Source organism: Bradyrhizobium sp. Ken01 (genome assembly GCF_055807355.1).
This window is the reverse complement of sequence record NZ_JBVVPC010000036.1, coordinates 1-57,023: the sequence shown is the minus strand read 5'-3', so window position 1 is coordinate 57,023 and position 57,023 is coordinate 1. Positions and strand designations below refer to the sequence as shown.

The 57,023-nt window shown below is 64.8% G+C and carries 50 protein-coding genes and 1 pseudogene (1 of these 51 running past the window's edge); 32 read left to right on the top strand and 19 right to left on the bottom strand.

The window, feature by feature from the left end; genetic code table 11:
* From AC0L3S_RS28545 to gltX, 3 genes are all read right to left on the bottom strand, one after another.
* Positions 1-653: the 5' portion of an ROK family transcriptional regulator gene (locus tag AC0L3S_RS28545; protein ID WP_473282849.1), read on the bottom strand. It extends 526 nt beyond the left edge of the window; only the first 653 of its 1,179 coding nucleotides appear in the window; its start codon is at positions 651-653; the stop codon falls past the left edge of the window.
* A gap of 178 nt (positions 654-831) precedes the next feature.
* Positions 832-2,136, bottom strand: a complete 1,305-nt coding sequence (gltA, locus tag AC0L3S_RS28540; protein ID WP_018458093.1) for a citrate synthase — start codon at positions 2,134-2,136, stop codon at positions 832-834.
* Between the two features lie 183 nt (positions 2,137-2,319).
* A complete protein-coding gene (gene gltX, locus AC0L3S_RS28535) occupies positions 2,320-3,747 on the bottom strand; it encodes a glutamate--tRNA ligase (protein ID WP_473282847.1) in 1,428 nt (475 codons plus the stop codon).
* A 156-nt stretch (positions 3,748-3,903) separates the two neighbouring features.
* Here gltX and AC0L3S_RS28530 point away from each other — a divergent pair, with 156 nt between their 5' ends.
* The 4 genes from AC0L3S_RS28530 to AC0L3S_RS28515 all read left to right on the top strand — a co-directional run bounded on the left by AC0L3S_RS28530 (position 3,904) and on the right by AC0L3S_RS28515 (position 8,669).
* Positions 3,904-5,580 (top strand): glutamine--tRNA ligase/YqeY domain fusion protein, encoded by a 1,677-nt coding sequence (locus AC0L3S_RS28530; RefSeq protein WP_473282845.1) that lies wholly within the window; start codon positions 3,904-3,906, stop codon positions 5,578-5,580.
* Between the two features lie 9 nt (positions 5,581-5,589).
* Entirely contained in the window at positions 5,590-5,976 is a 387-nt protein-coding gene (locus AC0L3S_RS28525) for a nuclear transport factor 2 family protein (protein WP_473282843.1), read from the top strand.
* Between the two features lie 84 nt (positions 5,977-6,060).
* On the top strand, positions 6,061-6,294 hold the full coding sequence (locus AC0L3S_RS28520; protein WP_007610829.1) for a DUF2171 domain-containing protein: 234 nt from the start codon (positions 6,061-6,063) through the stop codon (positions 6,292-6,294).
* Between the two features lie 95 nt (positions 6,295-6,389).
* Positions 6,390-8,669 carry a ComEC/Rec2 family competence protein gene (locus tag AC0L3S_RS28515; RefSeq protein WP_473282841.1) on the top strand — a complete coding sequence of 760 codons (2,280 nt, stop codon included), beginning with the start codon at positions 6,390-6,392 and terminating at the stop codon, positions 8,667-8,669.
* Positions 8,670-8,807: 138 nt separating this feature from the next.
* Here the strand turns inward: AC0L3S_RS28515 and AC0L3S_RS28510 are convergent, their stop codons facing one another.
* From AC0L3S_RS28510 to AC0L3S_RS28485, 6 genes are all read right to left on the bottom strand, one after another.
* The gene (locus tag AC0L3S_RS28510; RefSeq protein WP_473260002.1) at positions 8,808-9,245 is read right to left on the bottom strand and encodes a hypothetical protein; all 438 of its coding nucleotides are present in this window, start codon (positions 9,243-9,245) and stop codon (positions 8,808-8,810) included.
* A gap of 474 nt (positions 9,246-9,719) precedes the next feature.
* Positions 9,720-10,421 carry a transcriptional repressor LexA gene (gene lexA / locus AC0L3S_RS28505; protein WP_007610823.1) on the bottom strand — a complete coding sequence of 234 codons (702 nt, stop codon included), beginning with the start codon at positions 10,419-10,421 and terminating at the stop codon, positions 9,720-9,722.
* Positions 10,422-10,596: 175 nt separating this feature from the next.
* On the bottom strand, positions 10,597-11,808 hold the full coding sequence (locus tag AC0L3S_RS28500; RefSeq protein WP_473282839.1) for a molybdopterin molybdotransferase MoeA: 1,212 nt from the start codon (positions 11,806-11,808) through the stop codon (positions 10,597-10,599).
* Between the two features lie 209 nt (positions 11,809-12,017).
* Entirely contained in the window at positions 12,018-12,209 is a 192-nt protein-coding gene (locus AC0L3S_RS28495) for a hypothetical protein (RefSeq protein ID WP_473260006.1), read from the bottom strand.
* A gap of 154 nt (positions 12,210-12,363) precedes the next feature.
* Positions 12,364-12,996, bottom strand: coding sequence for an HAD family hydrolase (locus AC0L3S_RS28490; RefSeq protein WP_473282837.1), 633 nt, complete (start codon positions 12,994-12,996; stop codon positions 12,364-12,366).
* 8 nt (positions 12,997-13,004) lie between these two features.
* Positions 13,005-14,138, bottom strand: coding sequence for an alpha-hydroxy acid oxidase (locus tag AC0L3S_RS28485; RefSeq protein ID WP_473282835.1), 1,134 nt, complete (start codon positions 14,136-14,138; stop codon positions 13,005-13,007).
* 302 nt (positions 14,139-14,440) lie between these two features.
* On the opposite strand from AC0L3S_RS28485, the gene AC0L3S_RS28480 reads away from it, so the two are divergent.
* Positions 14,441-15,778, top strand: coding sequence for a S41 family peptidase (locus AC0L3S_RS28480; protein WP_473260013.1), 1,338 nt, complete (start codon positions 14,441-14,443; stop codon positions 15,776-15,778).
* A 144-nt stretch (positions 15,779-15,922) separates the two neighbouring features.
* Here the strand turns inward: AC0L3S_RS28480 and AC0L3S_RS28475 are convergent, their stop codons facing one another.
* Positions 15,923-18,655 (bottom strand): bifunctional diguanylate cyclase/phosphodiesterase, encoded by a 2,733-nt coding sequence (locus tag AC0L3S_RS28475; protein ID WP_473282833.1) that lies wholly within the window; start codon positions 18,653-18,655, stop codon positions 15,923-15,925.
* Between the two features lie 112 nt (positions 18,656-18,767).
* Here AC0L3S_RS28475 and AC0L3S_RS28470 point away from each other — a divergent pair.
* A pseudogene (locus tag AC0L3S_RS28470) lies at positions 18,768-18,910 on the top strand (Flp family type IVb pilin).
* 9 nt (positions 18,911-18,919) lie between these two features.
* Here AC0L3S_RS28470 and moaC read toward each other — a convergent pair.
* The 4 genes from moaC to AC0L3S_RS28450 are packed head-to-tail and all read right to left on the bottom strand — an operon-like array spanning position 18,920 to position 23,184.
* Positions 18,920-19,432: a cyclic pyranopterin monophosphate synthase MoaC gene (gene moaC / locus AC0L3S_RS28465; protein WP_473282831.1), complete on the bottom strand. Its 513-nt coding sequence runs from the start codon at positions 19,430-19,432 to the stop codon at positions 18,920-18,922.
* Positions 19,432-20,250, bottom strand: coding sequence for an indole-3-glycerol phosphate synthase TrpC (gene trpC, locus AC0L3S_RS28460; RefSeq protein ID WP_473260019.1), 819 nt, complete (start codon positions 20,248-20,250; stop codon positions 19,432-19,434). Before trpC ends, moaC begins: the two co-directional genes overlap by 1 nt.
* A 7-nt stretch (positions 20,251-20,257) precedes the next feature.
* Entirely contained in the window at positions 20,258-21,271 is a 1,014-nt protein-coding gene (gene trpD / locus AC0L3S_RS28455; protein WP_473260022.1) for an anthranilate phosphoribosyltransferase, read from the bottom strand.
* Positions 21,272-21,285: 14 nt separating this feature from the next.
* On the bottom strand, positions 21,286-23,184 hold the full coding sequence (locus tag AC0L3S_RS28450) for a peptidylprolyl isomerase (RefSeq protein WP_473282829.1): 1,899 nt from the start codon (positions 23,182-23,184) through the stop codon (positions 21,286-21,288).
* Positions 23,185-23,407: 223 nt separating this feature from the next.
* Between AC0L3S_RS28450 and tpiA the strand changes: the two genes are divergently transcribed.
* The 3 genes from tpiA to AC0L3S_RS28435 all read left to right on the top strand — a co-directional run bounded on the left by tpiA (position 23,408) and on the right by AC0L3S_RS28435 (position 26,488).
* Entirely contained in the window at positions 23,408-24,163 is a 756-nt protein-coding gene (gene tpiA, locus AC0L3S_RS28445) for a triose-phosphate isomerase (protein WP_473282827.1), read from the top strand.
* Positions 24,164-24,303: 140 nt separating this feature from the next.
* On the top strand, positions 24,304-24,690 hold the full coding sequence (gene secG, locus AC0L3S_RS28440; RefSeq protein WP_007590603.1) for a preprotein translocase subunit SecG: 387 nt from the start codon (positions 24,304-24,306) through the stop codon (positions 24,688-24,690).
* A gap of 166 nt (positions 24,691-24,856) precedes the next feature.
* Positions 24,857-26,488, top strand: coding sequence for a CTP synthase (locus AC0L3S_RS28435; protein ID WP_007590604.1), 1,632 nt, complete (start codon positions 24,857-24,859; stop codon positions 26,486-26,488).
* Positions 26,489-26,493: 5 nt separating this feature from the next.
* Here the strand turns inward: AC0L3S_RS28435 and AC0L3S_RS28430 are convergent, their stop codons facing one another.
* The 3 genes from AC0L3S_RS28430 to AC0L3S_RS28420 all read right to left on the bottom strand — a co-directional run bounded on the left by AC0L3S_RS28430 (position 26,494) and on the right by AC0L3S_RS28420 (position 29,307).
* Positions 26,494-27,156: a class I SAM-dependent methyltransferase gene (locus AC0L3S_RS28430; RefSeq protein ID WP_473260030.1), complete on the bottom strand. Its 663-nt coding sequence runs from the start codon at positions 27,154-27,156 to the stop codon at positions 26,494-26,496.
* 103 nt (positions 27,157-27,259) lie between these two features.
* A complete protein-coding gene (locus AC0L3S_RS28425) occupies positions 27,260-28,636 on the bottom strand; it encodes a sensor histidine kinase (RefSeq protein ID WP_473282825.1) in 1,377 nt (458 codons plus the stop codon).
* Positions 28,633-29,307: a response regulator transcription factor gene (locus tag AC0L3S_RS28420; protein ID WP_473282823.1), complete on the bottom strand. Its 675-nt coding sequence runs from the start codon at positions 29,305-29,307 to the stop codon at positions 28,633-28,635. Before AC0L3S_RS28420 ends, AC0L3S_RS28425 begins: the two co-directional genes overlap by 4 nt.
* Before the next feature lie 197 nt (positions 29,308-29,504).
* Between AC0L3S_RS28420 and AC0L3S_RS28415 the strand changes: the two genes are divergently transcribed.
* From AC0L3S_RS28415 to glsA, 4 genes are all read left to right on the top strand, one after another.
* Positions 29,505-29,831 (top strand): NIPSNAP family protein, encoded by a 327-nt coding sequence (locus AC0L3S_RS28415; protein WP_007590607.1) that lies wholly within the window; start codon positions 29,505-29,507, stop codon positions 29,829-29,831.
* Between the two features lie 125 nt (positions 29,832-29,956).
* Positions 29,957-30,820: a 3-deoxy-8-phosphooctulonate synthase gene (gene kdsA / locus AC0L3S_RS28410; RefSeq protein ID WP_473282821.1), complete on the top strand. Its 864-nt coding sequence runs from the start codon at positions 29,957-29,959 to the stop codon at positions 30,818-30,820.
* On the top strand, positions 30,820-32,025 hold the full coding sequence (locus AC0L3S_RS28405) for an MFS transporter (protein ID WP_473260041.1): 1,206 nt from the start codon (positions 30,820-30,822) through the stop codon (positions 32,023-32,025). Before kdsA ends, AC0L3S_RS28405 begins: the two co-directional genes overlap by 1 nt.
* A 105-nt stretch (positions 32,026-32,130) precedes the next feature.
* Positions 32,131-34,005: a glutaminase A gene (gene glsA / locus AC0L3S_RS28400; RefSeq protein ID WP_473282819.1), complete on the top strand. Its 1,875-nt coding sequence runs from the start codon at positions 32,131-32,133 to the stop codon at positions 34,003-34,005.
* Between the two features lie 34 nt (positions 34,006-34,039).
* Here the strand turns inward: glsA and queF are convergent, their stop codons facing one another.
* Positions 34,040-34,516 carry a preQ(1) synthase gene (queF, locus tag AC0L3S_RS28395; RefSeq protein ID WP_473282817.1) on the bottom strand — a complete coding sequence of 159 codons (477 nt, stop codon included), beginning with the start codon at positions 34,514-34,516 and terminating at the stop codon, positions 34,040-34,042.
* A 125-nt stretch (positions 34,517-34,641) separates the two neighbouring features.
* Here queF and eno point away from each other — a divergent pair, with 125 nt between their 5' ends.
* From eno to AC0L3S_RS28315, 16 genes are all read left to right on the top strand, one after another.
* Positions 34,642-35,925, top strand: coding sequence for a phosphopyruvate hydratase (eno, locus tag AC0L3S_RS28390; protein WP_473282815.1), 1,284 nt, complete (start codon positions 34,642-34,644; stop codon positions 35,923-35,925).
* Positions 35,926-35,959: 34 nt separating this feature from the next.
* Positions 35,960-37,093 (top strand): zinc-binding dehydrogenase, encoded by a 1,134-nt coding sequence (locus AC0L3S_RS28385; RefSeq protein WP_473260050.1) that lies wholly within the window; start codon positions 35,960-35,962, stop codon positions 37,091-37,093.
* 120 nt (positions 37,094-37,213) lie between these two features.
* On the top strand, positions 37,214-38,212 hold the full coding sequence (locus AC0L3S_RS28380; RefSeq protein ID WP_473282813.1) for an MBL fold metallo-hydrolase: 999 nt from the start codon (positions 37,214-37,216) through the stop codon (positions 38,210-38,212).
* 175 nt (positions 38,213-38,387) lie between these two features.
* Entirely contained in the window at positions 38,388-38,939 is a 552-nt protein-coding gene (locus AC0L3S_RS28375; protein ID WP_473282811.1) for an NADPH-dependent FMN reductase, read from the top strand.
* Between the two features lie 210 nt (positions 38,940-39,149).
* Positions 39,150-39,467: an FtsB family cell division protein gene (locus AC0L3S_RS28370; protein WP_007590617.1), complete on the top strand. Its 318-nt coding sequence runs from the start codon at positions 39,150-39,152 to the stop codon at positions 39,465-39,467.
* Positions 39,468-39,622: 155 nt separating this feature from the next.
* Positions 39,623-40,585, top strand: coding sequence for a helix-turn-helix domain-containing protein (locus AC0L3S_RS28365; RefSeq protein ID WP_473282809.1), 963 nt, complete (start codon positions 39,623-39,625; stop codon positions 40,583-40,585).
* A 294-nt stretch (positions 40,586-40,879) separates the two neighbouring features.
* Positions 40,880-42,397, top strand: a complete 1,518-nt coding sequence (adh, locus tag AC0L3S_RS28360) for an aldehyde dehydrogenase (RefSeq protein ID WP_473282807.1) — start codon at positions 40,880-40,882, stop codon at positions 42,395-42,397.
* Positions 42,398-42,664: 267 nt separating this feature from the next.
* On the top strand, positions 42,665-43,687 hold the full coding sequence (gene pdhA, locus AC0L3S_RS28355; protein ID WP_473260060.1) for a pyruvate dehydrogenase (acetyl-transferring) E1 component subunit alpha: 1,023 nt from the start codon (positions 42,665-42,667) through the stop codon (positions 43,685-43,687).
* A 29-nt stretch (positions 43,688-43,716) separates the two neighbouring features.
* Complete coding sequence (locus tag AC0L3S_RS28350) at positions 43,717-45,105, top strand: pyruvate dehydrogenase complex E1 component subunit beta (RefSeq protein ID WP_473282805.1); 1,389 nt, start codon at positions 43,717-43,719, stop codon at positions 45,103-45,105.
* Positions 45,106-45,108: 3 nt separating this feature from the next.
* Positions 45,109-45,411: a DUF5076 domain-containing protein gene (locus AC0L3S_RS28345; protein ID WP_007590623.1), complete on the top strand. Its 303-nt coding sequence runs from the start codon at positions 45,109-45,111 to the stop codon at positions 45,409-45,411.
* Between the two features lie 2 nt (positions 45,412-45,413).
* On the top strand, positions 45,414-45,866 hold the full coding sequence (locus AC0L3S_RS28340) for a nucleoside deaminase (protein WP_007590624.1): 453 nt from the start codon (positions 45,414-45,416) through the stop codon (positions 45,864-45,866).
* 60 nt (positions 45,867-45,926) lie between these two features.
* Positions 45,927-47,270 (top strand): pyruvate dehydrogenase complex dihydrolipoamide acetyltransferase, encoded by a 1,344-nt coding sequence (locus AC0L3S_RS28335; RefSeq protein WP_473282803.1) that lies wholly within the window; start codon positions 45,927-45,929, stop codon positions 47,268-47,270.
* Between the two features lie 19 nt (positions 47,271-47,289).
* Entirely contained in the window at positions 47,290-47,517 is a 228-nt protein-coding gene (locus AC0L3S_RS28330) for a hypothetical protein (protein ID WP_456764183.1), read from the top strand.
* Between the two features lie 17 nt (positions 47,518-47,534).
* Complete coding sequence (gene lpdA / locus AC0L3S_RS28325) at positions 47,535-48,953, top strand: dihydrolipoyl dehydrogenase (protein WP_473282801.1); 1,419 nt, start codon at positions 47,535-47,537, stop codon at positions 48,951-48,953.
* Between the two features lie 191 nt (positions 48,954-49,144).
* Positions 49,145-50,386 (top strand): threonine synthase, encoded by a 1,242-nt coding sequence (locus tag AC0L3S_RS28320; protein WP_473260071.1) that lies wholly within the window; start codon positions 49,145-49,147, stop codon positions 50,384-50,386.
* 86 nt (positions 50,387-50,472) lie between these two features.
* Positions 50,473-51,441 (top strand): tripartite tricarboxylate transporter substrate binding protein BugD, encoded by a 969-nt coding sequence (locus AC0L3S_RS28315; RefSeq protein WP_473282799.1) that lies wholly within the window; start codon positions 50,473-50,475, stop codon positions 51,439-51,441.
* 97 nt (positions 51,442-51,538) lie between these two features.
* Here AC0L3S_RS28315 and AC0L3S_RS28310 read toward each other — a convergent pair whose 3' ends face one another.
* Positions 51,539-53,728 carry a transglycosylase SLT domain-containing protein gene (locus AC0L3S_RS28310; RefSeq protein WP_473260075.1) on the bottom strand — a complete coding sequence of 730 codons (2,190 nt, stop codon included), beginning with the start codon at positions 53,726-53,728 and terminating at the stop codon, positions 51,539-51,541.
* Between the two features lie 322 nt (positions 53,729-54,050).
* Here AC0L3S_RS28310 and AC0L3S_RS28305 point away from each other — a divergent pair, with 322 nt between their 5' ends.
* The 3 genes from AC0L3S_RS28305 to AC0L3S_RS28295 all read left to right on the top strand — a co-directional run bounded on the left by AC0L3S_RS28305 (position 54,051) and on the right by AC0L3S_RS28295 (position 56,431).
* On the top strand, positions 54,051-55,787 hold the full coding sequence (locus AC0L3S_RS28305) for an adenylate/guanylate cyclase domain-containing protein (protein WP_473260077.1): 1,737 nt from the start codon (positions 54,051-54,053) through the stop codon (positions 55,785-55,787).
* Positions 55,788-55,892: 105 nt separating this feature from the next.
* The gene (locus AC0L3S_RS28300) at positions 55,893-56,069 is read left to right on the top strand and encodes a hypothetical protein (RefSeq protein ID WP_007590638.1); all 177 of its coding nucleotides are present in this window, start codon (positions 55,893-55,895) and stop codon (positions 56,067-56,069) included.
* 149 nt (positions 56,070-56,218) lie between these two features.
* The gene (locus AC0L3S_RS28295) at positions 56,219-56,431 is read left to right on the top strand and encodes a hypothetical protein (RefSeq protein ID WP_473260079.1); all 213 of its coding nucleotides are present in this window, start codon (positions 56,219-56,221) and stop codon (positions 56,429-56,431) included.
* Positions 56,432-57,023: the final 592 nt, after the last annotated feature.

Sequence of the window (57,023 nt, the reverse complement as noted above, 5' to 3'; positions counted from 1 at the left end):
GCGACGCCCTGGCCGACGAAGACGAACAGATGCGCGCCGCTGAATGGATAGTTCTCCGTGCGGCAACGGTGAAAGATGGCGTGCGCGACGACCGAATTGGTGAACTCGACCGGCACGCCGGCAAACGTCCCGCCGAACATCTCGCTGATACGCCCGATGTCGCAGGGAATGATCGGATTGCCTGACGCGCCCAGCCGGCCGAGGCCCGGAATGGAGACGCCGATCTGCGCGAGGGGGATGCGCCGGTGCCGCGTCCAGTCGCGCAGCAATGTCATGGCCTCGCGAAACGCCCGGCCGACCGTCGCGGCGGTCGGCGCGGCCGGCAGCGGCACGTGCCCGATGTCGTGCAGTTCACCCGACAGGCCCCCGATGCCGACGCTGAGCCGCTGGGTGGTCAGCTCGAAAGCCGCGAGCGCCACCGCCCCATCGAGCGACACGAGGCCGGTCGGGCCACCGACATAAGGGGCAGGGCGCCGCACCTCTTCGATCAGGCCTTCGGCCTTCAGGTCGAACAGGATGCGCGATAGGCTCGCTTCCGACAGGCGCACGGCCTTGGCCAGCGGCGGGCGAAACGACCCGCCTGACTGAAGCAGATGAGTCAAAATGGCAGCACGCGTCTGCCGCCGACTTCTCGGCTGCTCCGGCATTTCCATCCCTGTCGTCATTCTTACTTAGTGTAAGAATTTGCGCGCGAAGCGTTTCGACGTCAAGCGTCGGCCGACGCATTGCGCCGACTTGTTGTTGTGCGCGGCAGCAAGATTGTGTCGGCGCAAAATAAAAGCGGCGCCATCCGGAGATGGCGCCGCTTCGAAAGCCGTGATGGGCTCGACCTTACTTCCGGTTGTTGATCGCGACGTAGTCGCGGCGGGTGACGCCGGTGTAGAGCTGGCGCGGGCGGCCGATCTTCTGCTGCGGATCCTCGATCATCTCGCTCCACTGGCTGATCCAGCCGACGGTGCGGGCGACCGCGAACAGCACGGTGAACATCGAGACCGGGAAGCCCATCGCCTTCAGCGTGATGCCCGAATAGAAGTCGACGTTCGGGTAGAGCTTGCGGTCGATGAAGTACTGGTCGCTGAGCGCGATCTTCTCGAGCTCGAGCGCCACCTTCAGCATCGGATCGTCGCCATGGCCGGTCTCCTTGAGCACGGCGTGACACATCTTCTGCATGATCTTGGCGCGCGGATCGTAGTTCTTGTAGACGCGGTGACCGAAGCCCATCAGGCGGACTTCAGAATTCTTGTCCTTCACCTTGGCGATGAACTCGGGGATCTTGTCGACCGAGCCGATCTCGGCGAGCATTGCGAGCGCTGCTTCGTTGGCGCCGCCATGCGCCGGGCCCCACAGGCAGGCGATGCCGGCGGCGATGCAGGCGAACGGGTTGGCGCCGGAGGAGCCCGCGATACGCACCGTCGAGGTCGAGGCATTCTGCTCGTGGTCGGCGTGCAGGATGAAGATCTTGTCCAGCGCGTCAGCCAGCACCGGGTTGATCTTGTAGTCCTCGCACGGCACGGCGAAGCACATGTGCAGGAAGTTCTCGGCGAACTTCAGCGAGTTTTTCGGATACACGAAGGGCTGGCCGACCGTGTACTTGTAGGCCATCGCAGCCAGCGTCGGGATCTTGGCGATCATGCGCATGGAGGCGATCATGCGCTGCTTCGGATCGTTGATGTCGGTCGAGTCGTGATAGAACGCGGCGAGCGCGCCGACAGCCGCCACCATGATCGCCATCGGATGGGCGTCGCGGCGGAAGCCCTGGAAGAAGCGGGCCATTTGCTCGTGCACCATCGTGTGATGGATCACGCGGTCGTCGAAATCCTTCTTCTGGGCGGCGGTCGGAAGCTCCCCGAACAGCAGCAGATAGCAGGTCTCGAGGAAGTCGCCGTTCTCGGCGAGCTGCTCGATCGGATAGCCGCGGTATTCCAGCACGCCCGCGTCACCGTCGATATAGGTGATCTTGGACTGGCAGCTCGCGGTCGAGGTGAAGCCCGGGTCGTAGGTGAACAGGCCGGACTGGCCGTAGAGCTTGCCGATATCGATGACGTCGGGCCCGACGCTGCCGCTGTGGATCGGAAGATCGAAATTCTTGTTTCCGACCGTCAGTGTGGCGGTCTTATTGCTTGGTTTTGCGTCCATCAGAGGTCCCCGATGTATGGTGAAACGGGCCGGACCCGGAGGCCCCGATGAGATATCGCGGGGCAGGCCGGATGTTCCAGAAGGTACGGGTGAGATGGGTATATTATTGCTGTGTGCGCTGCAAGATGGCGCCACGCATGGTCGACTTACGTCGTAGCCTGGTTCTCGGCCCCGGTTCTTGGCCTAGTCCTTGGCCTGATCTTTAAGCCGGCCCAGGCTTTCCTGGCGTCCCAGAACGTCCAAAACCTCGAATATGCCGGGCGACGTCGTCCGGCCGGTCAGCGCCGCCCGCAGCGGCTGGGCGACCGCGCCGAGCTTGAGGCTATTTTCCTCGGCAAAGGCGCGCAGCGCGGCTTCCGCATTGGCCGCGCTCCAAGCCTCGACTTTCTCCAGCGCGGAATGAAGCTGGCCGATCAGCTTGCGGTTCTCAGGCGTCAGCAGTGCTGCCGCCTTCGGATCGAGCTCCAGCGGCCGGTCGGCGAAGATGAAATAGGCGCCGTCGATCAGCTCGATCAGCGTCTTGGCGCGCTCCTTCAGGGCCGGCATGGCCTTCAGGAGCTGCGCGCGCGTGGTGTCGTTTAACTTGGCCTTAAGCTCGTCACGGCTGGGCACGACGTGGTCGAGCACGTCCTCGAACATCTTCACGAGTGATTGATCGTCGGCATTGCGGATGTAGTGGCCGTTGAGGTTTTCCAGCTTGGCGAAATCGAAGCGCGCAGCTGCGCGGCCGACGCTGGCGAGGTCGAACGCCGCGATCATCTCCTCCGTCGAGAAGATTTCCTGGTCGCCATGGCTCCAGCCGAGCCGGACGAGATAGTTGCGGAGCGCGGACGGGAGGTATCCCATGGCGCGGTAGGCATCGACGCCGAGCGCGCCGTGCCTCTTGGAGAGCTTCGAACCGTCCGGGCCATGGATCAGGGGGATGTGGGACATGCTCGGCAGCGTCCATCCCATCGCATCGTAGATCTGCTTTTGGCGGGCCGCGTTGATCAAATGGTCGTCGCCGCGGATGACATGGGTGACGCCCATGTCGTGGTCGTCGACCACCACGGCGAGCATGTAGGTCGGGTTGCCATCGCCGCGCAGCAGGACGAGGTCGTCGAGATTCTCGTTCTGCCAGACCACGCGGCCCTGGACCTGATCGTCGATCACGGTCTCGCCGGTCTGCGGCGCGCGGAGCCGGATGGTGGGCTTCACGTCGGTTGGGGCCGTCGCCGGATCGCGGTCGCGCCACAGACCGTCATAGAGGCGGGTACGCCCCTCTGCGCGCGCCTTCTCGCGCATCGCGGTCAGCTCCTCGGCGGTGGCGTAGCAGCGATAGGCCTTGCCGTCGGCGAGCAGCTGCTCGGCGACCTCGCGGTGGCGGGCGGCGCGGCTGAACTGGTAGATGACGTCGCCATCCCAGCCGAGCTCCAGCCATTTCAGGCCGTCGAGGATGGCGCCGATCGCGGCCTCGGTGGAGCGCTCCCGGTCGGTGTCCTCGATCCGGAGCAGCATCTTGCCGCCGTGCTTCTTCGCATAGAGCCAGTTGAACAGGGCCGTGCGCGCGCCCCCGATATGGAGGAAGCCGGTCGGCGAGGGAGCGAAGCGGGTGACGACGGGAGAGGTCATTCTTGGCAAGGCCTATGCATTGGAGGCGGTGGTATATAACAGGACCGGTACATAACTAAAGCCCGGCAGCGGACGGCTTAAGGCCTTGCTTAAGCCCTTGGCTCAGCGTCCCGAATTTGGCAGAAGGGCCGCTGATTTCCCTACAGGATTTTCGTAATGACAGAACCGGTGGCGAACGAGGTTGGGCGCGATTTCATTCGTGACATCATCCAGGCCGACCTCGAGCAGGCCAAATACAAGGAGATCGTGACCCGGTTCCCGCCGGAGCCGAACGGTTACCTGCATATCGGCCACGCCAAGTCGATCGCGCTCAATTTCGGCATCGCCCAGGAGTTTCCGGGCCGCTGCCATTTGCGCTTCGACGACACCAACCCGGTGAAGGAAGAGCAGGAATATATCGATTCCATCCAGGCCGACGTGCGCTGGCTCGGCTTCGACTGGGGCAAGAACCTGTTCTTCGCCTCGGACTATTTCGACCGCCTCTACGAATGGGCGGAGCAGCTGATCCGCGACGGGCTCGCCTATGTCGACGACCAGACCCAGGAGGAGATCCGCGCCTCGCGCGGCACGCTGACCGAGCCCGGCAAGAACTCGCCGTTCCGCGATCGCAGCGTGGATGAAAATCTCGATCTCTTCCGACGCATGAAGGCGGGCGAATTCCCGAACGGCGCGCGCGTGCTGCGGGCCAAGATCGACATGGGTGCGGGCAACATCAATCTGCGCGACCCCGTGCTGTACCGCATCCTGCATGCGCACCATCCGCGCACCGGGACCAAGTGGAGCATCTATCCGAGCTACGATTATGCCCACGGCCAGTCGGACGCCATCGAAGGCATCACGCACTCGATCTGCACGCTGGAGTTCGAGGACCACCGGCCGCTCTATGACTGGTTCATCGAGAAGCTGCCGGTGCCGTCAAAGCCGCACCAGTACGAATTCGCGCGGCTGAACCTGACCTACACCTTGCTGTCCAAGCGCGTGCTGACCCAGCTCGTCCGCGAGGGCCATGTCGCGGGTTGGGACGATCCGCGCATGCCGACCATGGCGGGTATGCGCCGCCGCGGCGTGCCGCCGGCCGCCCTTCGCGAATTCGTCAAGCGCATCGGCGTGGCGAAGGCCAACAGCGTTGTCGACGTCGGCATGCTCGAGTTCTGCATCCGCGAGGAGCTGAACCGCACGTCGCAGCGGCGGATGGCGGTGCTGAAGCCGCTCAAGGTCGTGATCGAGAACTATCCGGAAGGGCAGACCGAGGAGCTCGAGGCGATCAATCATCCGGACGATCCCTCGGCCGGCACCCGGAAGATCACGTTCGGCCGCGAGCTCTATATCGAGCAGGACGACTTCATGGAGAACCCGCCGAAAAAGTTCTTCCGTCTGTCGCCGGGCAACGAGGTGCGGTTGCGCTACGCCTATTTCATAAAATGCACCGGCGTGATCAAGAACGATGCCGGCGAAGTGGTGGAGCTGCGCTGCACCTACGATCCCGCGACCAAGGGCGGCAACGCGCCCGACGGCCGCAAGGTCAAGGCCACAATGCACTGGCTGTCGGCGGCAACATCCGTGCCTGCGGAAATCCGCGTCTACAACCAGCTGTTTGCCAATCCGAGCCCGGACGCCTCGAACTTCGCGGCCGACCTCAATCCGCAGTCGCTGGAAATTCTCGCTGATGGCCGGGTCGAGGCATCGGTTGCGGAAAGCAATTCGACCGAGCCGATGCAGTTCGAGCGCCAAGGCTATTTCGTCCGCGACAAGGACTCGACGCCCGGCAAGCCGGTGTTTTCGCGCACCATCGGCCTGCGCGACACGTTCGCGAAGGAAGTTGCCAAAGGCTGAGGGACCACAATGAGCGACGAAGCCGACGCGATCGTTTCCGCCATCATCGCGAAATGGTGCGCCGGCTTCGCCACGCTCGATGCGGCCGCGCTGTCGTCGCTTTATGGGAAAAATACGTTCTTCTTCGGCTCCAACCCGAAGCTCTACTGGGGCAGGGATGGCGTCGCAGACTATTTCAACGGCCTGCCGCGCTGGCGTCAGCCGAGCGCGTTTTTTTCCGAGGTGAAGGCGGCGCAGGCAGGTCCTGATCTGATCAATATGGCCGCGACCATCTCGTTCGATCTCGCCGGCGAACGCCCCGGTTTCTCGGTCAAGATGAGCTGGGTCATCATTCGCGAGGACGGCGACTGGAAGATCGTCAATCACCACGCCTCGTCGCAGGCGCCGCTGATCTGACCCGTGGGGCACACGGCATCGTCATTCTCGTGAGAGAACGAAGGTGCACCTCGCGCGTTGGGGTGGGCCAACAAGGAACCCACCATGCAGAACATCGCAGAACATATGGAAGTCATCGGCGCCGACGGCGTCCATATCGGCACCGTCGACAAGGTCGAAGGCAATCGCATCAAACTGACCAAGAAGGACAGCGGCGAGGGCAGCCACAAGGGGCATCATCACTTCATCGACAAGGGCCTCGTCGCCGACATCGAGGGCAACAAGGTCCGGCTCTCGGCCAAGGCGGACGTGGCCGTGACGATGGAAGAGGAAAAGTAGCGATCGCGCCCTTTCGTTCCTGATCCGTACCGCTATCCGCCCGCCTGCACGTTCCGGTAGCTTCTGACTTCGTTGCGTATCACCGAGTGCAGAGAATGGCGGAGCCGGGCCGGCCGCTACGGTCGCAGGGGATCGCGGGGACGTGGCCCGCGGGCCGCGCCGCGTCCGCGGGCGGCCTCGCGCCTGCAGGCCTCGACATCTGGACATCGCTGGCCGAGACCTTGCGCGCGTGGCTACGCGCCGAGGCTGGCGCTGGGCGGCTGTTGCCGTGGGTGCCCGTGGCGTTTGGCTGCGGCATCGCGCTTTATTTCTCTGCCGATCACGAGCCGGTGCTGTGGGTCGTTGCGACGACCGCCAGCGCGCTCTTGCTTGGCGCGGCTCTGTTGCGGCGGAGCCGGCTGTTCGCCCCGGCCATCATGATCGCAGCGGTCGCGGCCGGCTTTGCCGTCGCGACCTGGAAGACGGCGCGCATCGCCCACCCGGTGCTGGCAAAGTCGCTCTATTCGGTGTCGTTGTCGGGCTTCGTCGAGGCTCGTGACATCCGCGAGCGGACAGATCGTTTCGTGCTGCGCGTCACCGCGATGGAGGCGCAACGCAGCGACGTCAGGCTCGAGCGCGTGCGCCTGTCGGTCCGCAAAGGCACCGCACCGGAGGTCGGTAGCTTCGTTCAGCTGAAGGCGCGGCTGATGCCGCCGCTCGCGCCGGTGCGACCCGGCAGCTACGATTTTTCGCGTGACATGTTCTTCCAGGGCATCGGCGCCTCCGGTTTTGCAATGGGCGCAATCACGGTGGCGCCGCCGCCTGAGACCGGCGGCTTGCGGCTGCGTTACGCGGCCTTCATGCAAGGCCTGCGCGATGCGATCGATGCCCGCATCCGCGCGACGCTCGACGGTGACAACAGGGCGATCGCGACCGCGCTGCTCACCGGGCGGCGCGATGCGATCACCACGCCGGTCAACGACGCCATGTTCATCTCCGGCCTCGGCCACGTGCTCTCGATCTCCGGTTATCACATGGCCGTCGTTGCCGGTGTCGTGTTCTTCGCGGTACGCGCGCTGCTCGCTCTGATTCCGGGACTGGCGGCGGGCTTCGCCATCAAGAAATGGTCGGCCGCCGCCGCGCTGGTCGCTGCTGCGTTCTACCTGCTGCTGTCGGGCGCGGAGGTCGCGACGCAAAGATCGTTCTTCATGACGGCGGTGGTGCTGATCGCGGTGATGGTCGATCGCCGCGCCATCACCTTCCGCACGCTTGCTGTGGCTGCGCTGATCGTGCTGGCGGTCGCGCCGGAAGCGCTGGTGCATCCGAGTTTTCAGATGTCGTTTGCGGCAACCCTCGGCCTGGTGGCGCTGGTGCAGATCGGCATGCCGAATTTGTTTGCCTCGCCGGACCATTCGGCGACCGCGCGCATTGCGATGTGGGGCGGCCGCGAGATCGCGATGCTGTTCATGGCTTCGCTGATTGCGGGACTTGCGACCACACCCTACGCCGCTTTCCACTTCCACCGTGTCACGCCGTTCGGCGTGCTCGCCAATCTCGGCGCGATGCCGGTAGTCTCGGCGCTGGTGATGCCGGCGGGACTGTTGGGGCTGCTTGCTGCTCCGTTCGGGCTGGACAGCGTGTTCTGGTGGCTGATGGGGATCGGCATCGACTGGATGGTCGCGGTCTCGCGCTGGGTCGCGGCCTTGCCGGGCGCGGTCGGCCGCATCCCGGCGTTCGGAATCGCGCCGCTGATCGCGGCGAGCCTGGGAATCATCGTGCTGGGCTTGTTGCGGACGCCGCTACGCTGGTCCGGCGCCCTGGTGCTGCTGGCAGCGATCCTCTGGGGACTGTCGGCGCGGCAGCCCGACATCCTGATTGCCGGGGATGGCGCGAGCGTCGCCGTGCGGGGCAAGGACGGATATCTGCACCTGATCAGGACGAACAAGGACAGCTTTCTGCTCAAGGAATGGCTCGCTGCCGACGCCGATCCCCGCGATGCGGGCAGAGCCTCGCTGGCCGATGGCGTGTCCTGTGACGAATCCGGCTGCGTGACGCCACTGGCCGACGGGAGGCTGGTCGCGCTGGCACTCCGCGCCGACGCTCTCGCGGACGATTGCAGTCGGGCCGCGCTGGTGGTGACGACACGTCCCGCGCCGCCCGATTGCGCCGCGATGGTGGTCGATCGGCAGCGGCTCGCCAGCCAGAGCGCGCTGGCGCTGACGCAGCGTGGCGACGGTTTTGCGGTTCAGGCGGTGAGGGCGAGAGGCACGAGCCGCCCCTGGTTGCCGGCCGGCGCCGGCGAGGGTGATTTCGACGGCAGCCTCGCGCCGAAGACGACCGCGTCCCGCATCAAGGACGCAACGCCGGCGGAGACGGACTTGCAGGCCGACGATTGATCTGATGGTGCGGAGCAACGCAGTGGATCGGTGCGTCCGCTCGGATTCGCTGGGCGCAAACTACACCATCTCGCCGGCCACGGCCGGCGATGGCGATTCAATCCTGACCTCCGACCTCGTAGCCGGAGGGCGGCTGTTTCAGCCGATCGGCAGGTGCGTGACGGTCGGCTGCCTGCTGTCGGCGATGATCTGCGCCTTGTGCTCGCGCTCGGTGACCGACTGGGTCACCGGCAGTTGCAGCACGGTCGCTCGCTGGCCTTCGACGAGCTGCGTCACCAGGACATATTTGCCGTCGGGGAATTCGATCGCGTCGTGATGGCGGTCGGGGACGTGCGGATCGATTTTGCCGAACTTGCCCACGCGGGAATTGATGGTGCGCGTCCAGATCCAGCGATTGTCGTAGCGGACGTCGTCGGCGAAGGCGAGCTCCGTTCCCGGCAGCAGGCAGACGGCAACGGATGGATCGGCTGCGGAGGCGAAGCCGCGCGTCGAGGTGCCGCGGAAGCTTGTCGTGACGATCGTCTCGCCGACTTCGGCGGGGCGCGACGCGACGGCATGTAGGCTGTAGTCACACATCGGGTGCTCCTCATGCTGGGATAGCAACCCGCGTCTCTTATCGAGGCGCAGGCCTCCATCAGAGTGGAAGCACGAAAGCTCTGCTTGGTTGTGGGCAAATCTGCGGCTGGCTTCCGCAAGCCGCGATCACATTATCTTTCCCGAATCCAATAGGAACAAAGCTCGCCGCGATGCATTCGGGAGGCGCGTGCGCGAATATTGCCGGCTGGTTGCAATGGTTGCTCGATCGCATGCCGTTGCGGACTTGACCGCTGGCCGCCGTTTCCTCGAGCCGCGAAGCGGTGCCGCTTCGTCGGCGTCGCGAGGAGCCAGCGCCGGAGGAGGGGCCGGATAGTCTGTGCAGAACCAGAAAGACCATCCAGCCGGAGCGGATGATGATCCGCTCCAATCTCCGACCGGCGATGCCGATCGGAAGCGCGCAAGGCGCCAAGTACTTCGGGTATGAAGCACTTCCGGCATGAAGTACTTCCGTTATCAGTACTTCCGGTAAAGCCCGATCAGCTTGCCCTGAATCTTCACCCGGTTGGGCGGCAGGATGCGGACCTCATAGGCTGCGTTGGCGGGCTCGAGCGCGATCGAGGCGCCGCGACGGCGGAAGCGCTTCAGCGTCGCTTCCTCGTCGTCGATCAGCGCCACCACGATGTCGCCGGTATCAGCGCTCTCGTTGCGCTGGATCAGCGCCATGTCGCCGTCGAGGATCCCGGCCTCGACCATGGAATCACCGCGTACTTCGAGCGCGTAATGCTCGCCCGAGCCGAGCATGTCAGGCGGTACGCTGATGGTATGGCTGCGGGTCTGCAATGCCTCGATCGGCGTGCCGGCCGCGATGCGGCCCATCACCGGCACCGCCACGGGACGTTCGCCCTCGTCAGCGGGCAGGCTGGAGCCCGCACGCACCTTGCCGAGATTGCCCTCGATGACGCTCGGCGTGAAGCCGCGGCGGCTGCCGGCGGCTGCCTGGAGCTCCGGCAGCTTGATGACTTCAATCGCACGGGCGCGGTTGGGCAGGCGTCGGATGAAGCCACGCTCCTCGAGCGCCGTGATCAGGCGATGGATGCCCGACTTCGAGCGCAGGTCGAGCGCATCCTTCATCTCGTCGAAGGAGGGCGGCACGCCGCTTTCCTTCAGACGTTCACTGATGAACCGCAGAAGCTCGTATTGTTTGCGCGTTAACATCTCGACCAAAGTCCCCCGGTTGATGTCGTCCGATTCCGAGACGCTGAATTCGGCCATAAGCCGCTACATGCTCGAAACAAATCATGAACGGACACTATATGTTCGATACATGTTCCGCAACTGCTTAATTTACCGTGAACGGAGCAAAGTTCGCGGAACGCGCATTGCCGGACGCTCAGACGGGGAGCCGCAACACTTCGCAAGCCGTGCCGGCTTCGGCCTTCGGCGCGAACGGTGCGCGCACGAGAAGTACCTGTGCTGCAGCGAGATTCGCAAGCAGCGAAGAGTCCTGATGATTGACGGGAAGAACGACGCGTGTGCCATCGTCACGCTCCTCCAGATGCGCGCGCAGATAGTCCTCGCGCTGGTCGTTGGCGCCGACGTCGCGGCCGAGCACGGCGCGTTCACGGCGGTGGTGAATCACCGAACGGCCAGACAGGACGCGAATCAGCGGCACCATGAACAGGAAAGCGCACACATAGGACGACACGGGATTGCCCGGCAGGCCGATCACACCCATTGCGCCGAGCCGTCCGTGCATCATCGGCTTGCCTGGCCGCATCGCGATCTTCCAGAACGCTATCGCGATGCCTTCGTCCCGCAGCGCCTGCTGGACCAGATCGTGGTCGCCGACCGATGCGCCGCCGGTCGTGATCAGGACGTCGGCGCCGCTCTCACGGGCGCTGCGGATGCCGGCGGTGGTCGCCTCCAGCGTGTCGGCGGCAATACCGAGGTCGATGGTCTCGGCGCCCTCGCTGCGGGCGAGCGCGTGCAGGGCGTAGCCGTTGGAATAGACGATCTGGCCGTGGCCGGGCGTGGTGCCCGGCATCACCAGCTCGTCGCCCGTGGCGAGAATCGCGACTTTCGGACGCCTGAAAACGGCAAGGTGCGGATGATTCATGCCGGCGGCGAGCGCGAGGTCGCGCTCGGTGAGACGGCTTCCCTTGCGCAGGAGCACGTCGCCCTCGCGGAAATCGATACCGGCTGGGCGGATGTGCCGTCCGGCGATCGCGGCTTCCTTGATCGTGATACGTTTGCCGGCGACAACAGTGTCTTCCTGGATCACGACGGCATCCGCGCCACCGGGAATGACGCCGCCGGTGAAGATCCGTACGGCCTCGCCGGCGCCGACCCTCCCGGCGAACGGTCGGCCCGCCGCGACTTCGCCGATGACGGTGAGCTCCGAATCGATCGTCGCGGCGTCGGCCGCCCGCACCGCGTAACCGTCCATCGCCGACATCGCCTGCGGCGGCTGCGTGCGCCGCGCCGCGACGTCACGCGCGAGCACGCGATGGTAGGCCTCGTCGAGGGAAATCATTTCTTCCGGCAGTGGCTCTGCATCCGCCAGCACCGCGGCGAGCGCGTCGGAAACCGGCATCAAGGCCACGGCGAAAACTCCTGCTCGGCACGTTCGGGCGAATGTTCCGCAAGTCTTCTAGCCGAGCGCGGGCGCAGAGGCAAAAACGGGGGCAGTCATCCCGCCGCTTCGCATCGTTCCGGAAGCCGGGATCAAGCGCGTCGCGGCATGATCCGAAGAACGTGAGAGATCGGCAGGAAAGTGGTCATCGAAGCCACGAAATCACCGGCTTGCATCGATCAGCTGCCTGCCTGCCCGGATGTTACGTCGGGCGCCTTGGATCCCTTATCCTTGTCGGGCAACGGATCGGCCTGGGATTTCAGGTCGGCGGCCTTGCTCACAAGCTTGGCGGAAAGATCCGAATCTGAAGTTGTCCTGGCGAATTCAAGAAGAAGAGAGGCCTGCTTGGTGAGGTAGGTCTTGCCCAACACGATGATGCATCCGTCCGTAGAAGTCCCAGCGGACTCTAAGAGTCCGGAAGGCGGTATTCCGTTCCGGGAACTCTGTACAAAAATGCACAAAGTGATCGGGTTCCTCAATTTTTTCAAAATTGTTCCCGTCGGGTTTCGCGACGACAGATAGTCGTCAGATGCCCAATGCCTTCAATGCGTTCCCGACGTCCCGGGGCGAGGTCACATGCACCGCCGTCAAGCCGCGCGCCCGCGCTCCCTCGATATTTTCGGCAAGATCATCGAAGAACACGATACGCCCGGCGGGCACGCCGATCGCCGCAACGACGTGGTCGAAGGCCTTCGCGTCCGGCTTGCGTAGGCCGATGCTGGACGACAAATACAGCTCGCGGAAATGGCCGAGGAGGTCGGCATATTCCCTCGAGAAATGGTCCACGTGCGGCCGGTTGGTGTTGGAGAAGGCGTAGAGCGGCATCTGCTTCGCTGCCCGCGGCAGCAGCTCGGCGATATCAGGCATTTCGCCGGCGAAGATCGCGTTCCAGCCTTCCAGGAACTGCGCATCCGAAATGCCGATTCCGAGCGAGGCTCGCAATGAGGCGAAATAGTCCTCATCGCTGATCTTCCCCATCTCGTGCAACCGATAGGCTTCGCTGTCCCGCACATAGCGCGCGACGATGGATTCGGGCTCGCAACCGGCATGTCCCGCCCAGCAGGCGATTGCCTTGGAGAAATCGATATCGAGCACCACGCGGCCGAGATCGAACAGGAGCGCATCCGCAGCTCCGGGAGACAGCGATGTCACCTGCATCCTTTCACTCAGTATCGATATGGCTCGTGGTCGAACAGCGGAAACGCGCTGAACACACTCGGCGCGTTGGTTGCGGTCGCCTGGTGCAGGCAGGATTTGTTGACCTCGGCGAACGAGGTCGCACCCAGGAGGCCGAGACAGCGCAGCACTTCGTCCTCGAGCAGCTCCAGCATGCGCGCCACGCCGGCTTCGCCGGCCGCCGCCAGCGCCCAGCATTGCAGCCGGCCGATGCCGACGAGGTCGGCGCCCGCCGCGATTGCCTTGACGATGTCGGTGCCGCGACAGACGCCACCATCGACCATGATCTTGGCGCGGCCCTTCACGGCGTCAACGATCTCGGGCAGGACATGCAAGGCGCCGCGACCGTGATCGAGCTGACGGCCGCCATGGTTGGAGACGTAGATCCATTCGACGCCGTGATCGATCGCGATCAGTGCGTCCTCTGACGTCGCGATGCCCTTGAGGATCAGCGGGATCTTGAACTTCTCCTTGATCATCTTCACCGTCCGCCACTCCAGACCCTTCTGGTAGTCGCCGCCGGTGGCGCGCAGGCGGCTCTCGCGAACGTAGCGCTTGGCGATGTCACGTTCGCGACGGCTGTAATGAGCGGTGTCGACGGTCAGGCAGAAGGCGGCATAGGCGTTCTTCTCGGCCCGGCTGACGACGTCGGCGACGAAGGCGTCGTCGCCGCGCACATAGAGCTGGTAAAGGCGCAGCGCCTCGGGCGCAGCTTCGGCGGTCTTTTCCAGGCCGGGCTCGGACACCGAACTGAGCATGTGCGCCGCACCGAAAGTGCCGCAGGCGCGTGCCACGCTCGCCGCACCATCCGGGTCGAAGATCTCGAGCGCGCCGACGGGGGCGAGCAAGACCGGCAGGCGCATCTTGCGGCCGAACTGCTCGACCGAGCCGGTGACCTTGCGGACATCGCGCAGCACGCGCGGGCGGAAGGCGATCTCGTCCAGCGCCATGCGGTTGCGACGCATCGTGGTCTCGGTCTCGGCCGCGCCGACGATATAGTCCCAGGCATTCTGGTTGAGGTTGGCGCGGGCTTTCCGGATGAATTCATGCAGATTCTGGAACGGCTCGGTGCTGGCGCCGAGCTCGACGTTCCTTTCCGGTTGGATGCGGGGTGCCTCGTTCATTGTTATCCTCCCGAGAATTTGAAGCCTTCCCTCATCGCCTAACCCGTCCGGGGCGCCAAAACCATCCTAAAATGGCATGGCTGCGAGGCGTGGGCCGGCCGCCCCCCGCTGCGCACGAACCGGGTCCTGCAACGTTGCCGAAAGTTTAGGTCCGGACGAGGGGATTTTTACGGTGTACCCGCCGGCGTGGCATCCCGGCCTTGAAGAAACCAGAATGGTATTGTGAGAAGCAGGCTGGATCGCCATTTGCATGGCGGCTCTCCAGCCCCACCGAACCGCGAAGCAAAAAGGCCAGCCTATTCATGCGGAAAACCCTGCTGTTTCCACTGGGCGCGCTCACCGGAGCGTGTCTGACCCTTTTGGTAGCCAGTCCGCACGGCGGCGTATGGGCGGCACGGGCGGCAGCGAGCGCGGATGACGCCTATTCCAAGCTCAATTTGTTCGGCGAAGTGTTCGAGCGGGTGAAGGCGAGCTATGTCGAGAAGCCCGACAATGCCAAGCTGATCGAAGGCGCGATCACCGGCATGGTGACCTCGCTCGATCCGCACTCGCGCTACATGAACGACAAGGCCTGGACCGAGATGCAGGAGACCACCTCCGGCGAGTTCGGCGGGCTCGGCATCGAGGTCACGATGGAGGAGGGGCTGGTCAAGGTCGTCTCGCCGATCGACGACACGCCGGCCTCCAAGGCCGGCATCATGTCCGGCGACCTCATCAGCAAGATCGACGGCGATGCCGTGCAGGGCATGACGCTCGAGCAGGCCGTCAACAAGATGAAGGGGCCGGTCGAGACCCAGACCAAGCTCACGATCGTGCGCAAGGGGGCCGACGCCCCGCTCGACGTCGCGATCAAGCGCGAGATCATCCATGTGCGCCCGGTGCGCTTCCATGTCGAGAACGGCGATATCGGCTATATCCGCGTCACCTCGTTCAACGAGCAGACCACCGATGGCCTGAAGAAGGCGATCGCATCGATCGCCAAGGAGGTTCCGCCGGAGAAGCTGGTGGGCTACGTGATGGACCTGCGCAACAATCCAGGCGGATTGCTCGACCAGGCCGTATCGGTGTCGAGCGCGTTCCTGCAGCGTGGCGAGGTCGTCTCGACCCGCGGCCGCAATCCGGAAGAGACCCAGCGCTTCACCGCGCATGGTGGCGACCTCACCAAGGGCAAGCCGCTGGTGGTTCTCGTCAACGGCGGCTCGGCCTCGGCCTCGGAGATCGTGGCCGGCGCGCTGCATGACCACAAGCGCGCGACGCTGATCGGCACGCGCTCGTTCGGCAAGGGCTCGGTGCAGACCATCATTCCGCTCGGCACCGGCAACGGCGCGCTGGCGCTGACCACGGCGCGCTACTACACGCCTTCGGGCCGCTCGATCCAGGCCCAGGGCATCGCGCCCGACATCGAGATCCTCCAGGACGTGCCGGCCGAGCTGAAGGGCCGGATGGACACCATGGCGGAGTCCCAGATGCGCGGTCATCTCCAGGCGGCCGATGGCACCGAGCAGACCGGGTCGCAGTCCTATGTCCCGCCGGAAGCCAAAGACGACAAGGCCCTGCATACGGCCTACGACTTCCTGCACGGCCAAACCGCGAATGCGGTCGCCGCCAAGCCGGCGTCGAAGGCTGCGGTGCCGAACTAATTGATCGCCTGTCGAGATGCCGCAGGGTGGGCAAAGGAGCGTAAGCGCCGTGCCCACCGGTTCTGCATCCGCGGCGAGACAAGAGGTGGGCACGCTTCGCTTTGCCCACCTACGAAGCGCTTCCTCACACATTCCAACGGATGACTAGCTTGCCTCGCGGCGACGGCCTTCGTTGCCGCCGCGCTGTGCGAGACGGCTGCGATGGACCGCGAACAGCTCCAGCACCTTGTCGGCCGGCTTCGCCGCGCTGAACAGATAGCCCTGCATCTCGGAGCAGCCGAGCGCGCGCAGCAGACGCTGCTGCTCCTCTGTCTCGACACCCTCGGCCGTGGTGGTCATGCGGCGGGCGGCCGCGAGATTGACGACGGCCTGCACGATGCTGGCGGAGCCATCGGGGCCGGCGATGTCGTCGACGAAGCAGCGGTCGATCTTGATCTTGTCGAACGGGAAGCGATGCAGATAGCTCAGTGAGGAGTAGCCGGTGCCGAAATCGTCGAGCGCGATGCGGACGCCGATGGCGCGGAGTTGATGCAGGATCGCAAGCGCGGTGTCGTCGTCGCGGATCAGCACCGCCTCGGTGATCTCGAGCTCGAGCCGGCTCGCCGGCAAATTGGAGGCGGCAAGCGCCGCCATGATCTTCAGCGCCAGCGTGCCGCTCTTGAACTGCACCGGCGAGACGTTGACGGCGAGGCGGATGTCGTCGGGCCAGTTCGCCGCGTCCCGGCAGGCGGTCGCCAGCACCCATTCGCCAATCTCGTTGATCAGGCCCGTGTCCTCGGCGATCGGGATGAACTCGGCCGGCGAGACCATGCCGCGCACGGGATGGCGCCAGCGCACCAGCGCCTCGCAGCCGGTGATGCGGTCGTCCTTCAGGCTGAGGCATGGCTGGTAATAAACTTCGAGGCCGCCTTCGCGCCCGCCTTGAGCGATGGCGTGGCGCAGGTCGATCTCGAGCTGCCGCCGCTCGTGGATCTTGGCGTCCATCTCCGGTTCGAAAGAGCGATAGGTGCGACGCCCTGCGGCTTTGGCCGCGTACATCGCCATATCCGCGTTCTTCAGGATCTGGTCCAGCGCCGTTCCATGTTGCGGCGCCAGCGCGATGCCGATGCTGGCGTCGGTGGCAAGATGATGTCCCATGCAGTCGAACGGCGCGCGGATGGCCTCGAACACCCGCGCGACGAGCTCGTTGACCTGATCCAGCGACGTTACCGCGCTCTGGACGATGGCAAATTCGTCGCCGCCGAGGCGCGCCACGAAGTCCGCCGGACCCGCACACCGCCGGAGGCTCTGCGCGACCGACTTCAGGAGCTCGTCGCCGACGAGATGTCCGAGCGCGTCGTTGACGCCCTTGAACTCGTCGATGTCGATGTAGTGCACCGCGAGCTGTTCGCCCCCGGCGACGAGATTGAGTTCCTGACGCAGATGCTCGTGGAACATGGTGCGGTTGGGCAGGTCGGTCAGCGCGTCGTAATGAGCGAGATGGGTGATGCGCTCCTCGATGCGCCGGCGCTCCGTGATGTCCTCATGCGTCGCCACCCAGCCGCCGTCCGTGAGCGGTTCGTTGACGATCTGGATCGAGCGACCGTCGGAGGTCTCGACCACCATGGAATTGCGCACATGGATGTCGCGCAGGACCCGCGCGACATATTGGTCCACATCGCCGGTGAACGAGCCGGTGGCTTTGCGGTGCGCAATGATGTCGTGGAAGCTGCTGCCGGGTCTCACGATTTCGGCCGACAGTCCGTACATCTCGATGTAGCGCTGATTGCAGATCACGAGCTGCTGCGAGGCGTCGAACAGCAGCAGGCCCTGGGTCATGTTGTTGACGGCGCGGTCGAGGCGCTGCTTTTCCAGCGTCAGCCGTTCCCGCGAAAGGCGATGCTGCTCCAGGAGCTTGCGTATGATCGCGATCAGCACGCCCGCGATGGCGAGCGCGGAAGAGGCGGCAACCGAGATCAAGATGCCGATCTGCTCGCGCCAGTCCGTGAGGGCCGTCGCGCGCGCCGTGGTGGCCATCATCAGGATCGGGAAGTGAGGCAGGGCGTGTGAGGAAATCAGCCGGTCCTCGCCGTCGACGGGGCTCATGAAGCGGCCGGCAAAATGGTCGAGCCCGAAAACCCTTTGATGCGCGAACGGACCGTTCTTGAAATTCCGCCCCATCAATTCGCTGGAATGGGGATAACGCGCGAGCATCGTGCCGTCCCGGTGCAGCATGGAGATCGTCGTGCTTTCGCCGAGCACGGCGGACTCGAAGAATTTTTCGAAGTTTGCCGGCTCGATGCCGCGTCCGACCACACCCATGAATTCACCGTTCGGTCCGACGACCTTGCGCACGATCAGGATGGTCCAGGCGCCGGAGATGCGGCTGTAGAGTGGTTCGATCAGGACTTCGGGAGCGTTGGGATCGTACCGGAAGGTCCGGAAATAGGCGCGATCGGCAACGTTCACGTTCGGGGCCGGCCATGCCGTCGACGAATTGATCAAATTGCCTTCGGCATCGATGATATTGAGTCCGCCTATGTAGGGCAGCGCCTCGATCTTCGAACGCAGCATCCGGTGGAGGTCCTGGCCGGAGAGGCGTTTGCGATAGTCCGCCGCACTGGTGATGCCGCTCGCGCGGACGTAGTCGACGAAATCTTTCTGGATGACTGCGAAATCCTGCAATTGCTGGTCGAAATGATGGGCCAGCATCAGCACGGTGTTTTCCAGCTCGCGGCCGGAGCTGCGCAACGCACGTTCGCGGAAATTTTGCGCCATCAGCGTCGCGCCGACGGCGATCGCAGCGATCAGCAGCGTGCCGCCGACGACCAGCCAGCGGATTGGTCCGCTGCGCACGAAGGCCTGGTCAAAAAGGCGACTGCCGAATCCCGTCATCATGATCGATCGTTGTCGTGCACACGTCAGGGTCAATTCCTGGCCCCGGAAACATCCGTTGGTTTACGGGAACGGAGTGGAGGCGAAGTTAGCAAGCTGGGTTAATGCGCCGTGAATGGACGCTTACAAAAGCAATCAATATGCGATCGAGTATGGCCTGATCGCCGCCGGCATCGCGCTTGTGATTACCGCTGTCGTGAACTGCCTGGGCAGCAAGCTCAATTCAAATTCGGCTCGATCAGCGCGTCGCTGACGTAGCAGCGCCAATCAGACGCGGTAGTGGCCGGACTTGCCGCCGAGCTTCTCGACCAGGTGGATGCCTTCGATCCGCACGCCGCGTTCCACCGCCTTGATCATGTCGTAGATGGTGAGGCAGGCGACCGAGACGGCGGTGAGGGCTTCCATCTCGACGCCGGTCGGGCCGGTGACCTTCACGCTGGCGCGGATGAGGCAGCCCGGCAGCTTCGCGTCGGGCTCGATCTCGACCGTCACCTTCGACAACGCGAGCGGATGGCAGAGCGGGATCAGTTCCGCGGTGCGCTTGGCGGCCATGATGCCGGCGATGCGGGCGGTGCCGAGCACGTCGCCCTTCTTGGCGTTGCCGGACACGATCAGGTCAAGCGTCGCCCTGGTCATCACGACACGTCCTTCCGCGACCGCGAGCCGCTCGCTCGCGGGCTTGTCCGACACGTCAACCATCCGCGCCTCGCCGGAGGCGCCGATATGGGTGAGGGCAGGGCCGGCCTTGGTCGGTTTGGCCTTTGCGGGCTTACGCGCCATCAGTTCGTGCCCGTGGCGCGCGCGGTCTCGCGCGCCAGCAGCGTGCGGGTCGCAGCGGCAATGTCGGCTTGCCGCATCAGGCTCTCGCCGACCAGGAAGGTCGACATGCCGACGCGCTCGAGCCGGGCGAGATCGGCGGGCGTGAAGATGCCGCTCTCGCCGACCATCAGCCGGTCGCCGGGAATCAGCGGCGCCAATGTTTCGCTGGTCGCAAGGGTGGTTTCGAAGGTGCGCAAATTGCGATTGTTGACGCCGATCATCTGCGAACGTAGCTTCAGCGCGCGGTCAAGCTCGGCGCGGTCGTGGATCTCGATCAGCACGTCCATGCCATAGGCGATGGCGGCATCCTCGAGCTCTTTGGCCGTGGCATCATCGAGCGCCGCCATGATGATCAGGATGCAGTCGGCGCCGTGCGCGCGGGCCTCCGCCACCTGATAAGTGTCGAACATGAAATCCTTGCGCAGCACCGGCAGTGACGTTGCCGCGCGGGCCGCCACCATGAAGTCGAGATGGCCCTGGAACGAGGGCGTGTCCGTCAGCACCGACAGGCAGGCAGCGCCGCCGGCCTCATAGGCCCTGGCCAGCAGCGGCGGATCGAAATCGGCGCGGATCAGGCCCTTTGACGGCGAGGCCTTCTTGACCTCCGCGATCAGCGCGAAGTCGCCATTGGCGTGCTTGGCCTTGATCGCGTGCACGAAGCCGCGCGGTGCTGCTTGCGCCCTGGCCTTCGCCTCCACCGCCGACAGCGGGTGCGCGCGCTTGGCCGCCGCGATTTCCTCGCGCTTGTAGGCTTCAATCTTGGTCAAGATGTCCGACATGTCAGGCTCAGCCGTTCGAGACCGCGATCAGATGTTTCAGCCGCGCGCTCGCCGCGCCGCTGTCGAGCGATTTTGCGCCGATCACGACACCTTCCTTGAGATCCCTGGCACGCCCCGCCACGACCAATGCGGCAGCGGCGTTGATCAACGCGACGTCGCGATAGGGGCTCGGCTTGCCGTCGAGCACGCTCTGCAAGGCGATAGCGTTGGCGTCGGCGTCGCCGCCTTTGAGTGCTCCGGCCTCGCAGCGCGGCAGGCCCGCGTCCTCCGGCGTCACCTCGAAATTCCGGATCTCGCCATTGTGGAGCGCGGAGACGAAGGTCGGGCCGGTGAGGGTGATTTCGTCGAGGCCGTCGGAACCGTGCACGACCCAAGCGGATTCGGAGCCAAGGTTCTTGAGCACTTGCGCCAGCGGCTGCACCCATTGCCGGGAGAACACGCCGACCATCTGCCGTTTCACGCCGGCCGGATTGGACAAAGGACCGAGCAGGTTGAAGATCGTGCGTGTCGCAAGCTCCACCCGGGTCGGGCCGACGTTCTTCATGGCGGGATGATGGGCGGGAGCGAACATGAAGCCGATGCCGCATTCGCGTATGCAGCGGCCGACCTGTTCGGGCCTCAGATCGATCTTCACCCCGAGCGAAGCCAGCACGTCGGCGGCGCCCGAACGCGACGACAGCGCGCGGTTGCCGTGCTTGGCCACCGGCAGACCGGCGCCCGAAACGATGAAGGAGGCGCAGGTCGAAACATTGACCGAGCCGGAGCCGTCGCCGCCGGTGCCGACGATGTCGACCGCGTCCGCGGGCGCATCGACCGTGAGCATCTTGGAGCGCATTGCCGAGACAGCGCCGGTGATCTCGTCCACGGTCTCGCCGCGCACCCGCAGCGCCATCAGCAGGCCGCCCATTTGCGAGGGCGTAGCCTCGCCGGACATCATGGCGTCGAAGGCGGAAGCCGCTTCGTCACGCGACAGGCTGGCGCCGGTCGCCACTTTTCCAATGATCGATTTCAGGTCGTCCATCGCGTGCTTTCAACTCACTGGTTCGCGCCGGTCACCTGCGCGAAGGCGGCCTGATTAATGGTGGTCCCGATGTCGGTTTCAAGCTTGTTGACGTAGGAAGCGACCTGCTCCTCGGTCTGCGCGCGGTCGAGACTGTCCTTCAGCTTCTTGACGGCATCGGAAGCGGCATCGGCGGTGGGATCGATGATCTCGGCAACGCGGAACACGATCACCTCGGTGCCGCCGGTCACGGCCGTCTGCCCGACGCCGTCCTTGGCGACGCGGAAGGCGGCCGACACGACGGCTGCGGGCACGCTGGCGGGCGAGTCGTCGCGCTTGAACCCGGTGGCGGTCTCGACCTTGACGCCGATCGCGGCTGCTTCGTCGGCGAGCTTGGCGCCGGAATCGAGCTTCCGCACCATCTCGGTCGCCTTGGCCTTCAGCTTGGTCGCGATCTGGTCCTGGCGCCAGCGCGCCTCGACCTGATCGCGGACCTCGTCGAGATTGCGGTCGCGCGAGGGCGTGATGGCAAGCACGTCGTACCAGACATAGCCGCCCTTGAAAGAGATCGAGTCGTTGTCGACCCCGACATCGGTGTTGAAGGCTTGCGACACCACGTCGAGGCCCTGCGGAATGCCCGGGACCGGCTGGCCGCTCGGGGCGCGGCCGGAACGGTCGACGGCGTCGATGGTCACGGCGGTGAGCCCGAGCTTCTGCGCCGCATCGATCACGCTGGCACCGCCGCCGCGCTCGTCTTCCATCTTGTCGCGGAGATCGGCGACCTTGACGCGCGCGCGCTCGGTGGCGATCTCGCGCTTGATGTCGGCGGCAACGCTCGCGTAGTTCGCCTCCACGCCCGGCTCGATCTTTTCGACCTTGACGATCGACGTGCCGAGACGGCCCTGGATCGGCTGGCTGATTTCACCGGCGGGAAGCGCGAAGACAGCGTCTCCAACTGCGGGATCGAGCGAGGATTTGGTCACAAGGCCGAGATCGACGTCGGACGCGCTCAGTCCGCGCTCCTTGCCGAGGTCCTCGAACGACGTCCCGCTGGTGAGCCGCTCGCGCGCGGCCTGCGCCTCGGCGGCGTTGGGGAATACGATCTGCTGGATCTGGCGCTTCTCCGGCGTGCCGAGCCGGTCCTTGCGCTGGTCAAACGCTTTCTTGGCGTCCTCGTCCGACACCTCGCTCCACTTGCCGATCTCCTCCGGCGAGACCACGACGAACGCGATCTTGCGATATTCGGGCGCGCGGAACTGGACCTTGTGATCCTCGAAATAGGCGGCGAGCGCCTCGGGCGATGGCGCGTCGATGGTGCCTGCCTGGGCTGCGTCGAGCCTGACGAATTCAATGGCGCGCTGCTCGTTCTGGAAGCGCGTCAGCACGTCGAGCATCGCCTTCGGCGGCTCGAGGCCGGCACCGATCGTGCCGGTGATCTGTCGGCGCAGCGAGACCTTGCGCTGCTCCGAGACGTAGCGCTGCTCGGTATAGCCGAAATTGCGGATCACGGACTGGAAGCGGTTCGAATCGAAGTTGCCGCCGACGCCCTTGAAGTTCGGGTCGTTCATGATGAGCTGGCGGATCTGGTCGTCGGACTGGCCGAGCCCGAGCCGGCGCGCCTCTTCGTCGAGGGCGGCTTCCGCGATCGTCTGCTGGAGCACCTGACGGTCAAGGCCGAAGGCGCGCGCCTGTTCAGGCGACAGCGGCCGGCCGAACTGACGGCTGATCTGCTGGAGGCGATCGGTGTAAATCTGGCGGAACTCGTTCAGCGAAATCTCGGTGCCGCCGACCTTGGCCACGGTGGATTGTCCAAAGCCCTTGAAGATGTCGGCAATGCCCCAAACGCCGAAACTGATGATCAGCACGCCCATCACAACGGCCATAATGGTCTTGCCGAGCCAGTTTGATGAGGCCTTACGCATTCCTCGAAGCATTTGGTCCAACTTGTTTGGCAGGAGGGGAACGGGAGCGCGTCTTAATGCAGATTCCGCAAAAGCGCGTCACCAAATTGATCAATCATCATAAAGTGGTGGCTTTCCCCCCGCAACCTCGGGTCCGGCAGGCTTTCGATCCCTGCGGTTAAAAGCCCCTGGTCTCTGGAACTGCCACGGGACCTCTGCTAGCGCATGAACAAGCCAAATTTTGCTGGAATCTGACATGACCGATGCCATCCGCCCCCTGATCGCCGGCAATTGGAAAATGAACGGCCTGAAGGCCTCGACTGCCGAATTCGACGCCATGCTCAATGGTGCGGCAGAAGTGGCCGGCAAAGCCGATCTGCTGGTTTGCCCGCCGGCGACCCTGATCGCAGCTTTCGCCGAAAAGGCCCGCGGCAAGAAGGTCGCGGTGGGAGCCCAGGATTGCCACCCCAAGGCCTCCGGCGCCCATACCGGCGACATCGCCGCCGAAATGCTTGTGGATTCGGGTGCGACCGCGATCATCGTCGGCCATTCCGAGCGCCGCGCCGACCATGGCGAGGGCGATGCCCTGATCCGGCAGAAGGCCGAGGCCGCCTGGCGCGCCGGGGTGACGGCGATCGTCTGCATCGGCGAGACGCAAGGCCAGCGCGATGCGGGCCACACCCTCGATATCCTGCGCGGCCAGCTCAACGGCTCGCTGCCGGCTGGCTCGACCGCCGCCAATCTGGTCGTGGCCTATGAGCCGGTCTGGGCAATCGGCACCGGCCTGACCCCAACATCCCGGGATGTCGAGCAGATTCATGGCTTTATCCGGGAATTCTTGACCTCCAGGTTCAAGACCGACGGCGCCGGGATGCGGATCCTCTATGGCGGCTCGGTCAAGCCGTCGAACGCGGCGGAGCTGATGGCCGTGAAGAACGTCAATGGCGCGCTGGTCGGCGGGGCCAGCCTGAAGGCGGTCGATTTCCTTGCGATTGCGCAGGGCTGTCCCTAGCTAACTTCAAACCTTAGGACCCGGCCGATCGGGGGTGGCAATGACCCGTCTGATCGTGTAACACCGCGCAACTTCAGGAAAACCCGCGAAGCACGATTGGCCGCCGTCTCGGCGCTGTCGGCTTGTGACGGAAGGACACTATGCAGACTGTTGTCATCGTCATTCACCTCATGATCGTCACCGTCATGATCGGCGCCGTCCTGCTCCAGAAGTCCGAAGGCGGGGGCCTTGGCATGGGAGGTGGCGCAGGCTTCATGTCGAGCCGCGGCACCGCGAACCTTCTGACGCGGACCACCGCGATCCTGGCGGTCGGCTTCTTCCTCACCAGCCTGTTCCTGTCCTGGTATGCCGGCTACGACCGCAAGCCGTCGTCGATCATCGGCGCGCCGGCGTCGCAGACCCAGCCGGCCGGTGGCGGGCCTATCGCGCCGCCGACCTCCGGCGGCATCCTGGACTCGCTGAAGAAGGCCGACGAGCAGCAGCAGGCGCCGGCACCGAGCGGCCCGCAGGTACCGCGTTCGCAATAAAGCAGGGGGGCCATGCAGGGCGGCTTCTACCGTCCTGCATCAACAATCCCCATCAAGGCTCTGTCACCACTCTCAGTTCTGGCTCACCCACAGCCCCGCAAAATGTTTGGGGCGGAATACGAATCGCTTTGGCGAATCGAATTCGAGGGATTAGAGGTTAAGCCCCATGGCGCGGTACATATTCATCACCGGCGGCGTGGTTTCTTCGCTCGGCAAGGGTCTGGCTTCAGCGGCACTCGGTGCCCTGTTGCAAGCCCGGGGCTACAAGGTCCGCCTCCGCAAGCTCGACCCCTATCTCAACCTCGATCCCGGAACGATGTCGCCGTATCAGCACGGCGAAGTGTTCGTGACCGATGACGGCGCGGAGACCGACCTCGATCTCGGTCACTACGAGCGCTTCACCGGGCGGCCGGCGACCAAGGCCGACAACATCACGACCGGGCGCATCTATCAGGACATCATCTCCAAGGAGCGGCGCGGCGACTATCTCGGCGCCACCATCCAGGTGGTTCCGCATGTCACCAACGCCATCAAGGATTTCGTCCTCGACGGCAACGACGATTACGACTTCGTGCTGGTCGAGATCGGCGGCACCGTCGGCGACATCGAGGGCCTGCCGTTCTTCGAGGCGATCCGCCAGCTCAAGAACGAGCTGCCGCGCGATCACGCCATCTACATTCATCTGACGCTGCTGCCTTATATCCCCAGCGCCGGTGAGCTGAAGACAAAGCCGACGCAGCACTCCGTCAAGGAGCTGCGCTCGATCGGCATCCAGCCGGACATCCTGCTCTGCCGTACCGATCGCGAGATCCCCAAGGAGGAACGGCGCAAGCTCGGGCTATTCTGTAACGTGCGCGAGAGCGCCGTTATCGAGGCGCGCGACGCCGACAGCATCTACGCTGTCCCTCAGGCTTACCATGCGGCAGGCCTCGACGACGAAGTGCTTGCCGCCTTCGGCATCGGCTCGCGGATTCCGCCGGAGCTGCGGAGCTGGCAGCAGATCAACGAGCGCATCCGCAATCCCGAGGGCAACGTTACCATCGCCATCGTCGGCAAATATACCGGCATGAAGGATGCGTACAAGTCGCTGATCGAGGCGCTCTCGCATGGCGGCATCGCCAACAAGGTGAAGGTCAATCTCGACTGGATCGAAAGCGAGATCTTCGAGAAGGAAGATCCAGCGCCGTTCCTCGAGCACGTCAACGGCATTCTGGTGCCCGGTGGATTCGGCCAGCGCGGCGCCGAAGGCAAGATTCGCGCGGCGCAGTTCGCGCGCGAGCGCGACGTGCCGTATTTCGGCATCTGCTTCGGCATGCAGATGGCGGTGATCGAGGCCGCTCGGAATCTTGTCGGGATCGAGGAGGCCAACTCCACCGAGTTCGGCCCGACCAAGGAGCCCCTGGTCGGCCTGATGACGGAATGGCTGCGCGGCAACGAGCTTGAGAAGCGGACCAACGCCGGCGATCTCGGCGGCACGATGCGCTTGGGCGCCTATCCCGCGGCGCTCAACCGCGGCAGCCGCGTCTCCGAGGTGTATGGCGGCGCGACCGAGATTTCCGAGCGCCACCGCCATCGCTACGAGGTCAACACCGCCTACAAGGATCGCCTCGAGCAGCACGGGCTGAAATTCTCCGGCCTGTCGCCCGACGGCGTGCTGCCGGAGATCGTCGAGTACGAAGATCACCCCTGGTTCATCGGCGTCCAGTTCCATCCCGAACTGAAGTCGCGCCCCTTCGAGCCGCATCCGCTGTTCGCGTCGTTCATTCGGGCAGCGATGGTGCAGAGCCGCCTGGTGTAATCGGCTCAGGGCGTGGCGGTGCAGTCACGCCCGAGATGTATCGGCTCCGGCGCGGCCGGCATGGACGTATCAGGCGCAAGCGATCCCGTGACGAGCTTCATCTGCGGCCGCCGCGTCAGCTTGTAGACGGCGGCCGGCGGCACGTTCAGCAGGGCACGATCCACCAGCTTTGCGCGCAAGCCTAACCGATCGAGCACGGGCCGCGGGATCGGGCAACTCATGCCGTAGGTGAACTGGTAGAACGCGCCGCCGGGGCGGACGTGACTGAACGCGCCACCGACGATCGAGACGACCTTGCGCGTCGACATGTTGAGCAGCGGCAGGCCGCTCACGACCGCGCCGACGGGCGCGCCCTCATAGAGGCGCTCCGTTGCCAGCCGCCCCGCATCCATCCACAAGACGCGCGCGTTGGGGAAACGCATCTGGAGCACCTTCATGAAGTCGGAGCCGTATTCGATCAGCGTGAGGTCCTGCTGACGCACGCCGCGTTTGAGCAGCTTGTAGGTAAATGCGCCCGTGCCGGGGCCGAGCTCGAGAACAGGACCGGTCGATGCGGTGATCTCGCGGGTGATGAGATCGGCCAGCGCCGCGCCTGACGGCGCGATCGCGCCGACGCGGCGCGGGGCTGACATCCATGACAGGAAGAACGAGAGGAAATCGTTGGGCATGCGCACTCCGGCATCTTGGTTGCGCCTCGCAGATCAGCGGTGAGGCGGCCGAACAATCGCTTGAGTGCATTGCGACAGCATTGCGTGCCGCACGCCGATTGCGTCAATTCTCCCGGACTGGCGGCAGTGACATCCTGAAGCACGCGCCGCCGATCGCTGCGTCCGCGACCGAGATGTGGCCGCCATGCAGGAGCACGATCTCGCGCACCATGTTGAGGCCGAGGCCGGCACCGCGATCGAGCGGTGACAGCCGGTAGAACGGCTCGAATATCTGTTCGCGCTGATCGGCCGGGATGCCGGCGCCTTCGTCCGTGACTTCGATGCTCGCGGGCCTGCTGACACGAATGCCGATGGTACCACGGCGAGGGCCGTGCTGGATCGCATTCTGCACGAGGTTGGTCAGCGCGCGCTCCAGCGCCGCCGCATCGCCGATCGTTTCGACCGGCGTGGAGGGGGCGTCGAGCGCTAGCTCGTAGCCGGCGGCAATGGCCAGCGGCGCGAGATCCGCGGCCGCGCTTTGCGCGATTGCAACGAGGTCGACGCGCGCGAAGGGATGGCCGCAGCGGTCGAGCCGCTGAATGTCCAGCAGTTGCTCGGCAAGCGTAGCCAGCCGCGCGGAATCCTCCAGCAGCCGGGTCTTTTCCGGCCCTGCGGGGAGCGACTCCAGTCGCGTGTTCAGGATTGCGATTGGCGTGCGCAACTCGTGTGCGGCATCGGCGACGAATCGCTTGTGGCGGGCATAGCCCTGGTCTAGTCGCGCCAGCGCGTCGTTGACCGCGGTCACGAGCGGTACGACCTCCAGCGGAATTCGGTCCAGCGACAGCCGGGCGCCGCGTTGATGGATGTCGATGCGCCGCGCCTGGTCCGCCGTTGCATCGAGCGCCTCGAAGGCGCGCCGCACGATCATCGGTGTGGCAATGAACGTCGCCGTTCCCATGAGGAGCAGGCCGGGCAGGGCGATGCCGAGCAATGCAAGCGAAGTCATGAACAAAGCCTTGGCGCCGGTGAGCTTGCCTTGCGTCGCCGTGATGATCTGCACATTGCCGGCGTCGGTGTCGACCCGCTTCAGCCGCGCCGGGGGCTTACGCGGGTCGTCCTCCAACAGCTGCCAACCGAGCCGCGCCTGGCTGATCTGGTCGAGGCTGCTGCCGATGGCGGCGAATTCGGCCGGCACGGCGCCTTCGCTGAGTGAATGTCCCTGCCTGTCGCGGACCAGGAACCAGAGATCGGGGGTCTCGCTGCGCAATTGTTTCAGTTCGGTCGTCGACCGCAGGACCAGGTCGCCTTGCGCGTCGCGCGCGAGCGCGCGCTGGACGATGTCGATCACGCGATCTTCGTCGCGCCCGGCGATCACGAACCCCGACGCGCTCAATGCCCCGACGACGACGGCAACGAGCGCCGTGAGCAGCACCGCCTGGAGCGACAGCAGGCGCCAGCTCAGCCGCGAGCGCAGGCAATAGGGATCGTGGTGCTTGCTCATGGCAGCTTCTTCAAGAGATAGCCGACGCCGCGGATGCCGTGGATCTCCACGCGCGCATCGGCTTCCGAGAGTTTGCGGCGCAGGCGCGACACGTGCGTATCGAGCGCATTCGACTGGATCTCGTCGTCGAAACTGTAGACGGCTTCTTCCAGCGCGGAGCGCAGTACGGTTCGGCCCATGCGGCGGACCAGGGCTTCCAGCACAAGGAGCTCGCGTCGCGGCAGCTCGAGCGGAGCCCCATCGATGCTTGCCTCGCGATGGCCGAAATCGAAAGCGAGGCGGCCGGCGTGCATGATGTCGGGCTGCATCCCGGCGGGCCGGCGCAGCACGGCGCGCAGCCGCGCCAGCAGCTCCTCCACCGCGAACGGTTTCGCCAGATAATCATCCGCTCCGCGGTCGAGCCCGGCGACCCGGTCGGCGAGTTCGCCGCGCGCCGTCAACACGATGATCGGCACGCCGTCGGCGCGCGCCCTGAGTTTCGGGATCAGGGTGAGACCGTCGCCATCGGGAAGCTGGCGATCGAGCAGGACGGCGGCGTGGACGTCGGCAGAAATGGCCTCTTCCGCCTCGGCGAGCGTGGGGGCGTGGTCCACGACCATGTCGTAGCGCTTCAGCGCCGACGCCAGCGCGTCGGCCATTTCGGCCTCGTCCTCGACGAGCAAAATCCGCATGATCCGCACCTCAACCTCAATCGCGCCAATCTAGCGGCCGTATCATTGCGGCAGCATTGCGGGAACCGACTCTCGATGAAGCGGCTTCAGCGGACCCCAGCCATGCGCGGAACGCCACCGGGGGCGGCCGAGCGGGCCTCAAGACACCGTCAGGGCCAGCCGATATAACCGCCGGACCTGATCAGGGAGGAACAAGAATGATCTACGAAATGCGCATCTATCGCTGCGTGCCCGGCCGCCTGCCGGCACTGCTCAAGCGGTTCGAGACCGTCACGCTGAAGGTGTGGGAAAAGCACGGCATCAGGCAGGCCGGGTTTTTCACGACCCTGATCGGTGAATCCAACCAGGAGCTGACCTATTTCCTGGCCTGGGAGTCGCTCGCCGAGCGCGAGAAGAAGTGGGCCGCCTTCATGACCGATCCGGACTGGATGAAAGGGCGCGCCGAGAGCGAGGCGGACGGCCAGATCGTCGGCAACATCGTCAGCCAGATCCTGGCGCCGACCGCCTTCTCGGCGGTGAAGTAGAGGCTGCCGGCGCGAGGCCATCGCTGAGGGCCTGGGCGCAACCCTGATATTCTGGGAGCCCAGGCCGAATGGGGTTGATCCGCCCTTCATCGCGGCTATGGTCGCGCCGAAACGAGGGATTTGCCTTGAGCTCTTCGACGTCAGCGGCGCCGGTCGTCACCATTGGCAAGGTCAAATTCGGCAATGATCTGCCGATCTCGATCATTGCGGGGCCGTGTCAGCTCGAAAGCCGCCAGCATGCGCTGGAGGTGGCCTCCGCGCTGCAGGAGATTGCCGCGCGCCTGCAGATCGGCCTCGTCTACAAGACCTCGTTCGACAAGGCCAATCGCACCAGCGCGTCGGCTGCGCGTGGCCTCGGGCTTGCCCAGTCGCTGCCGATCTTCGCCGAAATCCGATCGTCGCTCGGCCTGCCGGTCCTGACAGACGTGCATGACGCCGCGCAGTGCGCCGAGGTGGCGCAGGCGGTGGACATCCTGCAGATCCCGGCCTTCCTGTGTCGCCAGACCGATCTGCTGCTGGCAGCCGCTGCGACCGGGAAGGTCGTCAACGTCAAGAAGGGCCAGTTTCTTGCGCCCTGGGACATGGGCAACGTCGTATCCAAGATCACGAGCGCGAACAATCCCAACGTGCTCGTGACCGAACGCGGTGCGTCCTTCGGCTACAACACGCTGATCTCCGACATGCGCGCACTGCCGATCCTGGCGCGCACCACCGGCGCACCCGTGATCTTCGACGCCACTCATTCGGTACAGCAGCCGGGCGGAAAGGGGACCTCTTCCGGAGGTGAGCGCGAATTCGTGCCGGTGCTCGCACGCGCAGCCGTCGCTGTCGGTGTTGCCGGTGTCTTCATCGAGACCCATCCCGACCCCGACAGCGCGCCGTCCGACGGACCCAACATGGTGCCGCTGCGCGAGTTCGAGGCGCTGATCCGAAGACTGATGGCGTTCGACGCGCTCGCCAAAGATTCGACCAAAGCCGACCCGCGCTGATGCAGCAAGGCGCAGCGCGGCCGCACGATCATGGCCTGCCGGCCGCGCTCTACGTCATTTCCGGTGCGAGCTTTGCCGCGGCACTCTCCGCGCGCGCGCTTGATCCGGTGCTGCCGCACGTCGCCGAGGACTTTGGCGTCAGCATCGCGACAGCTGCCGGGTTTGCCGCGGTGTTCGCCTTCACCTTCTCGATCATCCAGCCGATCGTCGGCGCCGCCGCCGATCTGTTCGGCAAGACGCGGCTGATGATCGGCTGCCTCGCGCTGCTCGGCCTTGCCAACATCCTGGGGGCGCTCTCGAGCTCGTTCTCGGTTCTGTTCGCGACCCGTATCCTCGCCGGCATCGGCTCCGGCGGCGTGTTTCCGGTGGCGCTCAGCCTGACCAGCGACCTCGTCGGTCCGGAGAAACGCCAGGTCGCGATCAGCCGCACGCTCGCCGGCGCGATGACGGGCAATCTGCTCGGCGCCTCCGCTTCCGGCCTGATCGGCGATTTCCTCGGCTGGCGCGGCGTGCTGGCGGTGCTCGGGGGGCTCGTGATCGTTGCGTCGGTCGCGGTGGCCGCCGGTTTTCGTGGTGCCAAGGTCAAGCATCCGCCGAAGACGAGCCTGTCGGCGCTGAAGGCCGGCTATCGCACCATCTTCACCAACCCGAACGCCTATGTCTGTTATTCGGCGGTGTTCATCGAAGGCTGCTGCGTGCTCGGCCTGTTTCCCTACATCGCTTCGTTCCTGTTCGAGCTCGGTCAGACCTCGCTCTCGATCGCGGGCATCGTTATCGCGGGCTTTGCGGTCGGCGGCTTGTTCTACACGCTGACCGTGTCGCGCCTGCTGCCATGGCTGGGCATGAAGGGAATGATGATCGCGGGCATGACGCTGGTGGCCTCGCAGCTCGTGGTCGTCGCCTTCGGCCCGCGCTGGGAAGTGCAGGCACTCAATCTCATCGTGATGGGATGGGGCTTCTACATCGCCCATGGCTGCCTTCAGATGTTTGCCAGCGAACTCTCGGTCGAAGCACGCGCCACCGCGCTGTCGCTGCATTCGTTCTTCTTCTTCATGGGGCAGACGCTCGGGCCGCTCGCCTATGGCCTTGGCCTGCAGCATGGCGGCAAGATGCCGACCCTGTTCACGAGCGCCGCGATCATGGTGGCGCTGGGCCTTGTCTGCGCGCGCCTGTTGAAGCAGCGCGCGCCGTCCGACGCGCGCTGAGGCTATTCGGTCCCTCAACTGGGATCGGCCCCACCACGACACCGCCGGTCCCGTATACATGGCACACGAATTGCTTTGATTTTAGGCAAAGCGAGGTGTGAGATCGTGGACGCCCAGACCAGCCGTTCGCCAAGCGCAGCCAGCGTGCCCCGATCGACGGGATATCCCACCAAGCCCCCGCTCCGGCGCTTCCTGACCTCTTGTTACGAAGAATTCCGGGCCGACAATTCGGGCGAACTTGCCGACTACATCCCCGAGCTGAAGCGCGCCAACCCCGACCATTTCGGCATCGCGCTCGTCACCATCGACGGCCATGTCTACGAGGTCGGCGACAGCGCGGTGCCGTTCACGATCCAATCGGTCTCGAAGGCCTTCGTGTTCGCACTGGCGCTGGAGATGGTTGGCGAAGAACGCGTCGCGGCCACCATCGGCGTCGAGCCGAGCGGCGAAGCTTTCAATTCGATCCGGCTTACCAATGACAACCGTCCTTTCAACCCGATGGTCAATGCCGGCGCCATCGCCTGTTCGGGCCTGATCTACAAGGTGGACGGGAAGGGCGCCTTCGAGCGCGTCCGCTCGAAGCTCGGCCAGTTCGCCGGCCGCGAGCTCGGCGTCGACGAGGCCGTGCATGTCTCCGAGACCGCGACCGGCAACCGCAACCGGGCCATTGCCTGGCTGCTGCGGAATTACGCGGTGCTGCCCGACGACGTCGATGCGGTCCTCGACGTCTATTTCCGCCAATGCGCGATCCTGGTCACTGCGCGCGATCTGGCGGTGATGGCGGCAACGCTCGCCAATCGCGGCATCAACCCGGTGACGGGTGCGCAGGTGATCACGCCGCACATCGTCGCCCGCACGTTGTCGGTCATGACGAGCTCGGGCATGTATGATTATGCCGGCGAGTGGACCTATCGCGTCGGCATCCCCGCCAAGAGCGGCGTCGGCGGCGGTATCGTCGCGGCGCTGCCCTCGCAACTGGGGCTCGGCACCTTCTCGCCGCTGCTGGACAATCATTTCAACAGCGTGCGCGGCCTCAAGGTCTGCGAGGCGCTGTCGGCGCGGTTCGACCTGCACATGCTCAACCGCAACGCCGACGTACGCAGCAGCGTCATGGCCGACTATGATATCTACGGCATCTCGTCGCGTCGCAGCCGCCAGCCGCACGAGCAGCAGATTCTCGACGATCGCCACAGCGATATCCGCATCCTCGAGCTCGTCGGCGCGCTGAATTTCGGCACCATTGACTACGTCACACGAAGACTCACCAGTGAGCCGCCGAACGCGCCGCTCCTGATAATCGATTTCCGCCGCGTCCCCGACATCACCGCAGCCGGCGCAGAGCTTCTGGGTGAGACGCTGACGGCGCTCAACAATGCAGGCATCACCACGGTTCTATCAGGCATCGAGGAGACGTCCGCGGTATGGGCCGCGATTTCCGCGCGCACGGCGGATCCGCGAAGGCTGCGGCGCTTTGCGCTGCTCGACGATGCGATCGAATGGGCCGAGGACCAGGTGATCTATCGCTTCGGCGGCTTTACCGACATGAAGGAGAGCGTGCATCTCGGCGATCAAGCGCTGCTGGCCGAGCTCGACGCCGACGAGATCGCCGCCATCGTCAAGCTCTCGACCACGCGCCACTACTATGCCGGCCAGCGCATCGTCGCGGCCGGCACGCTCGCCAATTCCCTGTTCTTCCTCCAGAGCGGCATGGTCAGCGTCAAATTGCGAAGCGGCGTGCGGCTGGCCTCGCTCGGCCCCGGCATGGAGTTCGGCGAGATGGCAATCCTCGAGAGAAGCCGCAGCGCCGATGTCTTCGCCGATACGCTCGTGACCTGCCTCGAACTGCCGCTCGACAGTTTTGCCGACTACCGCCGGCTGCATCCCGAGACCGCGCTGAAGATCATGCGCAACCTCGCCGCGATCCTGGCGCGGCGGCTGGTGGCGGCCAACGCCAAGGTCGACCTGCTCAGCGCTTATTAGCCGCAACGCACTGCTTCCTGGAGACTGGAAACGTTCAGCCGCGGCCGCGATAGGGCGCGACGCCTTGCTCCGGCACCCACAGGCCCTTCGGCACGCGGCCGGTCTGCCAGAACACGTCGATCGGAATGCCGCCGCGCGGATACCAGTAGCCGCCGATGCGCAGGAACTTCGGCTTGATCTCGCTCGCGATGCGCTTGCCGATCATCACGGTGCAGTCCTCGTGGAAGGCGCCGTGATTGCGGAAGCTCGCGATGTAGAGCTTGAGCGATTTCGACTCCAGCAGCCATTGGCCGGGGGCGTAGTCGATCATCAGATGGGCAAAATCCGGCTGGCCCGTCACCGGGCAGAGCGAGGTGAACTCGGGCACGGTGAAACGGACCAGATAATCGGTGCCTCCTTGCGGATTCGGCACGCGGTCGAGCTTGGCCTTTTCGGGCGCATCCGGCCATTCAACGGCGCGGCCGAGCTGCAAATTAGGGGAGTTGTTCGATTTGCTGGGTTTTTTCGACATCAGGCCGCCTCCGTGGCGCCCTCTTAGCCAATCATGCAGGGAACGTCACTCGGCCTTTTCCGCTTCGATGCATTGCGGTAGAAGCACCGCCAACCGCCCCCTTTGTTCCCCGAAAAGAGGCCCTCATGACCGCCATCATCGACATCATCGGACGCGAAATCCTCGATAGCCGCGGTAATCCCACCGTCGAGGTCGACGTCGTGCTGGAAGATGGTGCGCTCGGTCGTGCCGCGGTGCCGTCAGGCGCCTCCACCGGCGCCCATGAGGCGGTGGAATTGCGCGACGGCGACAAGGCCCGCTATCTCGGCAAGGGCGTCACCAAGGCGGTCGGCGCCGTCAACGGCGAGATCTTCGAGGCCCTGAGCGGCCTCGATGTCGAGCAGCAGGCCCAGATCGACCAGATCATGATCGACCTCGACGGCACGCCGAACAAGAGCCGGCTGGGCGCCAACGCCATCCTCGGCGTGTCGCTCGCCTGCGCCAAGGCGGCCGCGAACTCGCTCGACATGCCGCTCTACCGTTACGTCGGCGGCACCTCGGCGCGTCTCTTGCCGGTGCCGATGATGAACATCATCAATGGCGGCATGCATGCCGACAACCCGATCGACTTCCAGGAGTTCATGATCCTGCCCGTCGGCGCATCCTCCTTCGCCGAGGGTCTGCGCTATGGCGCGGAAGTGTTCCACACGCTGAAGTCCGAGCTGAAGAAGGCCGGCCACAACACCAATGTTGGCGACGAGGGCGGCTTCGCCCCGAACCTGCCGTCGGCGGACGCCGCGCTCGAATTCGTCATGAACGCGATCGGCAAGGCCGGCTACAAGGCGGGCTCCGACATCGTGATCGGCCTCGACTGCGCCTCGACCGAGTTCTTCAAGGATGGCAAATACGTCTACGAAGGCGAGGGCAAGACCCGCTCGGTCTCCGAGCAGGCCAAGTACCTTGCTGACCTCGTCTCGCGCTATCCGATCGTGACCATCGAGGACGGCATGTCGGAAGACGACATGGACGGCTGGAAGGAGTTGACCGACCTCGTCGGCAAGAAGTGCCAGCTCGTCGGTGACGATCTCTTCGTCACCAACGTCAAGCGCCTCGCCGAAGGCATCAAGGCCGGACGGGCCAATTCGATCCTGATCAAGGTCAACCAGATCGGCACGCTGACCGAGACGCTCGCCGCCGTCGAAATGGCGCACAAGGCCGGCTACACCTCGGTGATGTCGCACCGCTCCGGCGAGACCGAGGATTCCACCATCGCGGACCTCGCGGTCGCCACCAATTGCGGACAGATCAAGACCGGCTCCCTTGCACGCTCCGATCGCACCGCCAAATACAACCAGCTCCTGCGTATCGAGCAGCAGCTCGGCAAACAGGCGCTCTACGGCGGCAAGGCGGCACTGAAGGCGCTGGCATAAGCCGGCGGTCGGACAAAAACAGGGGAGGATCGACATGAGCGACGGCAAGACCGGACTGCAACTGCGTTCGCTGATCAAGACGAGCGGTGAGCTCGAGATCTCGCTTCTCGACGTGCCGACCCCCGAACCCGCCGCGGACGAGGTCGTCGTCCGCGTCGAGGCGGCGCCGATCAATCCGTCCGACCTCGGGCTCCTGATCGGCGCGGCCGACATGAGCACGGCAAAGGCTTCCGGCGACAAGGGCGCTCCCGTCATCACCGCGAAGGTGCCGGAGGGCGCGATGCGGGCGATGGCAGGCCGGCTCGACGAGTCCATGCCGGTCGGTAACGAGGGCGCGGGAGTCGTGATCGGGACCGGCTCCTCGGATGCCGCGAAGGCGCTGATGGGCAAGACCGTCGCCATGATCGGCGGCGCGATGTACACCCAGTATCGCACGTTGAAAGTGCGCGAGTGCCTGCCGCTGCCGGAAGGCACCACGCCGGCCGAAGGTGCCTCCTGCTTCGTCAATCCGCTCACCGCGCTCGGCATGACCGAGACCATGCGGCGCGAGGGTCACAAGGCGCTGGTGCACACCGCGGCCGCATCCAATCTCGGCCAGATGCTGAACAAGATCTGCATCAAGGATGGCATCCCGCTGGTCAACATCGTGCGCAGCAAGGAGCAGGCCGACATCCTGCACAAGATCGGCGCCAAATATGTCGTCAATTCCACCGCGCCGAGCTTCCTCGGCGATCTCACCGACGCGCTGGTCGAGACCGGCGCCACCATCGCCTTCGACGCCATCGGCGGCGGCAAGCTCGCCGGCGACATCCTTAACTGCATGGAAGTCGCGATCAACAAGACTGCGAAGGAATACAGCCGCTACGGCTCCAACGTGCACAAGCAGGTCTACGTCTATGGCGCGCTCGATGTTCGCCCGATCGAGCTGCCGCGCGGCTTCGGCATGGCCTGGGGCGTCGGCGGCTGGCTGCTGTTTCCGTTCCTCATGAAGATCGGGCAGGCGGACGGGGCCAGGCTGCGCCAGCGCGTGGTCGACGAACTGAAGACCACGTTTGCCAGCCACTACACCAAGGTGGTGTCGCTTTCCGAGGCGCTCGATCCCGCCAACATCGCGGTCTATGCCAAACGCGCCACTGGCGAAAAATTCCTCATCAACCCAAATAAATAATCGGCACGTGCGACGGCTCGTCACCCAAAGAAGGTCTTGCCTTCTGAGCGAAGCGGGAGATTATTCCGCCGCCATTGAAAGCGGAAAAACCGCAAGGCGCGCTCAGAAGGGGACTTCTCCATGACCGATCTCAATCGCCGCCATTTGCTCGCAGGTGCTGCCGTCCTCGGTGCGGCGGCCGTGACCAAGCTTGGATCGACCGCCGCCAATGCCGCGGTGCCGCAAGCCGGCACGCAGGCGCCGGGCTTCTATCGCTACAAGGTCGGCAGCTACGAGTGCACCTCGATCAATGACGGTGCGCGCACTTTCCCGATGCCGGACAAGTTCGTCGTCAACGCGCCGAAGGAGGAAGCGTTGGCCGCGGGCGAGGCGGCCTACATGCCGAAGGGCATGGTCACGGTGCCGTTCAACCCGCAGCTCATCAACACCGGCTCCAAGCTCGTGCTGATCGATACCGGCAACGGTGTCGCCAATCTCGAGCCCAGCAAGGGCGCGGTCGGTCGCACGCTGCAGAATCTCCAGGCCGCCGGCGTCGACCCCAAGAGCATCGACGTCGTGCTGCTCTCGCATCTGCATCCCGACCACACCAACGGCATTCGTCTCGCCGACGGCGCGCTTGCCTTCCCCAATGCGGAGATCATGGTGCCCGGCAAGGACTGGGAGTTCTGGACCAGCGAGGACAACGCCGCCAAGGCCGAGTCGAACGGGATGATGAAGAACTACTTCGCCAATGTGAAGAAGACCTTTGCCGGGCTCGAGTCCAAGGTCACGAAGTACGAGTGGGGCAAGGAGGTCGCGCCGGGCATCACGTCGATCGCGACGCCCGGCCACACCCCCGGGCACACCTCGTTCGCGGTTGCCTCGGGCGATGCCAAGGTGCTGGTCCAGTCCGACGTCACGAACATCCCCGAGTTCTTCCTGCGCAATCCGGACTGGCATGTGGTGTTCGACACCGATGCTGCGCTGGCGCAGGAGACGCGTCACAAGTTCTACGACATGGCGGCGGCCGAGAAGGCGACCGTGATCGGCTTCCACTTCACCTTCCCCTCGGTCGGGCATGTCGAGAAGGACGGCGCCAAGTATCGCCTGATCCCGTCGGCGTGGAATCCGACGATCTGAGCCGATTTGCAGATTTTTGCCGAGGATCAGGCCGCCACTTGGCGGCCTGATTGTTTGGGCAACCGTTCAGAAACGCAGCGTTTCCAAATCCGACTGGTCCATGCACTTGCATCCATCACTCGGGATCGCTTAAGTGCCGACCCGGCACTCCCGCTGAAGATTTCGAGGACACTCCATGGCCTACAATATCGTCACGATCGCCGGCAGCCTGCGCAAGGACAGCTTTTCGCTGAAGATCGCCCATGCGCTCGCCAAGCTCGCGCCGGCCTCGCTCAAGCTCGAGGTCATCACGCCGGCCGGCATCTCGTTCTTCAACCAGGACCTTGAGGGCGCGCCGCCGGCCGATTGGCTGTCTTTCCGCGAAAAGATCCAGAAATCGGACGGCGTCATCTTCGTCACGCCGGAATACAATCGCGCGATCCCGGGCGTGCTGAAGAACGCCATCGACGTCGCCTCGCGGCCCTATGGCAAGAGCTCGTTTAATGGCAAGCCGGTTGGCATCATCGCGAACTCGCCGGGCCCGCTCGGCGGCGTCAGCGCCGCCAAGACGCTGCAGAACATCCTGCCGGGTATTTCCGGCCCGATCATGCAGCAGCCGGAGGCCTATTTGAACGGAGTGGGCGACGCCTTCGATGCTGAGGGCAACGTGACCAAGGAGTCCCTGAAGCCTGTGATCCAGGCCTATATCGACGCGTTTGCGGTGCACGTCGCGAAGCATCACGGCTGAGGCGCGATTCCCAGGACTTCGTCATGGCCGGGCAAAGGCGCGAAGCGCGTCTTCGCGCTAGGTGTCCCGGCCATCCACGTCCTTGCTGAACTGACGAAGAACGTGGATGCCCGGCACAAGGCCGGGCATGACGGCTGAGTCAGGCATGGGAACGCGATGCGCGCGGGGGCCATTAGCACGCCCTTAACCAACCTGTCCCATCTTCCCAAGATGGTCTCCCGCGCGCGCCTCAAATCGATCCTGACCGGTCTTGCCCTCTATGCGATGGCGGCCGCCATCGTCGGTTATTTCGGTGTCAACGCCTATACCGGCAAATACGGCCTCAACGCCCGTCAGGAGCTCGACCAGGAGATCGTGGCGCTGACCAGCGAGCTGGCCCAGCTCAAGCGGGAGCGCGCCAGGAGCGAGCAGCGCGTTTCGCTGCTGCGCTCCGCGAAGATCGACCCCGACATGCTGGACGAGCGGGCGCGCTTCCAACTCGACTACGTCAATCCGCGCGATCTGGTCCGGACGATCCCGGCGAACTGACAACTCTTCCTAAAGTTGAAGGACTGGAACCGGATTGCCGCCTTGACGGGATCGCGGCAACCGGCTCATGGCTTCTATCACCATGGCCTGGGTTGACGCAGATCAACCAGGCCGTGCCGGCACGCTCTAGATTGCCACCCGGAGGAAACACAGTGATGAATGGGCAATCCCCCCGGCATCACGCGGCCCGTGTCGAGGCCGCCATTACGTCAGGCCAGGCGGCACGCTCGTCGCTCGTGGCCTCGTGGCGCCGTTCGTCCAGATTGCATCGTCTCGATCCCGCCGGCCGTGGCTCGCCGAACCGGCTGAGCGAAGCCGAACTGCACCGCGCGCGCGAGCGCGTCGCGCCGCTGCTCGCCGCGGCGCGAGGTGCGATGGACCGGCTCTACCAGGCGGTCGGCGCCAGCGGCTGCTGCGTGCTGCTCGCCGACGGGGAGGGCGTGCCGGTCGATCGTCGCGGCACCCCGGCCGACGATGCGACATTTCAGTCCTGGGGCCTCTGGACCGGCGCGCTCTGGAGCGAGGAGCATGAGGGCACCAACGGCATCGGTACCTGCCTCGTCGAGCAGCGTCCGCTGACGATCGACCGCGACCAGCATTTCTTCACCCGCAACACGCTTCTGAGCTGCACCGCCGTTCCGATCTACGACCATGAGGCTGCGTTCGCCGGCGTGCTCGACGTCTCCTCCTGCCGCGCCGATCGTACCGACGTGTTTTCCAATCTGATCGCGCTCGCGGCCGGTGAGGCGGCCAAACGTATCGAGGCCGATCTGTTTCGCAGGGCCTTCGTCCATGCCCGCATCGTGTTGACGCAAGCGGCGGACGGCCAATGCGGCGGCCTCGTCGCGGTCGATGCGGACGATCTCGTGATTGGCGCGACCAGGACTGCCCGGGCGGGACTGGGGCTCGCGCCGGGCCGGGCGTTGCGACCAGCGCCTGCGGCCGATCTCCTCGGCGGCGATGTTGTGCACGACCACCTCGCTGGCGGCCAGCGCGCCGTGTTGCAGCGGGCTCTCCTGCGCGCCGGCGGCAATGTCTCGGCTGCCGCCAAGGCCCTCGGCGTCAGCCGCGCCACGCTGCACAGGAAGCTCAAGCGGTTCGAGCTGAACGCGCATTGAGCTGCTGGTAGATCTTCATGGTGAGGAGACCGCGAAGCGGTCGTCTGGAATCACAAGAGGCCCTGACGTCACCCCCAGCCATCCTTCGAGACGCGCGCAAGAGCGCGCTCCTCGGGATGAGGTCAGTATGTGCGGCGGCACGACGTGCAGCCTCGTCACCTGTCGCAGAACTGCGACAGGTCGGCTCCGTCATCGCTCCTATCAGGGCTGACAGAAGACCCCTCCCGCGACATCGTCGGCGCAAGTCGCGACCACGCGACGAATTGCGCAAACAGCAAACATCGGGAGTGATCAATGAACAAGGTAGAATTCCTCAGCGTCAGCAAAATTCCCTTCGCCGAACGCTACGACAATTTCATCGGCGGCAAGTTCGTCGCGCCGATCTCCGGCAAGTATTTCGACAACGCCTCGCCGGTGACCGGCCAGATCGTCTGCAAGATCGCGCGCTCCGACGCGCAGGATGTCGAGGCAGCGCTCGACGCTGCGCATGCCGCGAAGGCCGCCTGGGGCCGCACCAGCGTCGCCGAGCGCGCAGCGATGCTGAACCGGATCGCCGACCGTATGGAAGACAATCTCGAGCGTCTCGCCATCGCCGAGACCTGGGACAACGGCAAGCCGATCCGCGAGACCCGCGCAGCGGACATCCCGCTCGCCATCGATCATTTCCGCTATTTCGCCGGCGCCATCCGCGCCCAGGAAGGCTCGATCGGCGAGATCGATCACGACACCGTTGCCTATCATTTTCACGAACCGCTCGGCGTGGTCGGTCAGATCATCCCCTGGAACTTCCCGCTGCTGATGGCCTGCTGGAAGCTCGCGCCCGCGCTCGCCGCCGGCAATTGCGTCGTGCTCAAGCCGGCCGAGCAGACCCCGGCCTCGATCATGGTCTGGGCCGAGATCATCGGTGACATTCTGCCGCCCGGTGTCCTCAACATTGTCAACGGCTTTGGCCTGGAAGCCGGCAAGCCGCTCGCGTCCAGCCCGCGCATCGCCAAGATCGCCTTCACCGGCGAGACCACGACGGGCCGGCTGATCATGCAATATGCCAGCCAGAACCTCATTCCCGTCACGCTCGAGCTCGGCGGCAAGTCGCCCAACATCTTCTTCAGCGACGTCACCGCCGAAGACGACGACTTCTTCGACAAGGCGATCGAAGGGTTCGTCATGTTCGCGCTGAACCAGGGCGAGGTCTGCACCTGTCCGAGCCGGGCGCTGGTCCATGCCGACATCTATGACCGCTTCATGGAGCGGGCGCTGAAGCGCGTCGCCGCGATCAAGCAGGGTGATCCGCGTGCGGCCGACACCATGATTGGTGCGCAGGCGTCGGGCGAGCAGCTCGCAAAAATCCTCTCCTATATCGACATCGGCAAACAGGAGGGCGCAAAGGTCCTGGCCGGCGGCGGACGCGCCGAGCTCGGCGGCGATCTCGCCGGCGGCTTCTACGTCCAGCCGACCGTGTTCGAGGGCCACAACAAGATGCGCGTCTTCCAGGAGGAGATCTTCGGCCCGGTGGTTTCGGTCGCGACCTTCAAGAGCGACGAAGAGGCGCTCGAGATCGCCAACGACACGCTCTATGGCCTGGGGGCAGGCGTCTGGAGCCGCGACGCCAACCGCTGCTATCGCTTCGGCCGGGCGATCCAGGCCGGCCGGGTCTGGACCAACTGCTACCATGCCTATCCCGCGCATGCGGCCTTCGGCGGCTACAAGCAGTCGGGCGTCGGGCGCGAGACCCACAAAATGATGCTCGATCACTACCAGCAGACCAAGAATCTGCTGGTCAGCTACAGCCCCAAGAAGCTCGGCTTCTTCTGATCGGTCGGGCGGAGAGGGCGGCGCTGTTCTGCGCCGCCCGTTCCAAATGTCGGGATCGCGTTGGCTCAACGTTGCTTGACGCGGGCACGAATCTGCGGGTGCGGCGACCGTGTCGATTTGTTGCCCGATCCGCGTCAAAGATTTTGCAATATTACGATCACGTTGCAGTGCGGCATAATGAAAGTCGTGCCATGCCGCCGCGGTGCTTTCCAAGGGCGTTTGACTTGGGTTAGAGAGGGCTGAAGTTTTCTCTGACCCGGAATTCCCATGGCCGCACCCAAGAAAGCCGCCGCAAGCACTGCACAGGACAAGACCGACGGCGGTTCGCCCCCGGAATTCACCAGAGAGCAGGAGCTCAAGGCGCTCCGCGACATGCTCCTGATCCGGCGGTTCGAGGAAAAGGCCGGCCAGCTCTACGGCATGGGTGCGATCGGCGGCTTCTGCCACCTTTATATCGGCCAGGAGGCCGTGGTAGTCGGGATGCAGATGGCCCTGAAGCCGGGCGATCAGGTCATCACCGGTTATCGCGATCACGGCCATATGCTCGCCACCGGCATGGAGGCCAACGGCGTCATGGCCGAGCTCACGGGACGCCGCGGCGGCTATTCCAAGGGCAAGGGCGGCTCCATGCACATGTTCAGCAAGGAGAAGCACTTTTACGGCGGCCACGGTATCGTCGGTGCGCAGGTCTCGCTCGGCACCGGGCTCGCTTTCGCCAATCATTATCGCGACAACGACAATGTCAGCGTCACCTATTTCGGCGACGGCGCGGCCAACCAAGGCCAGGTCTATGAGAGCTTCAACATGGCGGAGCTCTGGAAGCTGCCGGTGATCTACGTCATCGAGAACAACCGCTACGCCATGGGCACTTCGGTCTCGCGCGCCTCGGCGCAGCAGGATTTTTCCAAGCGCGGCGCCTCCTTCAACATTCCCGGCAAGCAGGTCGACGGCATGGACGTCCGCGCCGTCAAGGCCGCCGGCGACGAGGCGGCGGCGTGGTGCCGGGCCGGCAAGGGCCCCTTCATCCTGGAGATGCAGACCTACCGTTATCGCGGCCACTCGATGTCCGACCCCGCCAAGTACAGAACGCGCGAGGAGGTCGAAAAAGTCCGCCACGACCAGGATCCGATCGAGCAGGTACGCAACCGCCTGTTGGCCGCCAAGGTCAGCGAGCAGGATCTGAAAGCGATCGACGCCGAGGTGCGCGACATCGTCAACGCGTCTGCCGATTTCGCCCAGCATGATCCCGAGCCGGATGCCGCCGAGCTCTGGACCGATATTTACCGCTGAACGCGCGCAAGCTTTCTTTTGGAGTCGATATGCCAATTCAAGTGCTGATGCCCGCGTTGTCGCCCACGATGGAGAAGGGCAACCTCTCCAAATGGCTGAAAAAAGAGGGTGAGACGATCAAGTCCGGCGACGTCATCGCCGAGATCGAGACCGACAAGGCGACCATGGAAGTCGAGGCGACCGATGAAGGTACGCTCGGCAAGATCCTGATCCCCGAGGGCACCGCCGACGTGGCCGTGAACACGCCGATCGCGACGATTCTGGCCGATGGCGAGAGTGCCGCCGATCTCGCCAAGGCGCCCGCGCCTGCCCAGCAGCAGAAGGCTGCTGAGTCCGCCGCCCCCGCCGCCGCGAAGGCCGAGGCTCCAGCTCCCAAGGCTGCGCCGGCGCCGCAGGTCGTCGCAGAGCCAGATCCGGAAGTGCCCGCCGGCACCGAGATGGTGACGCAGACCATCCGCGAAGCCCTCCGCGATGCCATGGCCGAAGAGATGCGCCGCGACGCCGACGTCTTCGTGATGGGCGAAGAAGTCGCCGAATACCAAGGCGCCTACAAGGTGACGCAAGGCCTGCTTCAGGAATTCGGCGCCAAGCGCGTCATCGACACGCCGATCACCGAGCACGGCTTTGCCGGCATCGGCGTCGGCGCCGCGATGAGCGGGTTGAAGCCGATCGTCGAGTTCATGACCTTCAACTTCGCCATGCAGGCAATCGACCAGATCATCAACTCCGCGGCCAAGACGCTCTACATGTCCGGCGGCCAGATGGGCTGCTCGATCGTGTTCCGCGGGCCCAACGGCGCCGCTTCCCGCGTGGCCGCCCAGCACAGCCAGGATTATTCGTCCTGGTATTCGAACGTTCCGGGCCTCAAGGTCGTCGCGCCGTTCTCGGCCGCTGATTACAAGGGCCTGCTCAAGGCTGCGATCCGCGATCCCAATCCGGTGATCTTCCTTGAGAACGAGATGCTCTACGGTCACACCGGCGAGGTGCCGAAGCTCGACGATTTCGTGATTCCGATCGGCAAGGCGCGCATCGTGCGCTCGGGCAGCCATGTCACGATCATCTCATGGTCGAACGGCATGAGCTACGCGCTGAAGGCCGCCGCCGAACTCGCCAAGGACGGCATCGAGGCCGAAGTGATCGATCTGCGCACGCTGCGCCCGATGGACACCGAGACCATCATCAACTCGGTCAAGAAGACCGGCCGCGCCGTCACAGTGGAAGAGGGCTGGGCCCAGAGCGGCGTCGGCGCCGAGATCGCCGCGCGGATCATGGAGCATGCCTTCGACTATCTGGATGCGCCTGTAACCCGCGTCTCCGGCAAGGACGTGCCGATGCCCTATGCCGCGAACCTGGAAAAGCTCGCGCTGCCTTCGGCTGCCGAAGTTGTCGAGGCGGCCAAAGCCGTCTGCTACAGGTAGACCATGGCGGGTCCGAAGGAGCAGCCATTACCACCCGACGTCCTCGTCCGCGATGATGCGGTCGAGATCCTGCGCGTGTTCGTGCTGGACGGCGGGCTGTCGATGGCATTCCAGCGGGCCTTCGACGAGCCGGACATGTGGGGCCTGCTGCTCGTCGATCTCGCGCGTCACGCCGCGCGCGCCTATGCGCGCGAGAGCGAATACACCGAGGAGGACGCGCTGAACCGGATCATCGAGATGTTCCAGGCCGAGATCGAGCGTCCCACCGACACCGGCACCACGACGCCGCGCGGGAAGGGGCACTGACCGTGGCGATCGAATCCTATCATTTCGATTTTATGCTGGAGGCGATCCGCGAGGCGGAAGCCTCGATCGCGCAAGGCGGTCTGCCGATCGGCGCCGTGCTGACCCGCGACAACAAGGTGATCGCCCGCGGCCACAACAACCGCGTGCAGGAGAACAACCCGATCCTGCACGGCGAGATGAGTTGCCTGCGCGAGGCGGGTGCGATTTCGTTCCACGATACCGTCATGTACACCACGCTGTCGCCATGCGCGATGTGTGCCGGTGCGCTCGCGCTGTTCAAGGTCAAGCTCGTGGTGATCGGAGAGTCCGTCACTTTCGAGGGCTCCAAGGACATCCTCGACAAGTTCGGCATCCCCTGGATCGATCTTGCGGACGACCGCTCCATCACCATGATGAAGAACTGGCGTTCCATCCCTGCCAATGAGCGCCTGTGGCAGGGCGACATCGGCAACTAACCTGGTCTGTCTGTCTTCGGTCCGGAGACGGATTTTTGCAAAGTTCTTCTTGAGGTCAGCATGCCCATCAACATCCTGATGCCCGCTCTTTCGCCGACGATGGAGAAGGGCAACCTCGCCAAGTGGCTGAAGAAGGAAGGCGACAAGGTCAAATCCGGCGACGTCATCGCCGAGATCGAGACCGACAAGGCGACCATGGAGGTCGAGGCCATCGACGAGGGCACGATCGCCAGGATCCTCGTGCCAGAGGGCACGCAGGACGTCCCGGTCAATGACGTGATCGCGGTGCTGGCCGGCGAGGGGGAGGACGTGAAGGCGGCAGGTGCCGCCAAGCCGAGCGCTTCGGCCGCACCTCCGAAAGCTGCTGAAGCTGCCGCACCGGCGCCCGTGCCTGCTGCGCCCAAGGCCGCGCCGGCGCCCACAGCTGCCGCGCCGAAACCTGCTGTCGCACCGGCCGTGCAGAGCAACGGCCAGGGCGGCCGCGTCTTCTCGTCGCCGCTGGCGCGTCGTCTCGCCAAGGAAGCCGGCGTCGATGTTGCGATGGTCACAGGCACCGGCCCGCACGGCCGCGTGGTGGCACGCGACGTCGAGCAGGCGAAGTCCGGCAAGGGCCTGAAGGCACCCGCGGCGGCGCCGTCAGGCGCGCCCTCGAGCGCGCCGACCATGTCGGACAAGCAGATTCTGTCGCTGTTCGAACCGGGCTCTTACGAGGTCGTCCCGCATGATGGGATGCGCCGCACCATTGCCCAACGTTTGACCGCGTCGATTCAGAACGTCCCGCACTTCTACCTCACCATCGACTGCGACATCGGCAAGCTGCTCGCCGCGCGCGAGGAGATCAATGCGGCTGCTCCCAAGGACAAGGAGAAGAAGCCGCTCTACAAGATCTCGGTCAACGATTTCGTCATCAAGGCGATGGCGGTCGCGCTGCAGAAAATTCCGAATTGCAATGTGAGCTGGACCGAAAGCGGCATGGTCAAGCACCACCATTCCGACGTCGGCGTTGCGGTGGCGATGCCCGGCGGCCTGATCACGCCGATCATCCGGAAGGCGGAGACCAAGACCCTGTCGACCATCTCCAACGAGATGAAGGATTTTGCGACACGCGCCCGCTCGCGCAAGCTGAAGCCGGAAGAATACCAGGGTGGCACCACGGCCGTCTCCAACCTCGGCATGTTCGGCATCAGCCACTTCACCGCCGTGATCAACCCGCCGCATGCGACCATCCTCGCGGTCGGCACCAGCGAGGAGCGGCCGGTCGTCCGCGGCGGCAAGATCGAGATCGCGAACATGATGAGCGTAACATTGTCGTGCGATCATCGTGCCATCGACGGCGCGCTCGGCGCGGAGCTGATCGGCGCCTTCAAGCAGCTGATCGAAAACCCCGTCATGATGATGGTGTAGCCGGGGGAGCGCGGGGTGAATGCGAACGCGTTGGCCCTGGATCTCCTTGTTGCTCTCGGCTGTGGTTGCACTCAATCCGGTCGGGCTCGATATTCTGCATTCCGCGTTCTTTGCCGGCGAGCAGCTGGCACGGAGCATCGGCCAGGCGGTCGTTATGATCGCGCTGGCTATCATGGCCGGCGCGATCCTGCTCGAATGGCTGGTCAGGGTTTTGATTTCCAGGCGCCGCGCCCGCGGCACCTCTTGAGTTGAACGGGAGCCGCCATGGCCGATACATCCTTCGACATCATCATCATCGGCTCCGGTCCCGGCGGCTATGTCACCGCGATCCGCGCCGCCCAGCTCGGCTTCAAGGTCGCGATCGTCGAGAAATCCTATCTCGGCGGCATCTGCCTGAACTGGGGCTGCATCCCGACCAAGGCGCTGCTGCGCTCGGCCGAGATCTACCACTACATGCAGCACGCCAAGGATTACGGTCTGTCGGCGGACAACGTCTCGTTCGATCCGAAGGCCGTGGTGCAGCGCTCGCGCGGCGTCTCGAAGCGGCTGAACGACGGCGTCGGCTTCCTGATGAAGAAGAACAAGGTCAGCGTGATCTGGGGCGCGGCCTCGATCGACGCGCCCGGCAAGGTCACGGTGAAGAAGTCCGACGTCGACGGCCCCAAAGGCACGCTGGGCGAGGGGGCTTATCAGGCCAAGCACATCATTGTCGCGACCGGCGCGCGGCCGCGCGTGCTGCCGGGACTTGAGCCCGACAAGAAGCTGATCTGGACCTACTTCGAAGCCATGGTGCCGGAGCGGATGCCGAAATCGCTGCTGGTGATGGGCTCGGGCGCGATCGGGATCGAGTTCGCATCCTTCTTCAAGACGATGGGCTCCGACGTCACGGTGGTCGAGGTGCTGCCGCAGATCCTGCCGGTCGAAGACGCCGAGATTGCCGCTCTTGCCCGCAAGCGCCTCGAGAAGCAGGGCATCAAGATCCTCACCAATACGGGCGTGACGAAGCTGGAGAAGAAGAGCGACAGCGTGGTCGCGACGCTCGATGACGGCAAGGCGAAGCAGACCGCCGAGTTCGAGCGCGTGATCTCTGCCGTCGGCGTCGTCGGAAACATCGAGAATCTCGGTCTCGAAAAGCTCGGCGTCAAAACCGAGCGCGGCTGCATCGTGATCGACGGCTACGGCAAGACCAACGTTCCCGGCATCTATGCCATCGGTGACGTCGCGGGTCCCCCGATGCTGGCCCACAAGGCCGAGCATGAGGGCGTGATCTGCGTCGAGGCCATCAAGGGCCTGCATCCGCACCCCATGGACAAGCTGATGATCCCCGGCTGCACCTATTGCAACCCGCAGGTCGCCTCGGTCGGCCTGACCGAAGCCAAGGCCAAGGAGAATGGCCGCGAGATCCGCGTTGGCCGCTTCCCCTTCGTCGGCAACGGCAAGGCGATCGCGCTCGGCGAGGACCAGGGCCTGGTCAAGGTCATCTTCGACAAGAAGACCGGTCAGCTGCTCGGCGCCCACATGGTCGGCGCCGAGGTCACCGAGCTGATCCAGGGCTACGTCGTCGCCATGAACCTGGAGACCACGGAAGAAGAGCTGATGCACACCGTGTTCCCGCATCCGACCCTGTCGGAGATGATGAAGGAAGCCGTGCTGGATGCGTATGGACGGGTACTGAATATTTGACATCAGACCCGTCATCCTGAGGTGCGAGCGCAGCGAGCCTCGAAGGATGCACGGCCGAGATACAGCAGCCGGGCTCGTCGCCCTTCGAGGCCTCCGCTTCGCTCCGGCACCTCCAGCGACAACGGCTTCGCCGTTGCGCAGGGGTGACGGGATAGACATTGAGAACACCAGAACAAGAAGGAAACCACCCCATGCAAGACAACGACAACCTCACCATCGAACGCCCGAGCTTCGTCACCCATCTCGAATGCGCGATGGAAGGCGATCATTATGCAGCCGACCAGGTCCACAACCTCTCCAAGGCCGGCAAGCCGCTCCTCGTGCGCTACGACCTCGCCGGCGTGAAGAAGGCGCTGACCAGGGACGCGCTTGCGCAGCGCCCCGCCGACATGTGGCGCTACCGCGAGCTGCTGCCGGTGCGCAAATGCCAGGACATTGTCTCGCTCGGCGAGGTCACGACGCCGCTGATCCGGCTGCCCAAGCTCGGCAAGAAGCTCGGCGGCGGCGAGATCATCGTCAAGGACGAGGGGCGGCTGCCGACCGGCTCGTTCAAGGCGCGCGGCCTCGTGATGGCGGTGTCGATGGGCAAGGCGCTCGGCATCAAGCACATGGCGATGCCGACCAACGGCAATGCCGGTGCGGCGCTCGCGGCCTATGCGACCTCCTGCGGCATCAAGACCACGATCTTCTGCCCGGCCGATACGCCCGAGGTGAACGTCAGCGAGATCGAGCTTCAGGGCGCGACCGTCTACCGCGTCAACGGCTATATCGACGATTGCGGCAAGATCGTCGGCGAGGGCAAGGCGAAAGTCGGCTGGTTCGACACCTCGACCTTGAAGGAGCCGTACCGGATCGAAGGCAAGAAGACGATGGGGCTCGAACTCGCCGAGCAGCTCGGCTGGGACGTGCCCGACGTGATCTTCTATCCGACCGGCGGCGGCACCGGCCTGATCGGCATGTGGAAGGCCTTCGACGAGCTCGAGAAGATCGGCTTCATCGGCTCGAAGCGCCCGCGCATGGTTGCGGTGCAGGCCTCCGGCTGCGCGCCGATGGTGCGCGCCTATGAGGCCGGCACCGAGCATGCGACGCGCTGGGAGGACGCCCACACCATCGCGTCAGGCATTCGCGTGCCGCAGGCGATCGGCGACTTTCTCATTTTGCGCGCTGTCCGCGAGAGCAAGGGCTTTGCCATCGCGGTCGACGATGACAAGATCTCGTCGGCGCTGAACGAGGTCGCGCGCGAGGAGGGATTGTTGCTCTGCCCCGAAGGTGCTGCAACCTACGCCGCCTACAAGGACAGCCTCGCCGACGGCCGCGTCAGCACGACCGACCGCGTGATGCTGTTCAACTGCGCCACCGGCCTGAAATACCCGCTGCCGCCGGTCAACCGCACGCTCGATCGCCACAAGCCGATCGATTATTCGCAGTTCTAGCGCGGCATTTCGTCTCTTCACGAACGATCCCTCTTCCCGTACGCGGGAAGAGACAAAAACAACAATGACATTGCTGGGAGAAAACAATGAAGGCCGCCTGGGCTGCGCTGATTGCTATTCTCGCTGTTGCAGGCGCCGCTCGCGCCGACGATTATCCTTCACGTCCCATCACCATCATCGTTCCCTTCGCCGCCGGCGGGCCGTCGGATGCGATGGCGCGCGTGCTTGCCGAGCGGATGCGCACGGCGCTCGGCCAGCCGCTGGTGATCGAGAACGTCACTGGCGCGGGCGGCTCGATTGGCGTCGGCCGTGCCCTGCATTCGGCCCCCGACGGCTACACGATCTCGTTCGGCCATCTCGGCACCCACGTCGCCAACGGCGCGGTCTACAAGCTCAATTACGACCTGGTCGCGGATCTCGAGCCGGTGGTGCTGCTGCCGAGCAATCCGATGATCGTCGTCAGCAAGAACGCGGTGCCCGCAACCTCGCTGAAGGAGTTGCTGGACTGGCTGAAGTCGCGGCCATCACCGCCGACCGCCGGCACCGCCGGCGCGGGTTCCGGCAGCCACATCGCCGGGGTCTATTTCGAGAGCGTCAGCGGCATCAAGCTGCAATACGTGCCGTATCGCGGCACCGCGCCCGCCCTGAACGATCTCATCGCCGGCCAGATCGACGTCATCGTCGACCAGACGTCGAACTCCATCAACCAGGTCCGCGCCGGCACCATTCGCGCTTACGCCATCACCGACGACAAGCGCCTGTCGTCGGCGCCCGACATCCCGACGGCGGAGGAGGCGGGCCTGAAGGGTTTCAACATGACGCTGTGGTCCGGCATGTGGGTGCCGAAGGGCACGCCGAAGGCGATCGTCGCCAAACTCAATGCCGCAGCCGTGGAAGCGCTGAACGATCCCGGCGTGAAGAAGCAGCTCGAAAGCCAGGGGCTGGAGATGACGCCGCAGGATCAGCTCACGCCCGAGGCCCTCGGCGCGCGCCAGAAGGCGGAGATCGCAAAGTGGTGGCCGATGATCAAGGCGGCCAACATCAAGGTGGATTGAGGCGTTCTGGTAGGTGGATTAGAGAAGCGTAATCCACCTCTTTGCGGCGAAAAGGCTGGTGGATTACGCTTCGCTAATCCACCCTACGAAGCTGCGGCTATTCCGTTCCCGTATAGCCCACCGGCGTCGCCACGGCCGCCGCGTCCTTCGTCACCACGCGCTGGTCGCTCTTGCCGGCGATCATGCCGCTGCCCTCGAACCGGGCGCGGTAGACCAGAACGTTCTCGATCACGCGCTGGACGTAGTTGCGCGTCTCCGACAGCGGGATGCGCTCGACCCAATCGACCGGATCGACCTTGGGATCCCTGGGGTCGCCGCGCGCCTGCACCCATTCGCGCACGCGGCCACGGCCGGCATTGTAGCCGGCGAAGGTCATGATCTGGTTGCCGCGGTATTCCGACATCAGCGCGCTGAGCTCGGCCGCGCCCATCTGCGTGTTGTAGACGGGATCGGAGACCATCTTGTCCCAATCATAGGTCAGGCCGAAGCGCTTTGCGGTGTCGCGGCCGGCTTCCGGCGTCACCTGCATCAGACCGACCGCGTTGGCGGCCGACTTGTCGCGCTGGTCGAACGAGCTTTCGGTGCGCGCCACCGAATAGATCACGCTGGGGTCGATTGCAGGCGCGACCTGCTTGTGTTCAGGGATGCCGATGGTCGGGAAGGCGTAGTGATCGAGTGCGAGCCCGCGCGCCAGCGCCGACTTGCCGACCTCCAGCATCACGCGCGCATCATTGCGCCGGCCGGCGAGCTCGCCGAGCGCTTCGAGTGCCGCCACGTCGGTGCTCTCCTTGGCGAAATCCTCGGCGTAGTAAAACACCATGTCGCGCTCACCGACGCCGTAGAGCATGTCGGCGGCGCGCACGCGGTCGTCCGCGGGCGGCGTGTCGGCTGCTGCCAGCACGGGCGAGGGCGCGCGCAGCTCGATGCGGTCGAGGCCGAGCCTGGCGCGGGCGAGCTGGCCGTAATAGGCGGTCGGATAGCGCGCCGCGGCCTGATAGCTCAGGCGCGCATCGGCGGTTGCGTTCATCGCCTCCGCCGCGCGACCGCGCCAATAATGCGCGCGCGACAGCGCGATCGGGTTGGCCGAGCCTTCGTCGATCGCGGCGAAGTGCGTCATCGCCGCCTTGGGATCATCGAGATAGCGCAGCGCGATCCAGCCGCACATGAAGTGATAGTCGACGCGATAGACTTCCATCGCGGGCACGGCCGCCGAGCGCACCACATCATAGGCGGTTTTGAACTTGCCCTGGTCGAGCAGCTTTCGCGCGAGCAGGCGGCGCTCGCGCCACCAGGCGTCGGTGTCTTGCGCCGCCATCGTATCGGGCGCGGCGGCCAGGATCACCTCGGCCGCGTCGTCGATGCGGTCATTCTGGAGATGCCATTGCGCGCGGCACAGCACATAGCCGAGGTCGCGGCGCGCCTCGGCCGAGACGTCCTCGAGATAATCCTTGGCCTTGCCGGCCTTGCCGGTGACGGCGGCGCAGGCCTTGACGATCGCGAGCGCATCCTCGCCGAGCCGCTTGGCTGCGCGCCGCGCACCTGCGTAGTCCTTGGCGCCGAGGCGCTTGTCCATGCGGGCACGATGATCCTCGGTGGTCAGGAGATCGCGAAACGCTTCGTAGGAATCTTCCTCGCTGCGCTCGGACAATTCGTCGGTGCGCCAGGCATCGCGCACCAGACGCGCGGCCCTGTCGCTATCGCCCTCGGTCATCAGCACGCGGGCGAGCGCGAACTTGCCCTTGGCGCTGGTCGGCCGGTCCATCGTGAATTTGTGCACGGTCGCCGCGTCGGCCTTCTCCTGCCACAGCCGCGCCTCGGCGCGGCGGCGGAGCAGCGCGCTGCTCGGCCAGTCCGGATTGGCGGCGAGGAAGGCGGCGTAGCGCTTGAAATTCGCCGTGCTTTCGGAATGGCGCAGCATGAACCAGTCGGCGAGCTTCTGCCCCGCCGGGTCGGCAATGCGGTCGCGCGCCGCGCTCGCATCCTCGGTCTTGCCCTTCCGCGCGAGATCGATGGCATCCTTCAGCGCGGCGAGATCGCCGGTCAGCGGCGGGGCTGCCGGCTTGTCCGAGGGCGCGTCGTCCTGCTTCTTCGACTTGCGCTTGGCCTCAGCATGCTTGCCGGGTCGAGCCTTGCCGGCGGAGGCGTGGCGCTGCTTGCCGGTTTTCGCCTCATGCGACTTCTTCGGCGCGGACGATTTGTGACTGCTCTTCGCTGCCAGCTCGGTAGGGATGAAGGCCAAAGCGGCCACGGCAACGACACACGCGAGCGAGCGTAGGCACTGGTTCATTCCGTGGTCCCCCTGCGAAACCAGTACAAACCAAAGTCCGCGACGGTATGCGGCTCGAGAATCGAAACGGCGTCAAAAACGGTGACACGACGTCGTTTCGCATCCTCAAGCTGTTCCAACAATGCGGCGAAATACGGATGGAGCGAGGGAACTTGTGCAACGGCGGATAGAGGGGGCTCTTAACCTCTGTTAACCATTCAGGCTCGCGCGGTGGTTGCGGGCGGCTCCTTGGCGCCACAGCGGCCTGATTGTGCGTGTTCCCTGGTCCAGATACGGTGTATTGGGGTCCATAGCCGTTCCTGCAGCCCATTGCCTCACACCCATGCCGCTTTTCAACCAGTCGATCCGGCGCAAAATCGTCGGCATCGCCCTCGGATTGATCGTCCTGATGCTGGTCACCTCGATCCTGTCGATGGTGATGTCGAGCCAGGTCGGCGTCCTCCTCGACGAACTGACCAACCGCTACATTCCGGCCTATAGCCATCTCGCCCGCGCCAATATCCGCTCGCTGGAGCGGGCGCTGGCGCTGCGGCGAATGGTCATGACCAGGATGGGATCGGCGTCGGACGAGGAGGCCTACGCGGCGCGGCTTCGCGACTTCGAGGCATTGGACCGCAAGTTCGAGGAGGAGGCCGAGACCGCGCGCAAGCTCATCAACGCCATCATCGACGACCCCAGGACCCCTTCCGACAACGCCGCACTGGCACGGCTCGACGTTCGAATCGAGAGCGCTGTCACCGAGCTGCGGCGCAATCTGGACGAGGGCAATACGAAACTGCTCAAGCAGATCGAGACCAAGGACATGTCCGAGGCCCGCGGCACGCTGGAACAGCTCGACTCGCTGCGCGATGCGTTCAACCGGAAGGTCGACGCGATCCGCGGCGACATGCTGACGCAGGTCTTCTTCTCGACGTCGCAGGTGATCAGTCGGCAATACCAGGCGATTATCGTGTCGGGAGTCGTGACCTTGCTGGCAGCGGTGCTCGGATTTGCCTTTGCGCTCCTGGTGTCCAGCGGCATTACCCGCCCGGTGCGGCTGCTGCTCGCCGGCACCCGCGAGGTCGAGGCCGGCCGCTTCGACAAGACCATCACCGTCTCCACCCAGGACGAGATCGGCGAGCTGGCTGCAGCCTTCAACCGCATGACCGAACAGCTCAGGCACAACGAGCGCGTCCGCGAGACGTTCGGTCGCTACATCGATCCCAAGGTAGTACAAGGCCTGATCGACCGGCCCGAGGTCGCCATCGACGGCCAGCGCCGAGTGATGACCATCATGTTCTGCGACATGAGCGGCTTCACCGCGATGAGCGAGGGCATGACCCCGCGCGGCCTGGTCAGGGTGATGAACCATTATTTCACGATGATGTCCGGTCCGATCAGGAGCAACCGCGGCATCATCGACAAATATATCGGCGACGCCATCATGGCCTATTGGGGCCCGCCCTTCATCGAGGAGGACGAGCCGGCGCTGCTCGCAGGGCTTGCCGCCATCGACATGGCCGATCAGGTGCCCGCGCTGCAGAAGCAATTGCCGGATCTCCTCGGCATCCGCGCCATGCCGGGGCTTTGCGATCTGCGCATCGGCATCGCGACCGGAGAGGTCCTCACCGGGAGCATTGGCTCCGAGCTGATGATGAGCTTCACCGTGATGGGCGATGCGGTGAATCTCGCCTCGCGGCTGGAGGCCGTCAACAAGACCTATGGCACCCGTATTCTGATCTCGCAGGCGACGGCGGACGCGATCGGCTCGCACCTCGAATTGCGCGAGGTCGACCGTCTCGCGGTCGCCGGCCAGAGCGCGCCGCAAGCGATCTTCGAGGTGATGGGCCGGGCAGGCGTGCTCACTGCCGCGCATGAGGGCCTGCGTTCGCACTACGCCGGAGGCCTCGCCGCCTATCGCGCCCGCCGCTTCGACGAAGCCCGTGCCGCCTTCAACGCGGCACTCGAAGCCGTCCCCGCCGACGGCCCCTCGCGCGCGCTGCTTGCCCGTATCGCGCGGTTCGAAGCCAATCCGCCGGACGAGGGCTGGGACGGCGCCTGGCGGTTGGAGCAGAAATAGCTGGCGGCGCGGGAAAAATTGATTCTACTCGATAACGATGTTCGCCGTGACCTATTTCCCGGGCTTAGGTTTGGTGTCCTTGAGGCGTTTGACGGGGACACGCCGATGACAGAACTTGAGAACAGGCTCGAACGGTTCGAGACGCTCACCGCCGAATGCGAGCTGATCGCCAGGCTCGCCACCGACAGCACCAAGCGCGAGTTTTATCTGAAGCTTTCGGAGCAGTACCGCCAATTGGCTGTGGACATGCGCCAGGCCATCGCGAGCAAAGCTGCGGCCTGACGCCGGCAATCCGTTCTTAACACTTGGCGCGCATCCTCAATGCAGATGCGGGGACGTTTGCTGGGCTTCTCCGCTGTGGGAATGCCGGGCTTGTTGCGGTGCGGCGGCGCCTCGCGAGATTGTTTTGTCGTGCCTCACAGGGCGATCCCATGCGCCTCCTTGCGGTCATCGTGTTTGGACTCATGACGGCAGCCTGCAACCCGGAGCAGGACATCACAGGCTCGACCCCGGTCTGCGCGATGCGGAACTACACCTCCTTCAATCCCCGCGACATGAACCAGTGCGTTGCCGCCTGCAAGGCGTGCGACCACGGCAACACGGTCACCTGCACCACGTCCTGCACGCTCAAGGGCGCCCGCTGAGCCGCTCCGCCTCATGGTTTGGGGCTGACGGTTCCTTTGGCGGTGTTTTGGCACCGGAACGATTCACATGGATTAATCATTGAAGGGGATGGCAGGACGCGGAGTCCTTTGGAATGGGTATGCTCGATCCCGGTCGGTTCCTGGTGTCATGCTCTCACTGCGCAGCCTGGCCGATGGCGGCCAATGTAAAACGTTCGAGCTGGTCGGCTTCACCTAACGAGGTCCGCTTCGTGTGCCCGCGTTGCCGTCGCGAGGAGACTGCGATCATCTCTGCCTCCGGCGAGTTGACGCCGATCCGGCGCGTCGACGTCCCGCCGCGCGACGTCACCGCGGCTTGGGCTCAAGCCCAGCGCGCAAGAGGGCGAGCGTAGCCCGCCCGTTTAAGGACAAGAGGCGACGCACCGTCGGGGCCGTCTCGACGAATCCGAACCGCCAGGCGCCACGAAGCTGTCGCGGTTGTCCGTCGGGCAAAACATCTGACCATTTCTCGATGCGCCCGTGTCAATCCGCTCACGCAAAAATATTCCACTTTACCGAAATTCGGAAACGGCGTATGTGTCGCTCATCCCGGCTCATCCTTGAGGGGCGATCT

Excerpts from the sequence above, each read along its gene's own strand:
- gltA (WP_018458093.1), bottom strand. The coding sequence starts at position 2,136 with ATGGACGCAAAACCAAGCAATAAGACCGCCACACTGACGGTCGGAAAC.
- gltX (WP_473282847.1), bottom strand. The coding sequence starts at position 3,747 with ATGACCTCTCCCGTCGTCACCCGCTTCGCTCCCTCGCCGACCGGCTTC.
- AC0L3S_RS28530 (WP_473282845.1), top strand. The coding sequence starts at position 3,904 with ATGACAGAACCGGTGGCGAACGAGGTTGGGCGCGATTTCATTCGTGAC.
- AC0L3S_RS28525 (WP_473282843.1), top strand. The coding sequence starts at position 5,590 with ATGAGCGACGAAGCCGACGCGATCGTTTCCGCCATCATCGCGAAATGG.
- AC0L3S_RS28520 (WP_007610829.1), top strand. The coding sequence starts at position 6,061 with ATGCAGAACATCGCAGAACATATGGAAGTCATCGGCGCCGACGGCGTC.
- AC0L3S_RS28515 (WP_473282841.1), top strand. The coding sequence starts at position 6,390 with ATGGCGGAGCCGGGCCGGCCGCTACGGTCGCAGGGGATCGCGGGGACG.
- AC0L3S_RS28510 (WP_473260002.1), bottom strand. The coding sequence starts at position 9,245 with ATGTGTGACTACAGCCTACATGCCGTCGCGTCGCGCCCCGCCGAAGTC.
- lexA (WP_007610823.1), bottom strand. The coding sequence starts at position 10,421 with ATGTTAACGCGCAAACAATACGAGCTTCTGCGGTTCATCAGTGAACGT.
- AC0L3S_RS28490 (WP_473282837.1), bottom strand. The coding sequence starts at position 12,996 with ATGCAGGTGACATCGCTGTCTCCCGGAGCTGCGGATGCGCTCCTGTTC.
- AC0L3S_RS28485 (WP_473282835.1), bottom strand. The coding sequence starts at position 14,138 with ATGAACGAGGCACCCCGCATCCAACCGGAAAGGAACGTCGAGCTCGGC.
- AC0L3S_RS28480 (WP_473260013.1), top strand. The coding sequence starts at position 14,441 with ATGCGGAAAACCCTGCTGTTTCCACTGGGCGCGCTCACCGGAGCGTGT.
- AC0L3S_RS28475 (WP_473282833.1), bottom strand. The coding sequence starts at position 18,655 with ATGATGACGGGATTCGGCAGTCGCCTTTTTGACCAGGCCTTCGTGCGC.
- moaC (WP_473282831.1), bottom strand. The coding sequence starts at position 19,432 with ATGGCGCGTAAGCCCGCAAAGGCCAAACCGACCAAGGCCGGCCCTGCC.
- trpC (WP_473260019.1), bottom strand. The coding sequence starts at position 20,250 with ATGTCGGACATCTTGACCAAGATTGAAGCCTACAAGCGCGAGGAAATC.
- trpD (WP_473260022.1), bottom strand. The coding sequence starts at position 21,271 with ATGGACGACCTGAAATCGATCATTGGAAAAGTGGCGACCGGCGCCAGC.
- AC0L3S_RS28450 (WP_473282829.1), bottom strand. The coding sequence starts at position 23,184 with ATGCTTCGAGGAATGCGTAAGGCCTCATCAAACTGGCTCGGCAAGACC.
- tpiA (WP_473282827.1), top strand. The coding sequence starts at position 23,408 with ATGACCGATGCCATCCGCCCCCTGATCGCCGGCAATTGGAAAATGAAC.
- secG (WP_007590603.1), top strand. The coding sequence starts at position 24,304 with ATGCAGACTGTTGTCATCGTCATTCACCTCATGATCGTCACCGTCATG.
- AC0L3S_RS28435 (WP_007590604.1), top strand. The coding sequence starts at position 24,857 with ATGGCGCGGTACATATTCATCACCGGCGGCGTGGTTTCTTCGCTCGGC.
- AC0L3S_RS28430 (WP_473260030.1), bottom strand. The coding sequence starts at position 27,156 with ATGCCCAACGATTTCCTCTCGTTCTTCCTGTCATGGATGTCAGCCCCG.
- AC0L3S_RS28425 (WP_473282825.1), bottom strand. The coding sequence starts at position 28,636 with ATGAGCAAGCACCACGATCCCTATTGCCTGCGCTCGCGGCTGAGCTGG.
- AC0L3S_RS28420 (WP_473282823.1), bottom strand. The coding sequence starts at position 29,307 with ATGCGGATTTTGCTCGTCGAGGACGAGGCCGAAATGGCCGACGCGCTG.
- AC0L3S_RS28415 (WP_007590607.1), top strand. The coding sequence starts at position 29,505 with ATGATCTACGAAATGCGCATCTATCGCTGCGTGCCCGGCCGCCTGCCG.
- AC0L3S_RS28405 (WP_473260041.1), top strand. The coding sequence starts at position 30,820 with ATGCAGCAAGGCGCAGCGCGGCCGCACGATCATGGCCTGCCGGCCGCG.
- queF (WP_473282817.1), bottom strand. The coding sequence starts at position 34,516 with ATGTCGAAAAAACCCAGCAAATCGAACAACTCCCCTAATTTGCAGCTC.
- eno (WP_473282815.1), top strand. The coding sequence starts at position 34,642 with ATGACCGCCATCATCGACATCATCGGACGCGAAATCCTCGATAGCCGC.
- AC0L3S_RS28385 (WP_473260050.1), top strand. The coding sequence starts at position 35,960 with ATGAGCGACGGCAAGACCGGACTGCAACTGCGTTCGCTGATCAAGACG.
- AC0L3S_RS28380 (WP_473282813.1), top strand. The coding sequence starts at position 37,214 with ATGACCGATCTCAATCGCCGCCATTTGCTCGCAGGTGCTGCCGTCCTC.
- AC0L3S_RS28375 (WP_473282811.1), top strand. The coding sequence starts at position 38,388 with ATGGCCTACAATATCGTCACGATCGCCGGCAGCCTGCGCAAGGACAGC.
- AC0L3S_RS28370 (WP_007590617.1), top strand. The coding sequence starts at position 39,150 with ATGGTCTCCCGCGCGCGCCTCAAATCGATCCTGACCGGTCTTGCCCTC.
- AC0L3S_RS28365 (WP_473282809.1), top strand. The coding sequence starts at position 39,623 with ATGAATGGGCAATCCCCCCGGCATCACGCGGCCCGTGTCGAGGCCGCC.
- adh (WP_473282807.1), top strand. The coding sequence starts at position 40,880 with ATGAACAAGGTAGAATTCCTCAGCGTCAGCAAAATTCCCTTCGCCGAA.
- pdhA (WP_473260060.1), top strand. The coding sequence starts at position 42,665 with ATGGCCGCACCCAAGAAAGCCGCCGCAAGCACTGCACAGGACAAGACC.
- AC0L3S_RS28350 (WP_473282805.1), top strand. The coding sequence starts at position 43,717 with ATGCCAATTCAAGTGCTGATGCCCGCGTTGTCGCCCACGATGGAGAAG.
- AC0L3S_RS28345 (WP_007590623.1), top strand. The coding sequence starts at position 45,109 with ATGGCGGGTCCGAAGGAGCAGCCATTACCACCCGACGTCCTCGTCCGC.
- AC0L3S_RS28335 (WP_473282803.1), top strand. The coding sequence starts at position 45,927 with ATGCCCATCAACATCCTGATGCCCGCTCTTTCGCCGACGATGGAGAAG.
- AC0L3S_RS28330 (WP_456764183.1), top strand. The coding sequence starts at position 47,290 with ATGCGAACGCGTTGGCCCTGGATCTCCTTGTTGCTCTCGGCTGTGGTT.
- lpdA (WP_473282801.1), top strand. The coding sequence starts at position 47,535 with ATGGCCGATACATCCTTCGACATCATCATCATCGGCTCCGGTCCCGGC.
- AC0L3S_RS28320 (WP_473260071.1), top strand. The coding sequence starts at position 49,145 with ATGCAAGACAACGACAACCTCACCATCGAACGCCCGAGCTTCGTCACC.
- AC0L3S_RS28315 (WP_473282799.1), top strand. The coding sequence starts at position 50,473 with ATGAAGGCCGCCTGGGCTGCGCTGATTGCTATTCTCGCTGTTGCAGGC.
- AC0L3S_RS28310 (WP_473260075.1), bottom strand. The coding sequence starts at position 53,728 with ATGAACCAGTGCCTACGCTCGCTCGCGTGTGTCGTTGCCGTGGCCGCT.
- AC0L3S_RS28305 (WP_473260077.1), top strand. The coding sequence starts at position 54,051 with ATGCCGCTTTTCAACCAGTCGATCCGGCGCAAAATCGTCGGCATCGCC.
- AC0L3S_RS28300 (WP_007590638.1), top strand. The coding sequence starts at position 55,893 with ATGACAGAACTTGAGAACAGGCTCGAACGGTTCGAGACGCTCACCGCC.
- AC0L3S_RS28295 (WP_473260079.1), top strand. The coding sequence starts at position 56,219 with ATGCGCCTCCTTGCGGTCATCGTGTTTGGACTCATGACGGCAGCCTGC.